This window comes from Aeromonas sp. SER, from assembly GCF_038739615.1.
Lineage (GTDB): Bacteria > Pseudomonadota > Gammaproteobacteria > Enterobacterales > Aeromonadaceae > Aeromonas > Aeromonas jandaei.
In genome coordinates this window covers 54771-112441 of record NZ_JBCGFC010000005.1, presented here as the reverse complement: position 1 = coordinate 112441, position 57671 = coordinate 54771, and the positions used below count along the sequence as shown (strand labels likewise).

The following is a 57671-nucleotide window of genomic DNA, read 5'->3' as shown; positions in this document are numbered from 1 at the left end:
GCACTTGCCCAGCTGCTGGGTGCAGATCATCCCTTCCCAGGCCAGGTGGCCGGAACCGGCGAAAGCCAGTTTGCGGGGTTCGATCACTTCATCGATCATCGCATCGACTACGGCATCGATGGTCTCTTCGGCAGTGCCGACCGGGAAGTTGAAACTGATGTCGAAACCCATTTCCTGGAATTCATCGACGCGCAGTTTCTTGCGCAGGCGGCGGCTACGATTGGCCATGATAGCTCCTCAAGTTAGTTGATACGCTCGGTGTGTTGACGTGCCAGCTCAGCTGACACGCTTGAAAATCAGATCCCAAACCCCGTGCCCCAGACGATGGCCACGTTGCTCGAATTTGGTCAGCGGGCGCCAGTCAGGGCGCGGCACCCAGTTGCCGGTCGCGGAGGTGTTCTCGTAACCCTCGGCGGCACTCATCACTTCCAGCATGTGCTCGGCGTAGTTTTCCCAGTCGGTGGCCATGTGGAACACGCCACCGATGGCCAGCTTCTGGCGAATGTCCTGGGCAAAGGCCGGCTGCACGATGCGGCGCTTGTGGTGACGGCTCTTGTGCCAGGGATCCGGGAAGAAGAGCTGCAGGCAGGAGAGTGAACCGTTCGGGATCATGTGCTCCAGCACCTCGACCGCATCGTGGCAAATCACCTTCAGATTGGTGACACCCGCTTCCTGAGCGGTACCCAGACAGGCGCCCACGCCCGGGGAGTGTACTTCGATGCCGATGAAGTTCTTCTCGGGGGCATTCTTGGCCATCTCGACCAGAGAGGCGCCCATGCCAAAGCCGATCTCCAGCACCACAGGTGCTTCACGGCCAAACAGTGCGACCAGATCGAGTTGCTTTGGCTCGAAATCGATGCCCATGACCGGCCAGAGCTCTTCCAGGGCTTTCTCCTGCCCTTTGGTCAGGCGGCCTTCGCGACGGACAAAGCTGCGGATCTTGCGCATGAACTTGCCGTCTTCGTTAAATACATCTTGGGTCACAGGCATAATGGTCTCGTTATTTCATCAATCCGGGTAATACATCTGGTGTCCGATCCCGCCGGGGGATCGCTTGCGGCCCGCTATTTCATCGCACCGCAAAAACAGGGGAGCGAATTATCCCAAGATGGGCTCAAGGCGCAAGTGTTTCGAGCAACAAATATTCCAGCTAGCCACTCCCCTGCCCCCTTACTGGCATCACTACTCCGACTAACCGCCCAATATAATCCGCAGTAGAGCCAATCCAGCCCTTTTTTAGCGATTTTTGTGACAATCATTGCCTCATTTCTGAAATCTGATACAAACGGATAACCTGGCGGTCGAATGGAGCGACCGCCCACATGCCGAGAGAATTGCCTATGCAGCCGTTTTTTGCCCAGCGCTTCGAGAAGGTCGAGCCTTCCTTTATCCGTGAAATCCTCAAAGTTGCCGCCAATCCGGAGATCATCTCCTTCGCCGGCGGCCTGCCCAATCCTCACCTGTTTCCGGTCAAGGCCATCGATCAGGCTTGTCAGGATGTGCTGCGCGAACAGGGGGCTGCCGCCCTGCAATATGCGGCGACCGAAGGGTATGCACCGCTGCGCCAGTACATTGCCGACCGCTATCTGGCACGCCACGGCATGCAGGTCAATCCGGACAACATCCTCATTACCAGTGGCTCCCAGCAGGCGCTGGATCTGCTGGGCAAGGTGCTGATCGACGAGGGGCAGGATCTCATCATCGAAGAGCCGGGCTATCTGGGCGCCATTCAGGCCTTCTCTGTCTATCAACCGAATTTCAAGCCAATCACCCTCGGCGAAGCCGGGCTGGATCTGGCGGCGCTGGATGCGCTGCTGGCAAACGGCTCCAATGCCAAGCTGCTCTACGGCGTCCCCAACTTCCAGAACCCGAGTGGCGTCTCCTACAGCCGCGCCAACCGCGAGGCACTGGCTGAGCGACTGGTCAGCCACGAGCTCCTGATGGTGGAAGATGATCCCTACGGCGAGCTGCGTTTCGAAGGGGAACATCTGCCCCCGATTGCCAAGCTGGCGCCGAACAATACCGTACTGCTCGGGTCCTTCTCCAAAACCGTGGTGCCCGCCTTCCGTCTGGGCTGGATGCTGGTGCCGGAGTGGCTGCGCAAGAAGGTGACCATCGCCAAACAGGCGACCGACCTGCACAGCAACGCCTTCAGCCAGCAGGTGCTGCACCGCTTCCTGATGGATAACTCCCTTGACGCCCATCTGGAGAAGATCAAGGAGGTCTATGGCCGTCAGCGCGCCGCCATGGAAGCCGCCCTGACTCGTCACTGCCCGCCCGGTGTCAGCTACACCAGACCGGAAGGGGGCATGTTCCTCTGGCTGACCCTGCCGGCTCATATCAGCGCCATGGCCTTGTTTGACGAGGCGATCAAGGAGAAGGTAGCCTTCGTGCCTGGCGCCCCCTTCTATGTGCGCCCCGAGATCAAGAACACCCTGCGCCTGAGCTTCTCCTGCGTCGATGAAGCGACCATTGAGGAGGGGGTCAAGCGGCTGGCTCGCGCCCTCCAGCGGATGCTCTGACCCAAGCCACCGCACAGAAACAAAAAAACCAGCGAACAGTTCGCTGGTTTTTTTTATGCCTTCACTTAACCACAATCAGCCAAACAAGCTCTTGCAAAACTGCGCCATCGGCATGGGGCGGCCATAGAGATATCCTTGCAGATAGTCGACATGGCGATCCCGCAGGTAGTCCGCCTGCGACTGCTTCTCAACCCCTTCCGCGATCAGGATCAATTCCAGCCGTTTCGCCAGATCAATCACGTTCTCGACGATATGGCTGGAGAGAGCATCCGTGCCGATCATCTCCACAAAGCTCCGGTCAATCTTGATGGCATCGACCTGAAACTGTTGCAGATAGGTCAGACTGGAGTGACCGGTGCCAAAGTCATCGATAGAGATCAACACGCCCAGCTTGCGCAATTCGGCAAACATCCGGGCGGTTGTCTCATCGGCCACCAGCAACTCCCGCTCCGTCAGCTCCAACCCCAAATCAACAGGATTCTCCTTGAAGGCGTCGAGAAACGCCTTGCAGTCAGCCAACAGGTCGAGATCCTGAAAGTGTTTGGCGCTGATATTGAAGCAAAAATGAAACTTTGCTGGCAGCTTGCGAGCATAAGGGGAGAAGTGGTCGCGCACCTCGGCCATCAACAGGCTGGTCATGGGCACGATCAGCCCGCTATCTTCCGCCAGCGGGATAAAGCGATCCGGCGGAATCATCCCCTGTTTGGGGTGCTGCCAGCGCATCAGCACCTCACAGCCACGCCACTGCTCGTCATCACCGGAGACCACCGGCTGCAGGTAGGGAATAAACTCCTCGTCGATCAACGCCCGCTTGAGCTCCTCCGATGGTGAGCTGCTACGCCCCATCAACCGGAATGTCCCCACGCCAACCAGCAAACCCAGCAGAGGGTAGAGCAGGATATGGCCCCAGGAGTGGCGCCAGGCGTGCTCAAGATAATCCTCTCGTGTCACCCGGGTCGCCACCTGATAGGGATAACGGCTCGAAGAGAAGGCCAGATAGCCCGGCTCAGTTGCAGGCGGTACCCCTGCGACTTGTCCGCTACCAAACATGGCACGGGTGCCAACGATAAGCGCCATCGGCGAGTTCTTGCTGGAGATATCGAGGATATTGCGCAGGTAGTAACCATCGACACCAACCAGCACACTCCCCTCACCTGCGGCGTGGCGAAATATCAGTAAAGGGTGGTCCGGGGTAACCACATTGCCTTTGAGCAACTGCAAACGGCCCGCAACATAACTGTTTACGTCGAACACCCCGTCGTAATCGCCATAAAGGGAGGAGCAGTAGATACGGCTGCCGAGCGCCAGATTGACGGAACGGACATCGGGGACGATGGCCGCCTGTTCTCGCAGCAGTTGCGCCGTATCCCTGCAGGGTTTACCCAGCATGCTCTCTACATTGATCGCAGCCTGACGGGCATGATCCACAGTCCGGTCAAACAGGGTCAGCGAATATTGCAACCGCTGCTGGGCATCCTTGTTCACTTCCGACATGGTTTGCCAGGCCACTGTCAGTTCCCCCAGTACCAGTAACGCACCACCCGCGAGCAGGGCAGCAAAAAGCCTTGCACGCAGCTTGCTTGTTTTCAGACGATGAAATGGCATGGCTTACTCTTCGTATACAGGAGGTAGCTACCGAGGTAGCGGATGGCAGCCCGGGCCTTGGCCACAAGCAGTAGCAATGATAACGATTCAGTAACAGCCTCTCACATCACAAAAATCCATCAACCGAGGCCAAGGATTAAATGTATTGCCCGACAGTCGGGAAAGGGCTCACCATCTTGCTCCACCAGCCCGGGGTTGGCACGCAACTTGTCCATCGGGATCAGGGCCATTAGAGTAGAACAAACGACCGCAGGAGCGCGCAACGATGAAGATTCTGATTACCGGAGGAACCGGTTTTATTGGCCGCCGTCTGGTGGCCCATCTCAAGGTCAATCACGACGTGGTCGTCCTGAGCCGACAAGGCAGTCGCGCCTACTCCCTGCTTGGCCACGATGTCCAGATCATCGATAGCCTCGACAGCCTAGATGACCTCAACGATGTGGATGCGGTGATCAATCTGGCAGGGGAACCCATAGCCGCAGGCCGCTGGAGCGAGCAGCGCAAGCAACTGCTCTGCGACAGCCGCTGGCTGCTGACCGAGCAGCTGGTCGATCTTATCAAGCTCTCCACAACGCCCCCCAGGGTGCTGATCAACGCCTCCGCCATCGGCTGGTATGGCAGGCAGGGGGCAGAGCCCCTCGACGAGCAGTGCCGCTCACCCCATCAGGAGTTCACCCACCAGCTCTGTCAGCAGTGGGAGACGCTGGCGCAGGAAGCCGGCAGCAAGCAGACCCGGGTATGCATCGTGCGGATCGGGCTGGTGCTCGGCATGGATGGCGGCGCCCTGCCCAAAATGCTGCCCCCCTATCGCCTCGGGCTTGGCGGCCCAATGGGCAGTGGCAATCAGATGATGAGCTGGATCCATGTGCAGGATCTGGTGCGTGCCATGCTGTTTCTGCTGGAACACGAGGAGTGCAACGGTATCTTCAACGGCACGGCGCCTCATCCTGTCAGCAACCGGGAGTTCAGCCAGACCCTTGCTCGCACCCTCCATCGCCCGCACCTCTTCTTCGTCCCGGCGCCGCTGCTGCAACTGGTGATGGGAGAGGCTGCCGACCTGCTGCTGACCGGGCAAAACGTACTGCCCGCGCATCTGCAACAGGCCGGCTTCCATTTTACCTACCCGCAGCTACCACAGGCACTGACCGATCTGTTGCGAGAGACTCGCTAACACTTTCCGAACAGCCAAAACTCGCACAGTAATCAGCCCGACCACAGGTCGGGCTGATGGTCTCCAGCACCTGCGCTCTCGAGGGCCTGATTACAACAATCCCTGACCCAGACCACGCAGCCGATCACTGAGGGTGCCTGCCAGCAGCTGGCGCCGCATTCCCTGACCGGCCAGGGTGACCAGCAGCGCCCCCAGGGTTGGCAATCCGAGCCAGATGCGCCAGTGGAACTGCCACTGACCATCAAACCACCAGAACTGCAGAGCAAAGGCACACAACTCCACCACCATGGCGGCACAGAGTCCGGCCAGCAAGCCACTCGCCACCAGCTCCCAGCGCAGCATCTTGCCAAGCAGCGTGCTGCCAGCCCCCAGAGTGCGCATCAACAGCAGTTCGCGTCGCCGCTGGGCCATGCTGGCCTGAGTCTGGGTCAGCAGCACCAGCAGCGCCGCCACCGTCACCAGCCCCAGCATCAGGGCCAGCGCCCGACTCACCTGCTCCGAGACCCGGGTCAGCCGCACGATGAGATCATCCACATCAATCAGGCTCACCGTCGGATGGTGGCGGATCAACCCCACCTCGGCGGCACGCCCCTCTGCCGGCAGCCGGTAGCTGCCGATCCAGGTGCGGGAGAAGGGGGCCAGCAGATCGGGTGAGAAGATCATGTAGAAGTTGGGCCGCATGTTGTCCCACTTGATACTGCGCAGACTGGTGACCCGAGCCCCGAAGCTGCGCCCCTCGATGGTAAAGGCGAGCATGTCCCCCAGCTTGATATCGAGCCGTTTGGCCAGTTCGCTGTCGACCGATACCTCGCCGGGGCCGGAGAGCCACTTCCCTGCCACCAGCTTGTTGTCGGCTGGCAGGGCCGTCGTGGTAGTAAAGTTGAGCTCCCGATCGACCCCTTCGCGACCACTGCGAGCCCCTTCCCCCACCGCATCACCGGCGATATGGGTCAGGCGCCCGCGCACCATGGGATAGAAGTCGGAGGTAACGGCGCCAGCTCCCGCCAGTTCGCTCAGGATCCCTTCCCGCTCGCTATCGGCCACATTGACCAGAAACCGGTTGGGGGCATCGGCCGGCAAACGGGCGGAGAACTCCTCCAGCAGATCGATGCGAACCGCCCAGAGCAAACCAAACAGCATCAGCGCCAGCGCAAAACCGGCCAGCTGGAACAGACCGCTGCGCCGCTCGCGCGACAGGTGGGCCAACGCCAGCCGCAGGGCGTGCGGACCATTCACCCGAGCCCCCAATCGCAACATCAGGGAGGCCAGCAGAGCCAGCAGCCCCATCAGCAGGCCCATGCCTCCCACCAAACCCAGCGCCAGCCGCACATCGGCGGTAAAGCCCCATACCAGCGCAAACAGGCCGAGCAGACCGACCGGCAGCGCCAGCCAGGGGGGGATCCCCGCCTCCAGCTCGCGACGCAACACCCGCAGCGGCGGCACTTTCAGCAGCCGCAAGAAGGGGATAAAGGCGAGCAGCAGGGTGATGAAGAGGGCTACCGCCACTCCCAGCGCAAAGGGGCGCCAGGAGGGGGGCGGCAGATCCGGTGGCAGCAACTCACCCAGCAGTTGCAGGGTGAACCACTGCATGATGGTGCCCGCAACCAGCCCCAGCAGGGCGCCGATCAAGGTCAGCGACAGCAACAGCCCGCTCATCAGTTGCCACAGACTGGTGCGCGATGCCCCCAAGGTCTTGAGCAGCGCCACCATATTGGTCTGGCGCTCGGCAAAGTGACGTACCGCGATGCCCATCGCCAGCGCTCCCAGCAGCACGCCGCAGAGGGACGCCAGCCGGAAGAAGCGCTCGGCATTGACCAGCGAGCGGCCCACCTGGGATTCACTGTCATCGGGGGTGATCCACTTCTGCCCGGCCTGCAGCTGAGGAACCAGCCAGCGCTCATAGCGGGCCAGCGCCTCTCGCGACCCTTTGAAGAGATAGCGCCATTGCTGACGACTGCCCGGCAGCAGGGCACCGGTCGCCTCGATGTCGGCGCTGTGGATGAGCGCCCGCGGCGCCAGCAGGAAGGGGCTGAAGCCCTGATCGGGCTCCTCGCCAAGCTGCCCAGCCACCTTGAGCACCGTATTGCCCACCTCCAGCTCATCCCCCACCTTGGCCGCCAGCAACTGCATTACCCGGGCGGAGAGCCAGATTTCACCGGGGGCAGGAGTCCGTGCCGGGGTCAGCTCCAGCTTGCCGTAGAAGGGAAAACCGTCTGGCACCGCCCGAATGGAAGCGAGCTGAAGCGCATCGCCGTGAAACAGCATGCTGTTGAAACTGACCGTGGTCTGCAACGCCAGGCCATCTTTTTGTGCCTGCAGCAACCAGCCATCCGGAACCGCAGTGGCGGTGCGCAGCACCCGATCCGCCCCGATAAAGTCGCGGCCAGATGCCTTGAGTCCCGCCTCCAGCCGATCTGCCACCAGCGCCACGCTGAGCACACAGGCCACACTCAGGGCCAGCGCCAACACAAACCAGCGCAGCTCGCCGCTCCATCCTTCCCGGCGCAGCAGTCGCCATCCCAATCGCCACTGCATCATCCCTGACCACCTCCGCTCACTCGCCTGCCCCATGCGTTACACCACGGCATGACTCACCTCGCGCTCCAGCCTGCCTGCCGCCATCACCAGCTGACGCTGGCACCGGCTGGCCAACTCTTGGTCATGGGTCACCACCACCAGAGTGGTGCCGTGCTTGCGGTTGAGCTCAAACAGCAGCTCAATCACCTTGTCGCCGGTCTTGCTGTCGAGGTTGCCGGTCGGTTCATCGGCCAGCAGCAGGCTGGGCCGGGTCATGAAGGCGCGGGCAATGGCCACCCGCTGCTGCTCGCCACCGGAGAGCCGTGGCGGCAGATGATGCAGACGTTCGCCAAGCCCTACCGCCGCCAGCAGTTCACGGGCTCTTGGCTCGCAGTCACGCTCACCGCGCAGCTCGGCAGGGAGCATCACGTTCTCGAGCGCCGTCATGGTCGGGAGCAGCAGGAATGACTGGAAGACAAAGCCGATCTGCTCGGCGCGCAATCTGGCCCGCCCCTCCTCATCCAGCTCGCCGAGTGACTTGCCGAGAATTTCGATGGAGCCAAGACTCGGCAGATCGAGCCCGGCCAGCAATCCGAGCAAAGTAGACTTGCCTGACCCGGAGGCGCCGACCAGTGCCACTGTCTCGCCGCTATTGACTTGCAGATCGATCCCTTCAAGGATGGTGAGGCTTTCCTGGCCGAGGCTGACCGATTTGCCGAGGCCCTTGACGACAATAATGGGGGTTGAACTCATGCTCGATATCCTTTGTCCCAATCCCTTGATGGCAATCCATAGCGGGAGTTGAATTGATGGTGCGTATTCTGTTTGCCTTGCTGGTTGGCCTCGGCAGCCTGCTCTCGTCGGTTCAGGCCCAGACTCTGCTGGTGCTCGGCGACAGCCTGAGTGCCGGCTATCAGATGCAGGAGAAGCAGAGCTGGCCAGCCCTGCTTGAACAAAAATGGCAGAACGAGGGGGGCGAGCACACCCTCATCAATGCCAGCGTCGGCGGTGAGACAACCCAGGGAGGGCTGGCGCGCCTGCCCGCCCTGCTGGAGCAGCATCAGCCAGACTGGCTGCTGATCGAACTGGGGGGCAACGACGGCCTGCGTGGCTTTGCCCCTGCCATCACCCGCCAGAATCTGGCCAGCATGATTGCCCTTGCCAAAGAGAAGCAGATTCAGGTCGCGCTGACTCAGATCCAGCTGCCCCGCAACTACGGAGCCCGCTATCTGCGTCAGTTCGAGCAGATCTTCCCGGAACTCGCCGAGACCAACAAGCTGCCCCTGCTCCCCTTCTTCATGGATGATATTGCGCTGCGCCCTGAACTTATGATGAACGATGGCATTCACCCTACCCCGGCGGCGCAACCGCAGATCCGCGACAAGGTGGCACGCTTCATGGAACCACTGATGAACCGCTAACGCCTTGGCAACAGGCGGTGTCATATATACGACGGCAGATAAGCAAACATCCCGCCGAGGCGGGATGTTTCGCATTGCTAACGGTATGGCGGGTTACTTTTCCAGTACCTGACGCAACCGCTCCTGCGCCACGCCAACCAGCAGGTCCGGCTGGAATTTGGAGATAAAGCGGTCACACCCCACCTTCTTGACCATGGCTTCGTTGAAGTTGCCGCTCAGGGAGGTATTGAGGGTGATGAAGAGATCGGCCATGCGCGGATCGCTGCGCACTTCGTGGGTCAGGCGGTAGCCATCCATCTCCGGCATCTCAGCATCGGTGATCATCAACAGGATCTCGTTGGTCACCTTCTTGCCGGCATCGCACCACCCCTTGAGCAGGGTCAGTGCCTGCAAGCCGTCCTGACACTCGATAACCTCGAGCCCCAGCTGCCCCAGCGTCTCGCGTACCTGATTGCGGGCAGTGCTGGAGTCATCGACGATAAGCACCTTGCGGCCGTGCATCTCGGGCAGAATATCCCGATCCAGCACCTCTTCGGAGATGCTGATGTCATAGGTGATGATCTCCGCCAGCACCTTCTCCACGTCGATGATCTCGACAATCTGATCCACCCCGTCTTCCGGAATGCGGGTAATGGCGGTGAGGTAGTTGGCGCGCCCGGCCGAGCGCGGCGGCGGCAGGATATCCTTCCAGGTCATGTTGACGATGTTGGCTACCTGCCCCACCAGAAAGCCCTGAATGGTGCGGTTGTATTCGGTGATGATGAGGTTGGATTCACTGTCGACCGGCATGGGTCGCATGCCGATGGCGCTGCGCAGATTGATCACCGGGATCGAGGTGCCGCGGATATTGGCCACCCCGCTGATATTGTGGTGAGAGCCCGGCATCTTGTTGAGGTGCGGCAGCTTGACCACTTCTCGCACCTTGAAGACGTTGATGGCAAACATCTGGCGGGTGCCGAGACGGAACATCAACAACTCCAGGCGGTTTTCCCCTACCAGCTGGGTTCGTTGATCAACTGAATCCAATATACTCGCCATATGCTGACATCCATCTGATTATTAATCGACTTCTATTATAGAGGCTGCCTGCCAGGAAAGGCAGACGCATTTTCAACCAGATCGACCATGCAGATAAAAAAAGTGAGGCCTAAGCCTCACTTATCTCCTTGATTTAAAAATCAATAACTGCAGACAGACTTCCAGCTGCCATCGGTGGCCTTGGGTTCACTGCTGGTCCACCAGTTGGCCTGCCACACCACCTTGTTGTGGGTGATGCGATCGCCTGCGTTGGCATGATCCCCTTGCGGCCAGGTCGGGTAAGCCTTGTAGGCTGCCGGATTGATGTTCTGGCTGCTGCAGGTCGCACCGCCCTCACCACCGCCCGAGCCCAGTACGGCCTCCGGCAGGGTCGGGAACTCGGCCTTGAGACCCGCGGTCTGGCTGCCGCTGATGATGCGGATGCCACTCGGCACACCAGCGGCCGGCAGATAGTAGGTCATCGCCACTTCCACATCGCTGCCCGGCGTCCAGGCTTTCCAGGTCGGCAGCGTCAGAGCTACCTTGTGGAAGTCCTTCTCGTTGGCAATCCCGTCGGAGTTCTGGTTGCCGCCGCTCTCCACCACTTTCAGCCCCATCCCGCTCTGGTCGGTGATGGTGTCAGAGGTAGAGGTGGGCACCAGGAACTCGATGCGGGCACCGCCCGGAATGGTCTGGGTCGAGTTGTTGGTGAGCTTCAGGGTCGGGTTGATCGGATAGTTGGAATCACCCTCCTTGAAGCCGGAGAGGCTCACCGCGATGTCGAGCTGGGCCGCCGGAGCTGCCAGATCGTTCTGCTTGGTGTTGTACTTGGTCGCCTTGGCAAACTTGTCGTAGGCGAGCGTGGTCAGGGTATCCCCCATGCCGTACTCTTTTTTCACCGGATCGTAGGCGTAGTCACCCGCCATCTCCCAGAACATCACGCCACCCAGACCACGATTGACGATGTAGTCGAGCTTGTGACCCATGGACTCCTCATCCTCGGTGGAGAGGAACACTTTCTTCTCCTCGTTCCACAGCCAGGGGGCATGAGCCTTGTCGTCGTAGTAACGGACATACTTGCCCTGCATCACGTGGGCCGGGTTGTTGGGATCCAGGCCCCAGGCCTGACCGTAGCTCGGCATGCTGGTGATCCCCAAATCGGCTGCGTGCTCCAGGTTCTTGGCATGCCACATGGGGACGGCGCCACCGCCGATCTCCTTGCCGTTCTTGTCCAGATCGTGCCAGATATTGTCGATGCCGACCGCCCCGTTGCCGCACGGAATGGTGCCGCCACCGGTACCCGGCTGGCAATTACTCTGGCTCGGCAGTGCTGCCTTGCCGCCCAGACCGTGGGTGCCACCGCTGACACCCTGCCAACCGCGGGTGTAATAGGGCACGCCCACGTTGATCTTGCCGGCCGCCAGCGCACCACGGAAGTAGTGAGCAGACCAGGCGGCGTTGAGGTAACCGATGCCACCAAACTCTTTCTGGGTGTAAACGCCCCACTGCGCCAGCTCGGCGTCTGCCTTGTTGTCAAACAGGGCGGCGTTGTGGCCGACAAAGTGGTTCCAGGCACCGTGGAAGTCGTAGGTCATCAGGTTGACATAGTCGAGGTACTGGGTGATCTGGAAGTTCTCCATGCCGCGCAGCAGATAGGCGGAAGCTGGCGAGGCGATGGTCAGCATGTACTTGCGGCCATCCTCGCTGCCCGCCGTATCCAGCTTGCTGCGCAGGGTCTGCATCATCACCTTGTAGTTGGCAAAGAGCTTGCTGCGGCACTGGTTGGAGAGCGGGAAGTCGTTGGGGTTGCCCGCATCCTTCATGGAGGTGGGATATTCATAGTCGATATCGACCCCGTCAAAACCGTACTGACGGATAAAACTCACCGCCGACGTGGCAAGCGCATTGATGCCATCGGTGTTGACCGAGCAGTCGCCCTTGGTGGTAGCGGTGTAGAAGCCACGCGTATCGGCCCAGCCCCCGACCGAAATCAGGGTTTTCACGTCCGGATACTGCTTCTTGAACTTCGACAGCAGGTTGAAGTGCCCCTTGTAGGCGAACTCCGGATCCATCTCGGCACCCGGCACGCCATCCCAGGTCATCTTGGTCGCAGAGTCATCCACCTTGATGGTGTGGCTCTGCTCGTCTACCGCCGCGAAGGCGTAGTTGATGTGGGTGATCTTGCTCCACGGAATGTCGCTCACCAGATAGGCGGGCAGGCCATTCTTGCCGGTGCGCCAGGAGGTGAAGTAGCCGATGACCCGACGGGCATGGTCATCCCCCATGCACTCGTAGCCATCCGGGCGGTAGATCTGGCGGATATCGCAGGAGAGGTTGCCGCCGGATGGTGGCAGCGCGGCCTCCTCGACAGTGACGTTCACTGCCGCCGACTCGCCGACCAGATTGGTCTTGTCGGTGGCGACCAGCTTGAGGGCGGCACTGCCCTTGGCATCGGGTGTCCAGTTGACCTGCCAGGGGGCGGCATTGTCTTCCCCTACCTTCTTGCCATCGACAAACAGCTCGACTTTGGTCACATCGTTGTTGGCATCGGTGACATTGCCGCTCACCGCCACGCTGCGACCGAGCGTTACTTTGGCACCGCTGGCCGGGCTGCTGATGCTCACCTTGGGCGCCTCTGGCGCTACCACGGCAGCGACGTTGAAGCTCGAATCCGCCTCGCTCAGTACCTTGCCATCCTTATCCAGTGCCCGCGCTTTCAGGGCGTGCGCCCCAACGCCCGCAGCACTCCAGCTGGCGCCCCAGGGCGAGGCGCTGGCCGTGGCAGCAAGCTTGCCGTCGATAAGGTATTCCACCCGAACCAGCGCCGTCACCGGGCCACTCAGGGTCACCGCCAGCGCAACGCTGGCACCTTCGTTGAAGCTGGCACCGGCAGCCGGAGAGCTGACGGCCACGCCGAGCGCCGGTGGCGGCACTTCGCCGCCATAGAGCTTCCAGGCATCCGCCCAGACCACCCCGACACCGGGTTCATAGTGATAGGGTGATGCCCCGCACCAGCCAGAGTAGGGGAACTCTTTGCATTCATAGAGGGCGCCGGCATTGCTGACGATGTCACCGGCTTTATAGGCAGTACCGGCCTTGTAGGCGGGATAGGCTGCCTGCGCCCAGGCGGGCATGGCAGCGATGGCCACCAGCACGGCAAGCCGGCTGGGCCTCAGGAACTGTTGCATATTGTTATCTTCCTTGTTTTGTCTTGGCATTGGTGACCAAGGCAAAGCACAAGCGCAACCTGCGTGAAGGGAGGGAGACTACCGGCTATGGACTCGCCGCACACTGCCTCTTCACCCGGGGAAACCCCGCTATCTGGATCATCATCTGATCGGAAGACCGGAGGTATTGCGTCCCGGCATTTCAACCGGTTTGCCCTTTACCTGGGTTCCGTGAGGAACAAGCCGAGTATAGAAAGCATGCAGCCGAGTCTCAATCTTCATTCTCGGAGAAAAATATGTGGTTGCCAGCGGGATCACACTTTCCCACCACGACCATTGGTAATTGTTTTGTCATTAATTTCAGAGTGTTAGCCAGATCAAAAAACACCAACGCGAGCTCATTTGTATCCCTATAATGTGCGTTGGCTCACTGGTGTGACATGCCGAAAATGTGACAATGCGCGCCCCTGGTCTGCGACCAGGACTATGGAAACACTGGCAAAAATAAAAAAGGAACACTTATGAAAGGTACTCGCACCCTGCTGTCTCTGGCCGTGGGGCTGGCCCTCGCAGCCCCCGGCGCCCACGCCGCCTTCGTCTGCCCCGCCGATCCGGCGCAACTCACCCCCATTCCGACCATTCAGGGAACAGGCTCAGGGAGCCAGTTCGCGACCGACACGGTGACCGATAAAAACGGCAACATCACGGGAAAAATCAGTCCGGGTACCTTCATGGTGCGCGGTGTCGTTACCACCCTCGGCCAGAGCCTGACCAAAGGCTTCTATCTGACTGATCCGGCGGGAGATGGCAACCCGGCCACCTCGGATGGCATCTTCGTCTATCTCAATGACAGCAAACTTGCGACCAACTACCCGGCCCTCAAGCCGGGGACTGAAGTCTGCCTCGAAGCCAGGGTCGAGGAGTACTACGGCGGCACCCAGCTCAAACCCACCTTCGAGGCCAACAAAGCCCGCCTGCAGGTCACAGCACAGGGGTTGACGGTGCCGACCAGCGTATTGCAGGTCAATGAAGGAGAGACGCTGGCGCAGGCACTCAATCGCCACGAAGGGATGCGGGTACGGCTCGACAGCAGCAGCGATCTCCATCTGACCCGCAACTACGGCTTCGACTACAAGGTTTATCGCAACAACGTCGAGCTCTCCCACAAGGCGCCACTGCTCAAGCCGACCCAGCTCCATATTGCCAGCAGCCCGAAAGCGGTCGCTCTGGCCGCCAAAAATGGCAGCAACCGGCTGGTGGTCGAGTCTGATTACAAGGCGCAGGATGGCGTACTGCCCTGGTTCCCGGGCTGGGATGCCGATCAAGGCTATCTGCGTATCGGTGATCAACTGACCGGGCTGGAGGGGGTCATCGTCTACAACAAGGATGCCTTCCGTCTGGTAGTGCCGAGCGATGTCACCCTGAGCGCCGGCGCCCTGCTGCGTACACCGGAAGATGACCGCCAGCCGGCCCCCGCCCGGGCCCGTGGCAGCAATCTGCGGATCGGCAGCTTCAACGTGCTCAACTACTTCACCAGCCACTCCAGCATTGGCGGCGCACTCAACGTGCTGTGCAAAGATCAGGCGGATGCCGACAGCGCCAAGGGGTGCAACCGCGGCGCCAAGAGCCAGGCCGACTTCGAGAAGCAGCGCACCAAGATCGTCAACGCCATCACCGAGATGGATGCCGATCTGCTCGGCCTGATGGAGATGGAGAACAACGGCTTTGGCGACAACTCCGCCATCAACAATCTGGTGACCCGTCTCAACGAGCAGCAGAAGGATGCGAGCAAGCGCTACGCCTATGTCCGCCTGCCAGCAAGCCTGCTCACCAGCGAGAAATTCTTCGGTGGCGACGCCATCATGGTAGCCATGATCTATCGCCCTGCCCTGCTCACCCCGGCCAGCGAGGCCAATGTCATCCGCATGCCGGAGCAGCGCTATACCACGGGTGGCGTGGCCAAAACCGCCGGCCAGCGCGATTCACTGGTGCAGAGCTTTACCGTCGCGGGCAGCAAGGATCCGCTGACGCTGGTAGTCAACCACCTCAAGTCCAAGGGCTCGGGCTGCTATGAAAACGGCGATGGCAAGACAGAACCGGCCGACCTGCAGGGCAAGTGTACCGAGTTCCGCGTGAGTACGGCCAAGGTGCTGGGTGAAGCGGTCAGCAAGCTGCCGGGACAGGTGCTGCTGGTGGGTGACTTCAACTCCTACGCCAAAGAAGATCCGATCCGGGTGCTGACCGATTACAACCCGGCTGCCAGCGAGCGGAAGATCGTATCGGCCTCTCATACCTTTATCGGTGACCAGTCCTATGAACAGCTCGGTCGCAAGGTGACTCGCAGCTATGGCCTGATCGATCTCAACGTCAAGTTCAACAAGGAGAAAGCCATCTCCTACAGCTATGACAGCGAACTCGGCACCCTCGACTATGCTCTCGCCAATCCGGCGCTGGCCAGCAAGGTGGCGAACGTGGCCGACTGGCACATCAACTCCTTCGAGAGCAACCTGTTCGAGTACGGCAACCAGTACACCGGCACCCTGCTGAAATCGGATAATCCGTTCAGCGCCTCCGACCACGACCCCATCATCGTCGATCTGAAAATGAAGGGTGATGCCGTCAAACCGGACCACGGCTCAAGTGGCGGTGGTGCACTGGGGCTCGGCCTGCTGGCCCTGCTGCCGCTGGCCTGGCGCCGTCGGCACTAACCGGTAACCCGCTTGAAAGTAGCCAAAAGCCCGCGATATCCGCGGGCTTTGCTGTTTTGGTCATTTGATTTGCAAATGAAAGGCAGGAAAGTATGGGGAAAATAAATGCCTGAGAAAACAAAAAAGCCACCGCAATGCGGTGGCCTTTTCTACTTTCTTTACGAAATATGGTGGAGCTACGCGGGATCGAACCGCGGACCTCTTGCATGCCATGCAAGCGCTCTCCCAGCTGAGCTATAACCCCGATGTGTGTGAATGACTGATGTCACTCTGAATTTGGTGGAGCTACGCGGGATCGAACCGCGGACCTCTTGCATGCCATGCAAGCGCTCTCCCAGCTGAGCTATAACCCCAAATTCGGCACTGAATGAATGGTTCTGGCGGCCATTCATCCTCAATAATGGTGGAGCTACGCGGGATCGAACCGCGGACCTCTTGCATGCCATGCAAGCGCTCTCCCAGCTGAGCTATAACCCCACAAAGGTCGGCTTGGGTGATACACACCGCACTGCCCTGGGTACTTCATTTCAATCAGGAACCTGGTGGAGCTACGCGGGATCGAACCGCGGACCTCTTGCATGCCATGCAAGCGCTCTCCCAGCTGAGCTATAACCCCTTTGATTCCAGATTGTTCGAGGAGAATTTGGTGGAGCTACGCGGGATCGAACCGCGGACCTCTTGCATGCCATGCAAGCGCTCTCCCAGCTGAGCTATAACCCCAACTCACCTCGGCGCTGACGAAGTTATCTCCGGCAACGGAGGCGCATGATAGGCATCACCCGCTTCACTGTCAACCCTAAAATCACCCCGATTGGCGCGTTTAATCAAAATTGCAGCAAGTCGTTGTTTTTATCGACTAAATGCCGCAATCCGGCCGTTTAACCGGCACTTTGGCGTGCTGGTCGCAACACCACAGCCTCGGCCGCCACTCACCCAATCATCACTGCAGGAGAGGCCGCTCTACGAGATGGCAAGGCCGAAGCGCTCAGCAGGAGGCGGTTCACGAAAGCCTTTCCATAAAGAGGATTGAATTTGAAAACCCTTTCCATGATTTATGTAAATTTACAACACACAAAGTTGATCTGGCTCACAAATGGCCATAGGATCAAACCGTGACCCAGGTCACACAAAGCAACAAACCAACAGAGATATGAGGTGAAACCATGTTCGAGAATCTGGCAGTTCTGTTCCACCTGCGCGGTGCAACCAGAAAAAGCGGCGTAGTCGAGAAAGATACCTACGCTCCGTCTACCCGTGAATACTACTTCCGCTACGGCAAGTAATTGCTGAAAGCCTTTCACGGAAAACGTAATAAAACTACAACGCACACATCATCACACAGCCCTCTCGAGGCGCTGTCCTGTCCGGGCCAGATATTCCACGGCCAAACCTGAACTCCACCAAACAAGAATGGGGCCCGCAGGCCCCATCTTTTATTGCTTCGGCTTAATGCCATATCACAGCTTGATCCAGGCATCACTCCACGCGGTGCCCTTGCCCGGCTCATAAGCCCAGGCGGCACCGGCGCACCAGCCGGTGTAGGGGTGCGGTTTGCACTCGTAGCTGGCACCGCCATTGCTGACCCGCTCGCCTGCCTTGTAGGGAGTCCCCTCTTTATAGGCTGGATAGTCAGGCGGCGTTACGCCCCCCTCCTCTCCTTTCACCAGCAGGCTATGGGTGGTGCTGCGACTCAGATTACCTTCATCTGTAACCGTCAGTTTGATCTCCAGCTTGGCATCGGTCGCCGGCTTGGGCAGGGTCAACTCCAGCGTCACCTGATCCAGCGCCGGCGCAGAGGCACCGGCCGGAATAGTCCAGGCATAAGCCAGCGGCTTGCCTTCCGGATCGCTGGAGTACTGACCAGAGAGGGTCACCTTGCTGCCACCTTCGGCCTGCGCCGGGCCGGTGATATTGGCCACCGGCGGCAGGTTGGTGCCACCGCCGTTATCCTCGATCACCACCTCCGGATAGAAGTGCTGAACACAGCGGCTGTAATCTCCCTCCTTGAAGGCGCTGAAACGGGTCTGGTAACCCACCAGCTTGCACGCGTAACTCTTGCCGCCGTTGGGGTTCTCGGCCACATAGCTCCAGTCCTGCTCCCAGTAGATGGGAAGGGCACCGGCGCCCTTGTCGTCAAACACCTTCATGTTCTTGCAACCCAGTACCTCGTCGGATGGCACCGCCACCCCGAGGTAGTTGGCAAACTCGCGGTAGTAGTTGATGCGGTTCTGGGACTGGGCGTGCTCGACCGGGCCACCGCACTCCACCCCACCATTGATGATCTGGGTGGTGACCCCGAAGCCCGGCACCAGACCGTTCTGCTTGTCATGGTCATTCGGCTGCCAGGTGCCATCGATGACATGGAGCATGGAGGGCTTGGGCGGCTGCGGATAGGTATAGAAGAACACCGCGCTGGCAAGGTTCAGCCAGGTGTCGGCCACCAGATCGGGACGGTCGAGCAGGGTGCGTACCGTACCGAACATCGCCTCGGAGAAGGGGCCGTAGTTGTAGTTGTAGGAGAGCTGCTTGGCACCGCGGCCAAAGTAGCTCTTGAACTCGCCATTGTCGAAAGTACCGCACGGCCACTGCTGACCCTGCCACACATCGGGACGGCACTCGGCGTTGTAACCACCGCGCATGGTCTCATTCCATCCCATCTCGCGCACGTAGACCAGCGCCTGACGCCACTCGGCTTCCGGGCGCCAGTTTTCATGGCCACCGGTCTCCTGGGCAAAGTGGGCGAACATAGTTGCCAGCGTCTTGCGGCAGATGGCATCGGCATCGCGGCCATCGCTGTAGTCGCTGCACAGGGCCGGGAACTTGGCCGCCGCCTGCAACAGGCCGCGATAGGTGTACTCGGGGGCGCGCAGCGGGAAGAGGTAGTTGAACTGACCCTCGCTCAGCAGGCTTTCGACCCGCTTGACGTTGCCCGGGTTGTCGGCACGGCCCGGCTGCACCGCCTCGACCACCAGATTGTCCCGGGTAGCGATGGAAGCCTTGACCGCTTCCATCGCCGGGAAGTCGGTCAGCGCCTTCTCTTTGGCATCCAGCTCAGCCTGGCTCATATAGACGGGGGTGGTGCTGCCATCCGGCGGGGTTGGCGTCGGCGGATTGGGCTTGTCATCGCCGCCGGTATCCGGCGGGGTCACTTCCCCTTCGCCGACAAGCTTCCACGGGGTATCCCACTCATTGGCGGCCGCCATGCCCGGAGTCTGACCCGGGTTGACCCACCATTTGGCCTCGAAAACCTGGCCGTTGTAATTGACCTGGCTGCCGCCCGGGTAGGATTTGTTGATGTCGTATGCCTCGGCAGCCCACAGGTGGCCGCTCAGCATCAAGCCGGCAAGCAGCAGGGTTATGCGATTTTTTTTCATTATTGTTGCTCTCTGTCTAGGTTTTCAGCAGAAAAGGTGGGGCCTCATAAGACCCCTCCACCATCATAGGGATCCCGGCTTAACGGCAGCTTGCCGCCCCGACATCCAGCCAGACGCCGTGCTTGCCCGGCTCGTTACCCTGAGTCCACCACCTGGCCTGCCACCGACGGCCGTTGTGGTTGGTCAGCTCCCCGCCGTTGTAGGCAACGGCGGGACTCCAGCCCAGATCAACCTGACTCGCCAGCGCCCACTGATCGGCACTGCGGCTCGGTGCATTGCCCTGAGTCCAGTACTTGGCACGCCATACCAGCTGGTTGTGGCTCACCTTGTCACCGCCGTTGTAGACTTTGCTGGCCTGCCATGCGGGAACGTTGGCCGCTTCCGGATCTGTGGTGTTGCAAGAGCCGTCGACCACGGGCTCCAGCGTCAGCACGATGCGCCCTTCGCTCTGATGAACCCCGTCCGAGACGCTAACACTCAGCTCATGCTGCTCGCTGGTAGTGACTGCCGGCGGTAACAGACGCAGGTTGGCGCTGGTCTCGCCTTCTGCCTGCCAGCCCGCCGGGAAGTGCCAGCGGTAGCTCAGCGCATCGCCCTCGGGATCCCTCGCCTCGGCAGTGACGGTCAGCCACTCACCGCCGATGCCGCCGAGCTGCGCCGGTACGGTCACTACCGGAGGCTGGTTCTCAACCACGCCCTGCTCCAGCGGCCGCCCGTTGACGGTAAAGGAGAGTGACTGCTGCGGTGGCAGCAAGCTCTGCTGTATCAGTGTCTGGCCACGGCACTGGATGGTGGCGCGGCCGGGCTCGCTGGCGGTGGGCAGGTTGATGTGGAACTTGTTCATGACGCTGCTGGCCGCCCGGTGATTGGCCAGCCTGAAGCGCTGCAGACCATCGCGGGTCTCCACCTGCAACTGGCAGTCACTGCCGGACAGGGTGCTGCTGTCATCCGGATAGGTGAAGCCGTAGGCGCCGTGCAGCGCCGGATAGATGTAGCTGGGCAGACTCCCTTGCGGGTCGTAATAGCCCACCAGGGTGGTCACCGGCACTCCGAACTGCTCCGGCTTGCGCGCAACCTTGGTATCGATGGGGGAGACCTCCACCCAGCTCTGGCCATCCGAGGTGAAGCTCTTCTTGAAGCCCCGGTTCACCACAATTTCCTTGCCGTTGATAAAGAGGCGACTGTTGTAACCGGCCCCGTGATCGATGGTCAGACTGCGCCCACGGTTGTCCGCAGAGGCAACCGGCACCCGGATATCACGAGTCCAGCGTCCATCCCACATGGCGACCCTGACCAAGCCGTAATCCGCCAGCAGGGCACTCAGTCCGGCCTCGCTCAGGGCATCCATGGGAGCATCGACCTTCTCGATCCCCTCGATTGTGTGCTGATAGGGCTCCATCCTGGCCATCGCACTGTTCCACTTGCTAAAGCCGGTGGCCGAGTTGGCATCGAACACCGCCTTGCTCTCCAGGAAGCGCTGGATGATGGCGGCGGAATTGGGGGTATAGAGGGTGAAACGGTTGGCGCCGGAGAGAGGGCTGCCGCCCGCCATCGCATCGTAGCCAAACTTGCGGCCATCGAACGGTGGCTGGCACTGGCCATCCAGACAGGCATCCTCATTGGTGCGGGTCGGCGAGAAGTTGGGGATGAAACGGTGTTTGTCACTGTCCCAGCCCCAGCTGGAGTTGAGCTGATCGGCACTGCGATGAACCGAGCCACGGAAGCCATCCACATAGTGGCCAAGGCCGAAGTTATGGCCCACTTCGTGGCTGAACTCGTTGCCCAGCGAATCATCCAGCGTAACGATGCCACCGCCGCCGGAGCCACCGTGCACCTGAACCCCATTGGCATATTTGCCGCGGCTGTTGTGCGCCGTCAGCTGGGCCACCACAAAGGGATGGCTCCCCTCCCCTTCACCGGCACTGCTGTTGATGCCGTAGTTGGCATTGTCGATGCCGTGGGAGATAAGCTCCTTGCCGATGCGCTGGCGCATGGTGCCGCCATGCCAACCCCCTTCGCTCGGGTCAAAATCGGTCAGCAGGGTGCCATTGGGCAGCATCACCTCAGGCAGGGAGAGCGGCGCATACTGACTGACGATCAACCGGCTGGCCGGGATGGTCTGGAAGTATTCGCGATGGGCCTCCTTGTCATTGGCAAAGGCAAAGCGATCCCGTGGCGTGGTGAGCATGCCGATATCGATGGTGTGCAGCAGCAGCTCGCCGGGGGCACCGACCTTGATGTCACGCAGTTCACCCGTGAGGTTGCCCTGACGAACGGAGAGGCTCAGTCCGGGCTGGATCCACTCTGCGGGCAGCTCGCCACTCCAGGTATCCGGGGCATAGGTGATGCGGTTGTTCTCCAGCTCCCCCTCACGGAACCACTGCCCCTTGGCAAACTTGAACTGCAGGGTCTGGCCACGGGAGAGCGTCACCTGCCGCTCGCCATAGAAAATTGTCGAGTTGTAGCCTGCGCTGGAACGGAAGCGCACCATCTTGCCCTCCAGCTCCGGGCTCACGGGCAGGTAGATATCCCGAACCCAACGGCCGTCGGCGGTCTGGATCTCCACCAGCGCACGCCCGCTCAGTCGATCCTTGAGGAAGGCGCCGCTCTTGTCGCTCAGTTTGGCCAAATCAGCACTGCTGCTGATGATGGCAGTGGTGCCGCTCTCCGGGACGAAGCTCACTCCGCCTTCGGGAACCCCCGCGAGGTGGTAGACCGTCTCTGGCAGCGCCGACGGCGGTGACAAGGTCAGGGTGCCAAGCAGCTTGCCGCTGCCGTCACGGGCCTCCACCATCATGGGAGTCACCCCGTCGGCCTGGAGCGGTTGCACCAGCAGCAAGCTCTTGCGCAGGCTGGTCAGGATGGGTTGGCGATCCCCCTCCTTGGGATGGGATGGCAGGATCTGGCTCTGGGCAAACTGCACTCTGGCAGCCAGGCTGCCCACCAGATCGCTTTGCGGGGTCGTGTCATTGAATATCAGGGACGCGCTGCCAGCAGACAAAGGGGCTGCCGCCAGCGTTGCCATAATGAGGCCGGCTATCGGGGTCATGTATGTAGTCATTTATTTTCTCGTGTTGATGGCTACCGGGAAGGAGGGGCATGTCGCCATGCCCCTGTCATCAAGCGGGAGGTATTACTTGCAGCTGGCGGCGCCGACATCCTGCCAGACCGCAGCCTTGCCGGGCTCATCACCGCGAGTCCAGTACTGGGCCTTCCACTGGCGACCATTGTGGTTGGTCAGGTCACCGCTGTTGTAGGCGACATTGGCATCCCACCCCAGTTGCACCTTGCTCACCAGCGTCCACTGATCGGCAGTACGGCTCGGTTCGTTGCCCTGAGTCCAGTACTTGGCCTGCCACACCAGCTGGTTGTGGCTCACCTTGTCACCGCCGTTGTAGACCTTGCTCGCCTGCCAGGCAGGCCAGTTGGCGGCATCCGGATCGGTGGCCGAGCAACCGCCACCACCGCTGACCGGCTTGACCGTCAGACGGGTGGCTGCACTGGCATCCAGCGCGCCGTCGGAGACGGTGAGGCTCAGGTCATAGGCGGTATCGCTGGTGACGTTCGGGCCGGTGACCACCAGGGTTGCACTGTTCTGACCGCTGGCGGTGAGGCCGGCCGGTACCGTCCACTGATAGGTGAGCGGATCACCGTTCGGGTCAGATGCGGTCGCCTTGAGGGTCACCTGCTTGCCGGACTCCACGGAAGCGGTAGCCGGCAGGCTCACCAGTGGCGGCAGGTTGGGCTGCGGCGCCTTGTTGGTGACCACCACCTGATCGCGGGCGGTGAGGTTGTGGTCGTCAGTCACTGCCAGCTCGAACACCAGATTGATGTCGGCGGACACGGCATCGAGTACAACCCGGGCCTTGGCCTGAGTGGCATCCAGCAGGGCAGCCTGCGGGCCGGAGACCTGCTTCCAGCTATAGGTGAGGGCGCCATTTTCCGGGTCGTGGGACGCGGAGCCGTTCAGCGTCACCTCGGTCGGGCCAGTGACACTCAGATCGCTGCCCGCGTTGGCCACTGGCGGCTTGTTGGCTGGCGGAGTGGTTCCCTCGCCGTGACCCAGCCCCTCGTGCATGGCATTGAGGATGTCGCCGTTGTCGGCATCGATCTCCCAGGAGAAGAGGCCACCCAGCTTGTTGGCCAGCACATACTGCCCCTTGGCCTTGACCGAGCGGTCGTTGTCATAGGTGATGAGATCGCCGGTCGACGCCTTGAACAGATAGGGGGCCTCGGCCACCTCGTCGTAGCTCTTCTCCCAGCCACTGCCCATGCGGTTGTTGACGATGTCGCGGTAATCGACCACGCCATCCTCCCAGGTGCCTTTCACCTTGCCGGTCGCCTTGCCAGTGAAGGGGTTGTTGCCCTGATAGCCGCTCACGCCAGTCCAGCCACGGCCATACATGGCGGCACCGACCACCAGCTTGCCGGGGTCAACCCCCTGCGCCAGCATCAGGTTGACCGCCTTGTCGGTGGTGTACTTGGTGTTGGGATCCCAGCTCGCCGCGTAGAGGTTGGTCTGGTGACCCAGCTCGGTATTGCTCCATGCACCGTTGTAGTCGTAGGTCATCATGAAGATGTGGCTCATGTACTGCTGGGCCGCGCGGTAATCGACATCTTCAATCTTGTCGTAACCGGCACCGACAGCGGAGGTGAGCTCATACTTGCGACCAGTCTGCGACTCCAGCTCATCGAGCATGGCGCGCAGCTCCTTCATAAGGGTCACATAGGTTGCGCCATCGCTCGGGCTGCCCAGTTTCGGGTTGGCGCCCTGTCCACCCGGATACTCCCAGTCGATATCCACGCCATCGAAGAATTTCCAGGTCTGCAGGAACTCTTTGACCGAGGCGACGAAGGTATCGCGCTTGCTCTTGTCGCCGAGGAAGTAGAAGGGATCGGAGAGGGTCCAGCCACCGACCGAGGGGAGGATCTTGAGATCGGGGTAGGCCTGCTTGAGCGCCATCAGGGCGCCGAAGTTGCCCTTGTAGGGCTCGTCATAGGCGGTCAGGCCGCTTTGCGGCATCTGGACGGCAGCCCAGGGATCGTGGATCGCGACCTTGAAGTCAGCCCGGCCGGCACAGGCACGCTGCAGGGCCTGGAAGCTGTTGCCGTTCTCGATCTCCTTGAGACTGTCATTGATGCCATCCCCGCCACAGATGGGGGTGAAACCATAGAGGATATGGGTCAGGTTCTGTGCCGGGATCTTGTCCACGGTGAACTTGCGCCCGTAGACGCCCCACTCCACGTAGTAGGTGCCCACCACCTTGCCGGACTTGTTGGCGTAGGGCTTGTTGTTCTCCTGCAGTGCCGCCTTGAGCGGCGCCAGGTGGCTGCCATCGGTATCGGCGACCACTATCTCCTTCTTGTCGGAGAGGGTGCAGCCGTCGGCATTGCAGAGGGCCACCTGCATCTGGTAGCGGCCCCCCTTGTTCACCTTGAATTTGGCGGTGCCTGCCGCGGCGGAGGGGCCTGACCACACCTCCTTGCCATCGAGCAGCACCTTGGCAGTCTGGCCAACGTCACCGCTCCAGAGGTTCCAGCTCACCTCCACATCGGCGGCATCTTTCACCTTGACCAGATTGTTGTAGGAGGTTGCCGCCTGATCGACTTCGACAATGGCGAACTTGGTGGGGCCCCAGCCGATGGTGGGTTTGCCGGGCGCAGCCGCGTAGGCGGCGGAGGTACAGAAAAGACCGACCGCAAGGGCCAGCAAGGTAGGTTTTGGACTTGGCATTTGTTGTATTTCCCTATTTCGTTATTGTTTGCAACGAAAAGGGCGACGCGCCTGACAGGTAACGCAGACAGCAGTGCTCCTCCTTGGCAAAAGGAGCGCAACAACCTGTGGTGGCCCCGCTATCTTAGGTACTGCTGACCCTTAGACCGGAAGCTTTGCGTCCCGGCCTTTCGACCGGTTTGCCCTTAACACACTTCATTCGCGACAAGAAAAATCGCCCCCCGACTATAGGGGGGCGATTTGCGAAGTGCTACCTAGTAAAAATGACAGGTGATGGGACTCGTTTCAGGGGAACTGGCTCGATATGGTGAGGATTATTCCGACATCAGCCTCTATCCTTCCCCCTTTCGCGCCACTCCCATCCCTCCATCATTTGATTAATTTTGTGAGCTGGCTCACTGCACCGGCAACAACAAGCTGTTCATTAGGGCGCGCAGTTTAAGCGGTTTGACCGGCTTGCTGATGTAGCCGTATCCCCGCTCGCGGATCTGCGCCTGCAACTCGCTCTTGCGATCAGCGCTGATGATGATCCCCCCCAGCTCGTCACCACAAGCCTGCTGCAGCGCGGCAATGGCCTCCAACCCGGTCTTGCCGTCGTCGAGGTGATAGTCCGAGAGCACCAGTCTCGGCAAAAATCTGTCTGCCACCAACGCCTCGGCTTCGGCCAGATCGACGGCGCAGCGCACCTCGCAGCCCCAGCGGCCAAGCAGCGAACTCATCGCCGCCAGAATATCGCGCTCGTTGTCGATGCAGAGCACCCTGACCCCCTCCAGCTGGCTGTCACGCAGAGCAGGCGCGGCGACCGGATGGGCAGCCACCGGCCGGGTGGCCAGATTGAGGGTCACCGCAAAGACCGATCCCTTGCCCGGCCAGCTCTGCAATGTGAGCTGATGGCCCAGCACCAGCGAGATGCCGCGGGCAATGGCAAGCCCCAGACCCAGCCCCTGCTCCCTGGCGGTACGGGAGTGATCGAGACGGGAGAACTCGTCGAAGATCGCCTCCTGCTTGTCTTGCGGAATGCCGGGGCCGTTGTCCCACACTTCGATGCGGATCTTGCTCCCCAGCCTGCGGCAGCCAAGCAGCACCCGGCCGCCCGGGTTGTAGCGAAACGCGTTGGTGAGAAAGTTCTGCAGCACCCGGCGCAGCAGGCGCACATCGCTGTGCACCGCCAGCTTGCTCTCCACCACCGAGAAGTGGATCCCCCCCGCCTGCGCCAGCACCCCGAACTCCGCCTTCAGGTTGTCGAACAGATCGTGCAGGGCGAAGTCGAGTTTCTTGGCTTTGAACTTGCCCGCCTCAAGGCGCGAGATATCAAGCAGATCGCTGATGAGATCCTCGGTCGCCCCCAGCGCATCATCGATATGACGGGCGATGCGGGCAGGCTCCTCTTCGGCCGGCAACATCTCCAGCAGGGAGGAGGTAAACAGCTTGGCCGCGTTGAGGGGCTGGGTAAGATCGTGGCTGACCGCCGCCAGAAAACGGCTCTTGGAATGATTGGCCCGCTCCACCTGCTGGTTGACCAGCAGCAGCTGGCGGTTGAGTTCGGAGAGCTCGCGGGTACGCTCGGCGACCCGCGCCTCCAGATGTTCGTTGGCTTCGCGCAGCACCCGTTCGGCATCACGAAACGGGGTGATATCGGTAAAGGTCATGACGAAACCACCGGCCGGCATGGGATTGCCCTGCATCTCGATCACCCGGCCATCGGGGCGCTCCCGCGCCGAGATATGGGCACTGCCCCGTTTCATAAACGCGACCCGGCGCGCCACATGCTCCTCGATATCGCCGGGGCCGCACAGCCCCTGCAGTGCGTTGTAGCGGATGATCTCGTCGATGGGGCGCCCCGCCTGGATAAGCCCGGGCGGATAGTGGAACAGCTCGATGTAGCGCCGGTTCCACGCCACCAGCTTGAGCTCCCTGTCCACCACCGAGATCCCCTGCCCGATATGCTCGATCGCCCCTTGCAGCAAACCGCGGTTGAAGCGGAATACGTCGGAAGCCTCGTCCACTATGGTGGCGATCTCCTCGAGCTGCATGTTGCGCCCCTGCAGGGCAGAGGCGAGCACCAGCCGCGCCGACGAAGTGCCAAACACCCCGGCCAGCAGCCGCTCGGTGTGAGCAATCAGCTCGGCCGACGCCTGCATCTGCGGCGCCAGCGTACCGCCATGCTCACCGGCAAAGCGGCCAAAGGCACGCTTGACCCGGCTCGACCCGACGAAGCGGGCGGCCAGCATCTCCAGCTCCTTCACCGAGACCCGCGCCTGATAGAGCGCCGTGGTATCGCGACTCGGCTTGCCGACGAAGTTGGCCGCCTGCAACCGCTCGCTCACCGCCGGACGGGAGAGCAGCGAGCCAGCCACATAGCCAAGCAGGTTGAACAGCAGGCTCAGGAAGATGCACCAGGCCCCGAGGCTGAGATCGCGAAAAGCGGGCCAGTCGGGCGGCGCCAGCAACGCCTCCAGCGGTGAGCCGGCCAGCAGACCGCTCTCCGCCAGCAGGGTGATGAACCAGAGGCTCACACCGAGGATCAGACCGAGATAAACCCCCTTACGATTGCCGTGCCGCCAATAGAGACCGAGCAGCAGGGCCGGCGCAAACTGGGCCACTGCGCCAAAGGAGAGGTAACCGATGCGCGACAAGCTGGTGAGATCGCCAAGCCAGAGGTAGAGCAACCAGGCCGCCAGCAGGATCAACAGGATGGCGCCGCGGCGCACCTGCAGCAGCAACCGCACCAGCCGTTCATCGCGCCCCTGCTGCCAGAAACGGCGCAGCAGCACCGGCAGCACCAGATCGTTGCTCACCATGATGGCCAGCGCGATGGTGCAGACGATTACCATGCCGGTCGCTGCCGAGGTACCACCAAGGAAGGCGAGCATGGCGACTCCGTCAAAACCAAGGGCCATCGGCAGACTGATCACATAGGTGTCGGAGGCCATGTCAGCCCCCACCCACTGCTTCCCCGCCAGCGCCAGCGGCCAGATAAAGAGCCCCATCACGAACAGGTAGAGCGGGAAGATCCAGCGCGCCCAGTGCAGATCCTGCCCCTGATTGTTCTCCACCACAGTCACATGGAACTGACGCGGCAGGCAGATGACCGCGCACATCGCCAGTACCGTGTAGATAGCCAGCTCCAGCAGACTGCCGGGCGTCACCGCCATCACAGCATCGAAGAAGTGTCCCGCCACCTCGCTGCGTGCCGGGCTCGGCTTACTCAGAATGAGCCAGAGGGCAAAGCCCCCCACCGAGATAAAGGCGAGCAGCTTCACCACCGACTCGAAGGCGATGGCTACCACCATCCCCCTGTGGTGCTCGGTGGCATCGAGATGGCGGGTGCCAAACAGGATGCTGAACAGCGCCAGCAGCATGGCGACCCCGAGCGCCAGTTCGGCGGTATTGCCCGATATGGCGCTGGCGTGCCCCGTCCCGGCGCTGTTGACCATCAGCAGATCGAGCCCGGTCACGATCGCTTTGAGCTGCAGCACCAAGTAAGGAAGGATCCCCATGATGGCGATAAGGGCGATGAGCATGGCGAGACGCTGGGACTTGCCGTAACGGGCGGCGATGAAGTCGGCGATGGAGGTGATGTGTTCCCGCTTGGCCACCAGAATGAGGCGCGCCAGCAGCCGCCAGCCAAACAGAAAGACCAGCATGGGGCCGAGATAGATGGGCACCGGCGACCAGGGTGATTCACTCGCCTGCCCCACGGTGCCGAAGAAGGTCCAGGAGGTGCAGTAGACCGCCAGCGACAGGCTGTAGAGCAGCGGCTGCCCCTTCATGCGATGCCGCTTGTGCTTGTCCGCCACGAAGGCGATCAGAAACAGCAGCCCCAGATAGGAGAGCGACAATCCGATCAGCAACCATCCCTGGTGCATCTGCAACCCCTTGTCCATGTTGAGAATTTGTATGCAGGTTCGGCCAGTCTAGAGAGGTGGCCGCTAAAAGTCATCACCTTCAGACAGATTGAAATTATCGTTTTTCAATAAGTTTTGCCTTGACTGTATATCGCAAAACAATAAACATTGTCGCTATGAATATTGATAAACGATAAACTTTACCTTTCAGACAACACCCATCACGGCGAGGAATGAGATGATATCCAACAAACTCGAACGCTCGAGCATGCTGATCGAATGGCTGCTGCTACTGGCTCTGCTGGCGACCCCTTTGATCACCTTGCTGGAGGTGTGGACCCCCTTCGGTGGCGCCGATTTGCTGCAGGAGAAGCTCAACACCATTCTGAGCCGTCCCGGCATCAACCCGGCAGACTATCCACTGCACCTCTCCACCCGGCTGCTCGGCACTCTGGTACAACTGTTGCCGGATCTGGTCTTCATGATGATGCTCTGGCAATTGCGCCAGCTGTTTCGTGGCTACCGCCATGGCCTGCTCTTCACCTTCGAGCAGATCCGCCGCTACCGGCAGATCGGGCTGCTGCTCTGTGCAACCTTCCTGGTCGAGTTGATCCACCTGCCCCTGCTGGATACGGTGCTCACCATGAAAGGTCCGGAAGTACTAGGTACCATAGCGCTGAGTACCTCCGATTTTCGGGTACTGCTGGCGGGACTCATCGTGCTGGCGCTGGCACTGGTCATGCGCGAGGCCAAACTGCTGGCCGATGAACAGCAACTGACGGTGTGAGGATCCCATGCCCATCATCATCCGGCTCGATGCCCTGCTGGCCGAGCGCAAAATGACCGCTCGCGAACTGGCCCAGCGCATCGACATCACCGAAGCCAACCTCTCGATCCTCAAGAATGGCCACGCCAAGGCGGTGCGCTTTTCCACTCTGGAGGCCATCTGCCGTGAACTCCAGTGCCAACCCGGCGATCTGCTGGGCTACGAGCAGGAGAGCTAACCCCTTATGAGTCGTCATATCACCCTGTTTGCCCTGTGGCTGCTGCCGCTGTGGGCCTGCGCCAGCGATAACGGGAGCGGCCCCCGCTACCTTGTCGAGCAGGGCGCCAGCGCCAATGTGCTGCAAGTGCGCCTCACCATGCAGGGCGAGCCTCCCTTTACCCTGCTCCCCGCCCGTCAGTTGCCGGGCAGTGCCACGCCGGCTTCCCCCGCGCTGGTCTGCCTTGCAGACAACCAGCCGGTTGCCCTCAACCAGCCCTTCTCCTGCAAAGAGGTTGGCTGGCAGATCACTCTCACACTGGCGCCTGCGCTGGGAGCGGATGCCTCGGCCCAACAGTCACTGCTGTTTGCCCCCGACCAGTGGCTATTGACCGAGTGGGGTAACTTTGTGCGCCAGCAGGGGAGCCGCCAAGGGAAGGTTTGTCTGCCGCATGGCAGCTGCCAACCGTTACCGGATGTCAACCAGCCACCGCTGATCTTGCCATTTGGTCTGCAAACTGTGCCCGTCACCAAACCGGATCCGCGGCTGGTGCTGAGCCATGACGAGATTGCCAACCAGCTCGATCTGCCGGCCTTGCAGCAACAACTGAATGAGATCATCGACTATCTGGCCTTTCAGCTCGATGTGGCCCCGCCCACTCATCCATGGCAACTGGTGTGGCTCGGGCGAGATGTGGCGACCCGCTCCCTTGGCGGCTCCGCCGGGGATCAGGTGTTTGTCGCCAACTACCCCACCGATGCGGGCAAACCAACGCCACAGGCCCCCTTGCGCCTGCTGCGCACCTCGGCCCACGAGGCAGTGCACATTCTCAACGCCCACAGCTCGACGTCACAGCCCACCTGGGTTGAAGAGAGCCTCGCCGAGTACCTCGCCATCAAGGCATTGCGCCGCTTTCGATTACATCAGGTCTCGGCAATCAACGAACTGGCCGAACGGGGCAAACAACTACCTCATAACGAGAGCGGCCTCTATCGGGCGGCCCGCGAAGTGATGGCTGGCGATCGCTCCTACTACCCGCTCTTTTACGTCAAGGGGAGCGCCTTCTGGGAGGCTCTGGAGCGGGAGCTGCAACACAATGACGTGACGCTGGCCCGACTGCTGCCCCAACTGGGCTGGCTACCGGATGGTCGCTTTGATGCCGCCTCCAATGAACTGCTTGCCGGCACCATCGGCTCAGATACCTGGCGCCGCCTCAGTCGCCACTATCTTGGCGAGCCACAGTAACACCGCAAACCGCAGCAACGAAAAAGGGAGAGCCACGGCTCTCCCTTTTTCCAGGTGATGGTTCAGATAGACAGATATCAGGATGGAGCACTCTCCTGCGCAAAGGGGCGCAGCCGCAGGAAGAACACCGGCAAGACCACCAGCACCATCAGGAAGAAGATGCCACCGCCAAGTGGCTCGAACAGCACACCGCAGAGTGCCATCAGAGCCGCCACTGTCATGCCAAGACCCAGCGCGGCGTAGAGGGACTGGGTCGGGATCAACTGCTCAGCCGGTAGCTGACGGGTCATGAAGCGCACGGCCCCGAGATGGCTCACCCCGAAAGTGACTGCGTGGAGCAGCTGCCCCAGCACCAACACCCACAGCTCGGTCGAAGCCCCCAGCAATACCCAGCGCACCACGCAACCGATGGCTCCAGCGATAAAGAGGCTCTGCGCCCCGAAGCGCTGCAGGAAGCGCTTGTCGGCGGCGAACATACAGATCTCGGCCACCACCCCGATCGCCCATAGGTAACCGATGATGGTGCCGCTATACCCTTGCGCCTTCCAGTAGATGGCACTGAAACCGTAGTAGGCGGCGTGGCTTCCCTGCAGCAGCGCTGTCAGCAACAGGAAGCGGCGCACCGGCGCGCTGCGCAGGGTCGCCAGCAGGGATGCCTTGGCGCGCTCCCCCTGCACATCCTGTGGCGCGGGACTAAGTGGCAGCCAGCTGAGCAGCAGCATCAGCACCAGCCCCGCCACCATGGTGTGCAAAATCCAGTCGCTGCCGAAGTTGCCCACCAGCGCCCCCACCAAAGTCGAGGCAACGATAAAGGCAAACGAACCGCACAGCCGCACCTTGCCGTAGTCGATATGCGCCTGCACCACCATGCGGGTTGCCAGCGCCTCACCCACCGGCATCAGGGTCGGGTAGATAAAGTTGGCAATCAGGGTGAGACCAACCAGCCACCAGAGGTGATGGCTGAGATAGAAACCAAGGAAGGCGAGCAGGCTGAGCAGGCTGAGCAATCGAGTAACCGGCAGCAGATGGCCCGCCCCCTTGATCTGTCCCATCACCATCAGGTTGCCGGCAAAGCGGATCGCCATCCCCGCTCCCAGCAAAAGACCTATCATCTCGGCGCTGACGCCCACCTCCTCCAGCCAGAGCGACCAGAACGGCAAGTAAGCGCCGTAGACAAAATAGAAGGCGCCGAAAAAGAGCGCTAACCAGGAGAACGCGGGCATAGATCCTCTGCAACCGGATGACGGGAGCAGAATGATAACTCATCCGCCCCCACAGATCCCGATGGAAACCCCGCGAAGAAAACGAAAAAACTTCAATAAAATTGAACTATTACCGAAGAAGCAGGGTCTACTTGGTAACACCTCCTCCTGGTTAGTGTTGCAATCCTTCCACCCGCCCATGGCGGGTTTCTTTTTTGTCCCCTAATCACTTTTTTCATTACCTGGATCTGCAGAACGCATTCAAACTTAAATCCATCTTCACAACGAAAAATCATCTGGATACAGCACATCTTCGAGCTATCCTGCACCAAAACTAGTTGTAGCGATAAAAAAACACCGGCGTTAAGCCGGTGTCAGGTAATATCAACTCACTATATAGTGCCAAAAACTTTAGTAATGCATAAATAGAGGAACTTATTTCTGGCCACTCAAATATTTTATCCTAGCCTTGGTCATCTCGGTTTGGCACTCATACAGTTCCACTTTACCAGATATTGACAAGTTCGGATTATTTACAGATTCAATATTACCGCAATCATTCTCCTTCTGCCATACCCAAGAAATCTGTTCATTTTTCATCGATGCTCTAAAAGATGCTGGAATAGCTTTCCAGATTTTATTCAAGCGGGCATCTTCAGCTTCATAAGCCTGCTTGGCGATGGCAACTCGAGATGGGTCATTTCGTTTAACAATATCATCTTTAGTGATCGCCAAGTATGAAGCCTTGGCTAATGACATTGGGGCATAATAAGTCTCCCCTAAAGCGACAGAAATGTCTTTTTCATTATCGGCCAGCCTTGCTTTATAAGAAACACCATTCCACGTAACATTGCCATTTTTATACAACCCATGACTTTCTCTAATAAACTCAGAGAACACGTCCGGGGCTTTCTGTGCTAACTCCCTGACTTCAACAGGAACAGTCATTGATACAGTCGCTACACATCGTAACTCTTGTGATGAATCACTTGTAGTCGAAACATCAGAGATGCTAACGGGAATTTTTTCGACTTGACTTTGAAAGAAATCGAGTTTTTCTGGTGATACTGACATCCTCGACAAGGCATTATCACGCAGAGCCTCTGTTAATGCGTTTACCGCATCCTCACGACCACATTTGAAAGGCTGTTTTTCCTCTTTCGAGTCAAAAATACCAGCGTTGACAGCACTAGACAATACCAATGAAGACACAATAAAAAGTAATTTTATATTCATATCTCACTCAACTATCAACATTATGCTCAATATATAAGAACACAGTATATATTGATACATATATTCACCATAAACAAAATCACTAAAAACTAAAATTTACTTTTCAGTCATTAGATACCATTTGCTCTTATCATTTAGCAACTGACTATTTAAATAAAACCCATTGCTCTTCATCTTTATTTTAAACTGTGGGGATGGATATTCACAAAAATATTCTTTTCCATTGGCTGATGTATTCCATGAGAGATATACAATATCATCTTTATTTGTGACAATATAATTACCATCACAAGAATACATGGAATGCCATGATTTTATTTTTAAAAAAGCTTTGTCGCCATTGATATTAAATATATACGTCTGGCTAGCAGCACCACCATCAATTAACTCTTCTTGCTTTTGATTTAGGATTAATTTAGCATTCAATACAATTGAGTATGCCTTGACCGAAAAAAAACAAAACAATATAAAAATCAAAACCATTACTTTTTTTGGAAAAATATTATTCATGCATGAACCTATCACAATCTGGTTTAACACTATATCCCAATGAATAGTACATATGATTATTAACATTCCTATTTTTAGAGAGTGTGTACAAATGAACCCCCTCTTCAGACTTACAAACGAACCCTTTGCTTACACTCCCATCAACCTTAATAATGTCCCCCCCCCTATCTTTTATTAAACTTGTTTTCGAGAGAGTTTTTTCATTTGGAAAATAATATGCAATTGTAATTGAATTTTTAATTTTTATGCCTGAGACTTCATACCTGTAAACTTTATTTAAGTTAATCTCATCGCTGGCATTTAAATCCTCACCTTTATTAAACATATACGATGATTCTACTTTTTTATAACATTTAGAACCTTCACATTCATCAGCAACCACCAGCACCCCTCTACTACTAATACCTCCGCTTACAATAAAGTCATATTTCCCATTAGAGTTCGTTAAAAATATACCTGGTTGATAAGAGTCAGAAGCATAACTCCCCCAAGCGATGGCGTTTATTAAAAAAAACAATAAATATTTCAAATGTTTTATCTCCCATCAACGGACCAATGTGGAGGATCACTTACTAACTTAAAGACTCTGTAACTGGCACCAACGCGGTACAAGTCATCACTACTTTTTATCTCAATAAATTTCCCATCATTCATTTTTATGAATAGCCCTCTAACTCCTGTGATTGTCATGTCTATGGCTTTTTTCTCTGTATGTCGAGAGGTTAAAGATGGTTTATATATTATGTTGTATCCTGATACCATTTTTTTAGCCGCCATAATTGCGGCTTGCTTATCTGGGACACCATTTTTACTCTTGTGCTCCCAGTCAATGTCAACGCCTTTCATTTTTGGTACTTTTTCCGGTGCAAGCCCTTCTTTAGCAATTCGCCAACAATAGTGCATCAAATAAGCTCGTTCAACAGGCCTATAAGTTGCAGAAATTCTAACCTGTCCACCGGCAGACTCTATCGCAGATATAAATTTTCTTACATTATTAGAAAACCCAAGTTCAAGGTCATCTATATTCTTGCTTGTTGGGTAACGGTTTACCCATTTTTCACCACTCAATTCTAAATGAGACGGTTCTTCTTTTGAGAAATCACAACAACACTCGTTGATGTATTCTTCCCCCTCCGCCATTAATTTCCTCAATCTTGATAACAGCTCTTTTTTTTGTATTTTCTGATCATTGTTACCTTCATTACCATGAAGGTTTGAATCTAAGCTACTATTATTAGTATAATAATCTACCCCATAGTCATGATCATCTTGTTTACTGTAAAGAACATAGTCATCATCCTTTCCAACACCTTCCGGGCAGAAAATAAAAAGATATATATCTTCTGGCCCCTTGAATTTATTTATAAGGTCTTTCCTTGATGTAAAGTATTTTTTTACATAGTCCAGCTGCTCCAGCTCATCCATTAATGCCAAATCTTGCTTGGTTATGTTTGTGCCATGAACATTATTAATTTGTTGGACCGCAGGGCCAGTAAACTGAATTAAGCCAACTGGGTTCCTCTTAGCAATACTTACATCATTTGCAATATCTTGTTTAGATATGGCCTGATATGTTTTCTTAACTTTACCCTTTTGATTATATATATATTCACCATTAGTATCTCTAAGTGGCTTAAGAAGAATAACCGACGATGTGAATATCCTTGATGTTTCAACAGCCATACAAGCCATTAAAACATTTGCATATTCAATTTTTTTATTTTCACCCCATAGTTCAGCACAGATATCCACAGTTTTGCGTCTGAACTCACAAGCTTTTTTGCCTCCTAATGAAGCTGTTACTTTCTGCCCCCAAAGCAGTTTATAACATGAGCCAACTGTTATATTAATCAATACGGACAATGGATTAAAATGCCAAATCATCCTATTAAACTTTAACTTTGTGGCACTTTGCATCCACTCCAACTTGTCGATACGCTGTTTCTCATGGTCAACCAATAAATCAAAATCAGGAAGGCCAATCTTGGTCATAAGTTTATCTAGCCATAGATAACTACTGGATGATGATTTTTCATACCACTCACTGGGATGCTTGACAATTAACTTTTGAAGTTGCCCAGCATTACCGCTATTTTGTAGAGCGGTCTGTATCTCTTTACTACTCAGTTCACCATTTTTGTCGGTATCGAAACTCTTTACTAATTCGGTAAAGAAGGTGGGTGGCGCATCGGGATCAAGATAACCATCGGATGCTGAACCATCGACCTTTTTAAAACCGATCTTCAGCCAGTCATGTTGACTCAATAACTCAACTTGCTCTTTCTTGACATATTTATCTGCTGAAACGCGGACCCACTCCTGCTTTGCTGCATCCTTTTCCTGCGTGGGTGATTCAACCAGCACTTCCTGACTTTTGTCCTTGGTTGCTACCCACTTGGATTTACCCCCCTCACTCTTCTTCTCATGAAGGATCAAATCGGCAGGCACTTTGGCATAGGTAGCGCCACCTTTCGTTCCCGCCTTGTTGGCTAGAACATCGTCCAGACGGGGATCCTGGGTGAACACCTCAAGATGTACCTGATGCTTGCTTTGCTTGCCCCCAATCAGGGAGTTTGGCGTTTCAACCAGACCGAGGTAGCCAATGGTCTCACCCGCCGCGATCGGCACGGGAGATGGCAACACATATAATTCGCCAAGATGGGAGGGTGTACGGGTATTGACCTTGATAAATTCATCTTCGACGCACACCCAAGCCATGCCACAACTACCAGCAGCACCACCTGCACTTGGTGTCACATATTCACATCTGGCCATCTTGCGAGCCTTGTCACCAATCCAATGAAATTCGAGTTGGTGGGCATCATACTGCAACTTGGTGCCGGCAGGCAGAGAAACACTTTTGTCTCCCGCCATTAGACGACCTGTAGGCCCATTGAGAACAGGATCCGAACGGCCAATCATATTAGTCAGCAGCTCAGCTTCTATTTGGTCAAATAGCCAGGTTGGCACATTGGGCTTGATAAAGGTCACGGCATCCGGGCTATTGGCGATCCAGACTGAACTCCCTTCACTGACTAATACGCCAGCCTTTTCAGCCTCTTTTATCTGGGCATTGGATAGCTTGCTCTTGATCTTTACCTTGATGAAATCATACTCCTTGCCCCCAACACTCCCCTTTTTGGGGGGAATGCTGCTATCCATCTCCAGTTCGGTATCCTTAGGCAAAGTGAAACGGGGCAAGGCAGCATCGGCACGCTGCTGCTCTGCATTGGGATTCCTATGGGGGACAGAATTGCGAGCATTCCAACCCTTTTTCAACACCAGCTTCTCGGTACTTTGGTACTTATCCCAAGGCAACAGGTGCATATAGAGCGAATAAAAGGTGAACTCGTTTTTAGCTTTTGTTTCTGCATTGATTTCACAATATTCGTGTTGGACTAGGCAGAAGCAGTTGGAATAACGCAGTGACTCTCCCTGAAATTCAGAGGTCAGATAATCCTTCATCATCCGAAAAGCCACGACTTTGCCGTCAGCAATGGCTCGGACAGGATATTTATCCTTGCACCAGGGGGCGCTCTGGTCGCTGATATGAATACCACCATGCCATTTGTTGTGATTGCCAAGGAGATAATGACCGGATTTTTCGCCATTAATAAGTGCAGTCAGCGCTTTGACATCCTTGAATTCTTCACCTTTGGCAGTGAGGATGGGAAATGCAAACTTCATGCTTTCTCCTTATTCAGAAAAGAGGTAGAACGCAGCGGGCTTCTCGTCTTTCAAGAGCGCCTCCATCGCCTTCTCGGTAGGAATGGCCTGGACCAGTTCAACCAGTTCTGGGGCTTTGACCACCTCAACCCCTTTGGGAGTAATGGGAGCCTGACCAGCCCAACCAGAGCCTGCTCCCGGGCTGCCGCCGGCATTGAGTTTGATGGCGGGGCCGACCAGCTTGATGCCACTCGGGTCAACTTTGACAAAGCTGCCTCCCCCCTTGAGGGTGATCTCGGAGCCCGCCTCCAGCACCAACTTGTCACCCACCTTGATATGCACCTCTTCACCCGCTTCCACCAAGAGGGATTGGCCCAGTTTCTGGTGCAGGGAGGTATCCACCCTCAGTGAATAGTCCGCCTTGATGTGGTCGCGTTTTTCGCCTGCGACTGTCAGGTGGTCATTGCCGAGACTTGGCGGAGCGCCATCCTTGCCCGGCACCTTTCTGATACGGGTCACCCGCTCGTTGTCGATATCACGGTGCTCATCGTGCTTGATGTGCCATGCCGCATCGTTTTCGATAAGCACATTCAGGTCTTTCTGACCATGAATGTAAATCTCTTCCTGTCCCGCCTGGTCTTCAAAGCGCAGCTCGTTAAAGCCCTCGCCCTTGTGAGTTTCGGTGCGCAGCACGGTGCGCGTCTTGTTGGCGGGTAGCTCATATGGTGGCCGGTTGGTGGCGTGGTAGGTGCGGCCGGTCACGATGGGCTGGTCGGGGTCTCCTTCCAGAAACGAGACGATGACCTCGTGGCCGATACGCGGGATGGCCATCATGCCGTACTGACCGCCAGCCCAGCCCTGGCTCACTCGCACCCAGCAGGAGCTCTGGTCGTTGGAACTGCCATATCTGTCCCACGGGAATTGCAGCTTCACCCGGCCGTGCTCGTCGCAGTAAATCTCTTCCCCATCGGGGCCGACTACGATGGCGATTTGCGGGCCATCCACCATCGGCTTGTAGGGCGCCTCGGGGCTGCCGATGCGGGCGCGCCAAGTGGTACTCGCTTTCACCACACCAAATTCGTTGTGGTAGACGGTCGGGCCGCTGCCGCCTTCTTCCTCAAGCGCTTGCGGTTGCTCACCGGTGTGGCGGATATGGACGATTTGCCAGTCGGTGTTGAGGCTGCCGTTGGGGTGTTCGGTCAATGAAAAGTGCTGGCCCGGCAGCAGCGCCGCGCAGTTGGATTTGCCACTGCCGCTGACTGCGTCGTTGCGCAGGGCATCGAGCCGGTGCTGGGCAAAGGCCTTGCCGCTGCCGTCCTGCTTGTAGCGGCCCGGGTAGTCGAAGTGCTGGTAGGTATCCCGTTGATGGTCGAGCTCTGCGCCCTGCTTTTTGTGGGAGAGGCCATAGGCCGGGGTCTTGAAGCTGTAGTCCTTGAGCTCCACATCCGAGGGGCGCACCGCCTCGCGGTAGTAGAACTGGCGCACATAGGGGCCTTGTTCCAGCGAACGGTTGCCGAGGTTGAAGAAGAGCTCGGGGCCAGCGGTCAGGGCTGCCGCATCGTCGGCAAACACAATGCGGTGTTTGCCTGCTTCAAATTCGTGGAAGTAGAACAAGCCCTCTTCGGCTGCCAGGCGGTTCACGAAATCGAGGTCGGTCTCCCGATACTGGACGCAGTATTCGCGCTGGGCATGTTCATTCTTGAGCGCAAAGGCGTAGTCGGTGATGCCGTGTTCTTGCAGCAGGATGCTGAGGATTTCATCGGGCTTCTGGGCCTGAAAGATGCGGGAGTTCTGGCGCAGCCCCAGTCGCCATAAAGAGGGTTTCACCTCAATGCGGTAACGGGTACGGCGAAAGCCGCTGTCCCCTTGGGCAAACTCGCTCACTACCCCGCACACCCTGCGCTGCAGCTCGCCGTTGTACCACACCATCAGCTCGCACGGCTGGTCCAGCACGGCGCCAAAGTCGACATCGGGCTGGCTGCTGGCCAGCTCAAGGCGCAGGTTGAACGGCCGGTTCAGCCCCTCGTCCAGCTGGAAACTCGCCACCACGAAGGTGCTCTCGGGCAGCGCCCCCACCTTGACGGTAAATTGCAATCCGGTTTGATTAGCCATGGCTCTCCCCTCTTGTCACGGCCACGCGATGTCTGCGCCCCTCTTCAAAACTCCAACCGCCAAACCACGCTACCGCCCTCTCCGGTGCCACAACGGGCAACCAAGATAGCGGCGAACACGGGTTACGGGCGGATTGGGTCTGCATCACAGGACCCCCTTTAGTGCTTTGCCATCCCCCCGCATCAATCGAATGCACAGCAGAGGGATGGCAAAACAGAAAAGCTCCGGCTACCTGAGCGGGCCGGAGAAATACGGGCTAAGAGGGCCGGTTTGGCAACCGGCCCATAAGACACATAACTACTTGCAAGGAATACCAAAGTAACAAAACGAGGATTAGGCCTCGATGGGCGCACGCCAGTCGTCCGCACCGGAAGTACCGGCAACGGTGTGTTCCCAGTCAATCTTGCGGTAAGCCATGGAGACCTGGATAAGCTGGGTGAAGTCAGACTTCGCCGGATCCTGGCAATGCGGCATCTGGCAGTCGATGTCAACGATGGTGGCATCGGTCAGCACGGTGGAGAAGAAGTGCTCCTGCTTGCCTTCAACGGAGGTGCGGTACCACTTCAGGGTCACTTTCGGCAGCATTTCACCGGAAGCCAGCGCGTTGTACATCAGCGGCACGGCTTTGTTCAGGGCAACGGTGAACTTGAACGGCTTGTGGACACGCTGACCAGCCGGCTGACCGGATTGCGGGTCAGTCGGGACAGTCACAACGTGCTGGAACTCTTGTACCAGCATCTCGTCTTCGTGACCTTGTACGAAGATGTTGCCGACGGAATCGGAGGTGAAGGCACCGGCGGTGATATTGCCCTGGGTTTTACCTTCGATGCTGATATAACATGGAGTTGGCATGTGTATGCTCCTAAATAGATTGGTTAAATGAGATAGCACTCGACCAGACTATTAGCAGCGACCATGCCATTTTTTTATCTTTTAAAAATCAACACCTTAAGCATTTCCACCAGAAACCACACAACGTAACCATGCAATAAATTGCGCAGGCAAACATTTTGACCGGCACAGTTCGCACTGGCAGCTATTTAATCTGATAGGTGAGCAATTGATTGCTTAAAACAGAACTACTCACTGCTATCGAGCACATTCTCGACCTGCGCGGCATCAATATTGAGCTTGACCACCCCCTGCTTGAGGGCCCAGGAAATCGCCTGATTTTTGCTGCTTGCCCCCAGCTTCTCCGCAATTCTCTCCAGATGGAAGGTCACGGTTCTGGGTTTGATATCGAGGATCTGGGCAATATCGCTGACCTGTTTGCCCTCTGCAGCCCATTGGCACACCTCCAGTTCGCGAGTAGTCAACATCTCCCGAGGAGGCATGGCTGCAATGCAGACCCTGGCCACGGCTTCAAAGATATGGGTCGCCAGCCAGCTCAGAAACGGAATAGCAGTCAACCATTGATGTTCGGTGCGGGGCGTACTGGTAATGAGGGATAACACTCCCACATGACCTTTAGAACCATGCCATGGAATGGTTATGCCATCGCGCAAGCCAGCCTCCTGAGCCAGCAGCATCACTTCCAGCCCGGCGCTGTCTTGCTGGTCACAACATTCGGTGATGAGGTTGGCCCAAAGAATTGGCGTGCTTTGAGCCATTCCTTTGCGCACGACAGGATCCACAGCGAAAAAACCGCGTTCTTCATAAAGTTCAACCCAGTCGCTCGGGCAGCCATTGAAGATCCGCACATCCGGCCGCTGAATGGAGCTGGGCGAGATAAATCCCAAGCGAAAGTAGTCAAATCCCATCAGCTCGCAGATCTGGCGTAGCAGAGCGAGTATTGTCTGTTCATTGGATGCGTCATTGAACCGGGTGATCAGCTCAAGTGCGTTGGTCGTCTCGAAAGTGTGGGGGGATGTAGAAGTCAAAAGCGCATGTTCCCCGTTGCCAAAATGTTCTAGATGTTATTAAGCATGGAACAAATAGCACAATATCTTGTTTACGCAAAGAAAATGCTGCTTTTATGGTCTCTATGACGAACAGGCCTCACAATCTCCGGATGCCTCATAAAAAATCCCCGCCTGTCAGGGCGGGGATTCGGAGTGGACTGAAGTCCGGGTTCACTGCGTGTGTTGTCGTTTTTAGAATACGTACTTGACTCGGGCGCTGAGGTTACGGCCCGGCTCGGTCATCAGGCTGTTATCAGAACCCGCATCACGGCCAGCGATGCGCTCGTAGCTGGTGTACTCCTTGTCAAACAGGTTGAAGAGACCGACGTTGAGCTGCAGATCCTGCATCGGGTTGAATTGGGCATACATATCCACCACGCCCCAACCGGCCGCCTTCTCATACTCCTTGCCGTTCGCATCCTTGCCGACCTTGCCCATATCGTCGGCAAAGCGCAGCGCCGTATTGAAGTTCCACTTCTCCTGCTCCAGACGGACACCGACACTGCCACTCAATGGGCTTAATTCATTGATATAAATACCGTTACCATCTTTACCATCGATATATGCCAAGTTCCCCCAAAAATTGACAATGTCGTTGAACCAGTAATCCGCCTTGGCCTCGATCCCCTTAGTCGTCACCTTACTCAAATTTTGATATTGATAAACAGAGGTGCCTCCTTCCTTACCAACAGCAACGCGGCTTATGAAGTCGTCAAACTTGTTGTAGAAACTGGCCACCTCGTAGCTGAAGCCATTGTGGCTGCCACGCACCCCGAGATCGATGCCGTCGCTGCTCTCCGGATTGAGGTTCGGGTTCGGCTCGATGCGATAGCCGTAAGCCTGATGGTTCAGGGTGGAGAAGGCGCTGTCATACATGGGCGCCTTGAAGCCGTGGCTGTACTGGGCAAACAGGTTGGCCGCCTCATGCGCCTTGAATACCAGCCCCAGCTTGGGCGAGATCTCCCCTTCGGAGAACCTGTGCAACTGGTCACCGGTGTAGGCGGGATCATTGTCCGGGGTCATCCGGTAGTAGTCATAACGGGCGCCCGGCGTCAGCACCCAGCGCTCGCCAAACTTCATCTCGTCGAAGGCCCACAGGGCGCCACGTTCGCTGGTGGTAGCCGGGAAGCTCAGCTCGTTGTAGCCGACAAAATCGTTCGGTTTGGTCGGCCCCTTGTAGCGGGAACGTTCGTTGTCGGTGTGCTCATACTCGGCCCCCCAGGCCAGACGATGATTGGCCACTGCCTTGTGGAACTGCAGCTGGGCGCCGAGGTTCTTCTGATCGAACAGGTTGTGATCCAGCGAGTTTTTGGTCACATAGGGGTTGCGTGGGTTAACCGGATATTTGGATGAGGCGTACTGATCCAGCGTCTGCTTGGTCCGTCCAAAGTAGACCTTGGTATCCATACGGTCGGCCCAGCCCTGATTCAGCGCGATGCCGTGATCCAGCACCAGCGACAGGTTGTCGGTCTGCTTGTCGGTGATGGGCTGCTCGAACACGCGGGCAGTGCCGGTACCGACCTTGTTGAGCTTGACCGCGTCCGGCTCCTCGCCATCGGTCAGATAATCGACGGTCAGCTTGAGGTACTGCTCATCAGAGAGATTCCACTTGCTCTTGAGCAGCAGGGCGTGAGTCCCGATATCGAAATCGGTCTTGGTTGAATCGTAGTTCTGGGTGACACCACCATCGCGCCAGGTGTAGCGCAGCAGGTTCTCCACGTCACCGGTACGCAGGGCGCCGGTAAAACCAGCCATCTTCTGGTGACTGCTGGAGGCGTAACCGCTGGTCACATCCAGATAGCTATCCTTGCCCTTGAGGAAGTCGCTGGCATCCTTGGTGGTGATGGCAATAACGCCACCCAGCGCATCGGAGCCATAAGCCGCGGATGCAGGCCCCTTGGCCACTTCCACCTGCTTGATCATGTCGGTATCGAAGTAGCTCTGACCCACTCCACCCTTGCTGTAGGCATCGTTCTGGCGCACACCGTCACGCACCACCTTGACCCGGTTCTCCCCCATGCCGCGGATGATGAAGGTCTGGGCATCTCCCTGCCCGCCCAGCACGGCGACACCGGGTTCATAGCGGAACAGGTCAGCGGCATCAGTCACCACCTGCTCTTCGATCTGCTTGGCGGTGATCACCGAGATGGGGCCGGAGACATCTTCCAGTTTCTGCTCCATCCGTGAGCCGCTGACGACCACGACTTCATCCGCCTTCTGGGTGGCAGCAAAGACCTGGGAGGAGAGACCGGCCGCTACGGCGAGCGCGACCAGAGAGAGTGCGTTATGATGGGTCACAGCGAATCCTTATTGAGAACTATTATCAAACAGGCCGCATCTTACCCACCCCGCCCCAAAGATCAATAAAAAAGAATCATTATCATTTAAAAAGAGAGTTGTTAGTTTTACACTGCCAGCCATTTCCTGTTTTATGCCTGTAACACAACCCCTGTTCGGGCCTCTCTATGCTGCGAGATTGCTGATGAAACGACTCCCTCTGCTTGCTTTGCCCCTGCTGCTGGCAGCCTGCGCCACCAGCCAGCCACCAGTATCCCCCCCACTGGCGACCCTCTATGACTATCAACTGGGTAATTCGCAGCAGGGAGCGCTGACTCTGGATCAGGCCACTGCCCGTCTCGCGGAGGCCGACATCATTCTGGTGGGCGAACTGCACACCCACCCAGCCATTCACCTGTTGCAGTCACGACTGCTGAGCGCCCTGTATCAGCAAGCAGAGCAGAACGGGCGGGGGCTGACCCTCTCCATGGAGCAGTTCAGCCGGGCCGATCAAGCGACCCTTGATGCCTATCTGGCAGGCAAGATTGGTGAAGCTGCGCTGATCCGCGAAGGGCATGCCTGGCCCAACTACCCGAGCGACTATCGCCCGCTGGTGGAGTTCGCCAAGGCGCACCACATGCCGGTGATCGCCGCCAATGCCCCCAAACCGCTGGTGAGCTGCATCGGTCAGGAAGGCGTCGCCTGGCTAGACAAGTTGCCCACTTCACGTCGCAGCCAGCTGGCCCGCCAGCTGACGCTGGGGGATGATCCCTATCGCCAGAAATTTATGGCCTCCATGCACCACGGCGATGCCGACAGCAACGCCCGCCGTTTCGCCGCCCAGACCAGCTGGGACGACACCATGGCCGAGAGCATGGTGGATTACCTCGCCAGCCATCCGGGCCAGCAGATCATGCATATCGCCGGTAATTTCCATGTAGAGGGGGGGCTCGGGATTGCCAGCCGCATCGCCAGCCGCAACCCGGCGCTCAAGGTGGCATTGGTAGTCCCGCAAACCGGCGAAGAGACAGCCCCGGGTCGAGCCGCCGATGTAACCGTAAAAATGATGCCGCTCCCCGAACGCTGGCAAAACAGTGCCGAGATGAAGCAAGATATGGGCGCGCTGCATCAATCCCGCAGCCGTGACTGCAGCCAGTGGCTGCAACCCTAATCATCAAGGAAACGGCGGGTACAATATGGATGTGTTACTGATCATCGATGTGCAGCAAGGGGTCATGAAAGAGACCCACCATCAGCAACAGCAAGTGCTGGCCAATATCAATCGGGCTGCGGCCCATGTCAGGCAACAACAGGGGCGAGTCATCTATATCCAGCATGATGATCTGCCGGGTGGCGAACTGGAACCCGGCACCCCGGGTTGGCAGTTGCACAGTGCGCTGCAGCCAGCCAAGAGCGATAGCCGGGTACGCAAGAGCGCATGTGACAGCTTCCTCGACACCGAGCTCGCGTTTCTGCTGGCAGAACAGCCGGTCGACAGGCTTATCCTCTGCGGCAGCAACACCGATTTCTGCGTCGATACCACGGTGCGCAGCGCAGCCTCTCATGGCTTCGAGGTGTTCGTATTGAGCGATGCTCACTCCACCGCCAATCGCCCTCACCTTGGCGCCCCCCAGATCATCGAGCATCACAACTGGATATGGCGCAATCTCGACCTGCCGAATGGGCGCAGTGTGACCCTGCTCACCACCGACGAGCTGCTGGCAGTAACACCCGTTGGGCAGCCATGTTAATCTGGCGCCCTCGCTTTGTTTCTCACCGGAGTTTTGCCGTGCGCCTGTTGCCCGCCACCCTGTTGCTGCTCTTTCCCCTGCTGTCGGCCTGCTCCAGCTTGCCTGGCCAGAAGTATGACGGGCCCGAGCCCCTCTTCCTGACCCATATCAACGAGGAGGGGAGCAAGCGCTTCACCTTTGAAGCCGCGCCCAACGATACCCTGCCGCGCGGCCTCTCTGCCGCCCAGAGCCAGCGCCTGCTGGAGCAGCGGGAAGCATTGCAGGAGAACCTGCTGACCCAGACCCTCGCCAGCAAAAAGTACTGCAGGGAAGGGTACATAGTGCTGAGCCAGACCTCCTGGAAGGTACGGGGTGAGTGTAATGAGACGGCAACCACTGCCGATCGCAGCACCTTCCCCAACAAGGCCTCCTGGCAGGATTAAGCAATCCGGACGAGATAACGCAATAAAAAACGGGCAGCCAATTGGCTGCCCGTTTTGTTGTGGCTGATGTCGTGTCGTCAGACCGGCGCATCGGCCGGGCTGGTGAGCTCGGCACCGTTGTCGATGCGCTTGTGCCCTTCCACCAGATGGACGAAGTCCACCAGCTCGTCACCGGAGACCGCAAACGCCTGGCCGAAGCCCTTGACGAACAGCCCCTGCTCCGGCTTGAGGCGGAACAGTTTGAAATCCTTGAGGTTGGAGAGCCCCTTGATGATCTCGCCAAAACGCCCCTCCAGCGCCGCCACGGCCTTGCTCCAGCGAGCGTCGTCACGGGCAACGATTTCGGCCACCGCATCAAAGGTCAGACGCTTGCGGGCAAACAGCTCGCGGGCACCACTCTCATCCTCGATCAGCATCAGGGATACCCGGGGCACCTGTTGCAGATTGCGGGCATGGCGGGCGATCTCGGAGATCAGCACATAGTAGCCATCTTCCTGCAGCACGAACGGCGCATAGCTGGCGTTGGGATTGCCTTCGCTGTCGACGGTGGCGAGCTGCAGGGTACGGCAGCTGTCGCGAAACTCGCGGATCTCCGGTTGCAGACGGTTCTGCAGACGCTCCTGACGTTCACTCATGCTTTTACTTCCTCTTGAGACGGGTGGCGCAGGGCCATAAAACGGGTGACCTGATCGGCCAGCAGCTGGCGCTTCTCGTCGCGGCCGAGATAGACCTTGAAGATGCAGCGGCCGGAGTGGCCGAAGAACTGGAAGGAGTGCCCCTCCTTGCCCATGAACAGCTTGCTGACCAGCGCAATCCCCGCCACGTTGTCGAGCTTGAGGTGACCGTGCAGCTCACCGTCGCGGCCCATCAGGTTGTAGTAGCCACGCGCATCTTTACCCTTCGGGAACGGTGCCTTCACTTCAAAGATGGAACCTTCAGACTCGACGATGGTGGTTACCGGGCCCCAGTCGGCCAGATCGTCCAGCAGAGCTTGTGCGCGATCGGCTGGCAACAGGGTCACCAGCTCCGCGGGCAGCTGACGAACCACCTCCCACTCGCTGACGGCCAGCTGGGTTGCAATGGTTGAAGGGTGAGCGCTGGGATCCTGCTCCAGCATCTCCTGAATGCGTTGTGCAATGCTCATCGTTTCTCCCTCGGCGAGGCACCCGCCTCGCTGTTTATCATGGCGGCTACTCTAATAAAGCACTAGAATCAATGCAATTGATAATTGCTATCATTCTCAGTGCATTTTATTCAAACCCTTGATATTCTCGGCGGCATACCCGTTTCACCCTATTTGTCGGAGGTTAGCATGGGCCGTCCTCTTGCCCTCGCACTCACCCTGCTGAGCAGCTCTCTGCTCCCCCTGTTCACTCATGCTGCCGAAGCGCCCAATACCCGCATCGTCAGTATTGGCCCGGCCACCACTGAACTTATTCTGGCGCTCGGTGGCGACGATCGCCTCGTCGCGACCGATGTCAGCAGTCCCTTGCCAACAGGGTTGCCCAAAGTAGGCTATCAGCGCGCACTGGCAGCCGAAGGGATCCTCAGTCTGGCACCGACTCTGGTGGTCGGCAGCGACGAGATGGGGCCTGCGCCAACCCTCGATCAGCTGCGCCGTGCCGGGGTCAAGGTAGAAGTGCTGGAAACGGCACCGACTCTGGCCAACCTCAATGAGCGTATCGATACCCTGGCCAGCCTGCTGGATGACCAGGCCGCGGGCGAGCAGCTCAAACAGCAGATCCAGAGCCAGACCGAGCAGCTGGCGGCACAAGCCAAACAGAACAAGCCGCTCAAGGTTGCCTTTTTACTGCTGCACAAGGGGCAACCGGTGAGCATTGCCGGGGGCGACACCACCGCCGGCGCCATGCTTACGCTGGCTGGCGGCACCAATACCGCAGCCACGCTGCGCAACTACAAACCCGTCTCCGCCGAATCCCTTATCGAGATGCAACCCGATCTGGTGCTGGTCAGCGGCCGCGACTGGCAGCGCTACGCCGACCCGGCCAAGGTGCTGGCCGAAGTACCCGCACTGGCCGCCACCCCGGCCGGCAAGCGCAACGCCATTCACGCCATCGACGGTCACGCTCTGCAAGGGGGTCTGAGCCTCAACTCCCTGCAGCAGGCGAACCAGATCGCCCAGTGGCTCAAACAGGGGTCATGATGCGCTTGCCACTCCCCTGGCTGCTGGCCCTCACCACGGCCGCCCTCGCCCTGTTGTTGCTCGGTTCACTGGCAACCGGGCCGATGGCACTCACCCTGAGCGAGAGCCTGCGCGCGCTCTATGCCGGACAGGGGAGCGGAATTGCGGCTCACAAGCTTTTGATCGTGCAGGAGATTAGGCTCCCTCGTACCCTGCTCTGCATCGCGGTCGGCGGGATCCTCGGGCTCTGTGGCGCCGTGATGCAGGGGCTGTTTCGCAACCCCCTTGCTGACCCCGGCATCATAGGGGTCTCCGGCGGCGCGGCACTCGGAGCAGCCTTGGCCATCGTGCTGCTGGCCCCCCTCGGTCAATCGCTGCAACAGCTGCTCGGCGTCGGGCTATTGCCGCTGCTCGCCTTTCTCGGCGGTGCGCTGACCACCACTCTGGTCTATCTGCTCGGAACCCGCGAAGGCGGCACCTCGGTGACCGTCATGCTGCTGGCCGGGGTCGCCATCACAGCGCTCTCGGGCGCGGTGATCGGCCTGCTCAGCTATCTTGCCGACGATCAGATGCTGCGGGATCTCAGCCTCTGGCAGATGGGCACCCTGGCCGCCGGCAAACCTGCCGACATGATGCTGGCGCTGCTTACGCTGGCTACCCTGCTGTGGCTCTTTATGCGTAATGCCAATCCCCTCAACGCCCTGCTGCTTGGCGAAGGGGAAGCTCGCCATCTGGGGATCGATGTGCAGGCGCTCAAGCGCCGCCTGATTCTGCTCACCGCCGCCGGTGTCGGCGTGGCGGTGGCGCTATCGGGGATGATCGGCTTCGTCGGGTTGGTGGTGCCCCATCTGGTGCGCCTGCTGGCCGGCCCCAACCATGTCAGACTGCTTCCCCTCTCCGCCCTGATGGGAGCAGCCCTGCTGCTGGGAGCCGACATGCTGGCGCGCACCCTGCTGGCCCCGGCCGAACTGCCGGTCGGCATCATTACTGCCCTGCTCGGTGCACCCTTTTTCATCTGGCTGCTGATCAAGAGCCGCCGCGCGCTCTAATACGGATTGCTATGGAACGATTTGCCTCCCCCCTGCTGACCTGCTCCCGACTGAGCCTGCGCCGTGGCCAGCGCCAGATCCTGGATGGGCTCGATCTCACTCTGCACAGCGGCACCCTGACCGCCCTGCTCGGCCCCAACGGGGCGGGCAAGAGCACCCTGCTCAAATGCCTGACCGGTGAGCTGCCCCATGAAGGCACCATCACCCTGTTTGGCCGGGAGCGTCAGCTGTGGGATAGCAGCCAGCTGGCCCACCGGCTCGGGGTGCTGCCACAGAGCTCGTCGCTCAACTTCCCCTTTCTCTGCGAGGAAGTGGTGGCCATGGGACGCCTGCCCCACAGCGAACCCGCTCGCCGCAAGGAGGAGATAGTGGCCGCCGCCATGGCCCATGCGGGGGTAGAACATCTGGCCAAGCGGCTCTATCCGGGCCTCTCCGGCGGCGAGCGGCAGCGGGTGCAGTTTGCCCGGGTACTGGCCCAGATCTGGCAAACCCCTGATTCAGCCGAGCAATCGGAACAACCACGGCTGCTGCTGCTCGATGAGCCCACTTCGGCCCTCGATCTGAAATATCAGCACCAGCTGCTCGCCATGGCCCGGGCGCTGGCCAGCCGCAACACCGCCGTGCTGGTGGTACTGCACGATCTCAATCTGGCGGCGCGCTATGCCGACCGGCTGGTGATGCTGGAGCGGGGCAAACTGATGGCCGATGGCACACCGGGCGAAGTGCTCACCCCCGAGCTTATCTCCCGCCTCTACGGCTATCCGGCTCAGGTGCTCCACCATCCAGAAAGCGGCCTGCCGATGGTGGTGTAGCTGCTTTTTCCGAGGGGATATGCCAGAAAGGGAAACCACGCCCCTATAATGGCAACCTGTTAACCAATGCAGGTGCCCACATGATTCGCTTTGCCACGTTTAATGTTGCCTTTGACCGCACTGCCGCCGGCATGCTCTCTGGTGAACTGGCGCTGACTCGCTCCGCGCAGGATGAGTTGCTGGCCCGCCTCGCTGACGGCAATCTGAGCGGCGCCGAGAAGACCAAGGCCCTGAACGTGCAGCAGATCCGCAACGTGGCGGAGATCATCCAGCGCACCCGCCCGGATGTGTTCCTGCTCAACGAATTCGACAACGATGGCAAAGGCGAGAACACCGCCGACCTGAAAGCCTTCAACGATAACTATCTGGCCCACGCCCAGCACAGCGAAGTGACGGCCATCAGCTATCCGGTGCTGCAAAACTTCGCCACCAATACCGGTCTGATGAGTGGCTACGACCTCAACCTGGACGGCAAGGTCAACAACGGCCCCGATGATGCCTGGGGCTTTGGCAACTACCACGGCCAGTACGCCTTTGCGGTGATGTCCAAATACCCCATCGACACCAAGCAGATCCGCACCTTCCAGAACTTCAAGTGGAAGGATATGCCGGGCGAGAAGAACCCCGTCATCGATGACTGCAACAACCCCAATGCCAAGATCCCGGCCAGCCGCCAGTGCGGCGATGCCTGGTATTCCGATGAGGTGTGGCAGAAGTACCCGCTCTCTTCCAAGAACCACGCTGACGTGCCGGTGCGGATCAAGACAGAAAATGGAGAAGAGGTCATTCACTTCCTCATCTCCCACCCGACCCCACCCATCTTTGCCAACGCAGCGCGTCACACCGTCAAGCACAACCGCGCCGAGATCGCCTTCTGGAACGACTACGTCAAAGGGCTCAACTACATGGCCGATGACAAGGGCACCAAGGGTGGACTGGCCAAAAATGCCAAGTTCGTCATCGCCGGCGATCTCAACGCCGATCCGCAAACCGGTGACGGTGACCTGAGCGCCATTCAGGATCTGCTGAACAACCCGCTGATGAATCAGGCCATCACCAATGGCACCCTGATCCCGGTCAGCGAAGGGGGCCCGGAGTGTGTCAGCAAGGGGACCGACTGCAAACGCAATCTGAATCGTCCCAACCCGGAGCGGATCACCAACACCAGCGTGCTGCAGCTGGATCACGTTATCCCCTCCGCCAACCTCAACGCGGTCAAGAGCGGTGTCTACTGGCCAGCCAGCTTCGAGGCGGGTTACCACCTGGTCTATGATGCGAAACTCGGCATCGCCAAGGGAGTCAGTTCGGATCACCGTATGGTCTGGGTCGATCTGAAACTCGATTGAGCTACCCACTGACCGTCAATTCGGGGGCCCTCTGGCCCCCTTTTTGTTTTCGCCATATTGCCGCGTCTGCCGCTAGCTCAGACTCCATGCTGAGTAACCAGACAGTTACCGATCGCCACGGCGGCAGACGATTCGGCAAATCGTGCGCTACGCCACCATTCCGATACCCCTGCCTTGCAAGGGGGTATGGGGTTTGCTAATACTCCGCGTCCATTAAATGACCAACCATTACCGGGGCAACGAGCCGTGGCGTTTGAACAATTCACTCTGGTGATCTCGCTGTTCCAGCAGCTCTGCGTCTATCTGGTGATCGCCTGGCTGCTCTCCAAGACGCCACTGTTCATGCCGCTCACTCAGGTGACCCTGAGCTGGCCCCACAAGCTCCTCTGCTACCTCATCTTCTCCGGCTTCTGCGTCATGGGCACCTACTTTGGCCTCAGGGTCGAGGACTCTATCGCCAATACCCGCGCCATTGGCGCCGTGCTGGGGGGCATAGTCGGCGGCCCGGTGGTGGGACTGCTGGTAGGGCTCACCGGCGGCATTCATCGCTACTCGCTGGGGGGCTTCACTGCGCTGGCCTGTACCTTCTCCACCATCGCCGAGGGGCTGCTCGGCGGGCTGGTGCACCGCCACTTCGTCGCCCGCCACCGGCTCGACCTGCTGTTCAGCCCCTGGGTGGTGGGCTCGGTGGCCCTCGTCGCCGAGCTGATGCAGATGGGGATCATCCTGTTGGTGGCCCGCCCCCTCGATGATGCCATCCACCTTATCGAGAACATCATCGCCCCCATGCTGGTGGCCAATACCCTGGGGGCCGCCATGTTCATGCGGATGATCCTCGATCACCGCGCCATGCTGGAGAAGTACTCGGTTGCCTTCTCTGCCCGCGCCCTCAAGATCGCCGAGCGGGCGATGCGGGTGCTGGACAAGGGGTTCACTCAGGATGCGTGCCAGCAGATGGCGCGCATCCTCTACGAGGAGACCGGAGTCGGCGCGGTGGCCATCACCGATCGAGAGAAACTGCTCGCCTTTATCGGCATCGGTGAGGATCACCACCTGCCGGGCACCGCCATCAACTCGGCCCACACTTTCAAGGCGATCCAGCACAACGAGGTGGTCTATGCCGACGGCAACCTTATCCCCTACAGCTGCAACCTGCATCCCCAGTGCCGGCTCGGCTCCTCGCTGGTCATTCCGCTGCGGGGGGAAGAGGGCTCGGTAGTGGGTACCATCAAGCTCTACGAGCCCAAGCGCAAATTCTTCTCCTCCATCAACCGCACCCTGGGAGAGGGGATCGCCCGGCTGCTCTCCGGCCAGATCCTGGCGGGCAAATACAACGAGCAGAAGCGGCTGCTGGCCCAGTCGGAGATCAAGCTGTTGCAGGCGCAGATCAACCCGCACTTCCTGTTCAACGCCCTCAACACCCTGTCGGCGGTGATACGGCGAGATCCCGAAAGCGCCCGCACCCTGGTGCACAACCTCTCCACCTTCTTTCGCAAGAACCTCAAGCGCCAAGGGGACGAGGTGACCCTGGCCGACGAGCTGGAGCATGTGAACGCCTACCTGCACATCGAACAGGCCCGCTTCGCCGAGCACCTGAGCGTACAGATCCAGATTCCCGAGCCGCTGCTGGAGTACCGGCTGCCCACCTTCTCCCTGCAACCCATCGTCGAGAACGCGGTCAAGCACGGCATCTCCCAGATGTTTGAACCCGGCCTGCTGACCCTGACTGCCCGGGTTGAAGCGCAGCGAGTGGTGCTGGAGGTGTGCGACAACGCCGGGCTCTATCAGACGAAACAGGAGGGGTGCGGCCTTGGCATGAATATAGTGGATCGGCGCATCAAGGCCCGTTACGGCGCCGAGTACGGGGTCGCCATCGACTGCGTCCCCCATCAATCAACCCGGGTGAGGATCACCCTTCCCCTGCAGGAGAGCCCATGCTGACCGCCCTGATCGTTGACGATGAACCCCTCGCCCGCGAGGAGCTGCGCCTGCTGCTGGAGCAGGCGGGCAATATCCGCCTGCTGGGAGAGTGCGCCCACGCCATGGAGGCGCTGCCCGCCATCCATCGCCTCAAACCCGACCTGCTGTTTCTCGACATCCAGATGCCGCGCATCAACGGGCTGGAGCTGGTGAGCATGCTGGACCCGGACTTGCGCCCCCACATCGTCTTCATCACCGCCTACGACGAGTTTGCCCTGCGCGCGTTTGAGGAGAACGCCCTCGACTACCTGCTCAAACCGGTCACGGCAGAGCGGATGAACAAGGCGCTGGAGCGCATCCAGCGGTTGCTTTCGCCCAAAGGTGAATTAGCTGGCCAACCGCTGCCGGATCCGACCCGCATCGCCCAGCCCCTGCGCAGCATCCCCTGTAGCGGCCACAACCGGATTCTGCTGCTGCCTCTTGGCGAGGTGGAGTTCATCCACAGCGATCTCACCGGTAACCGGGTGATCAGCGGCCAGCAGCAGGGCACCACCGAGCTGACCCTGCGCACCCTGGAGGAGAAGACCGGCTTCGTGCGCTGTCACCGCCAGTACCTGCTCAACCCGGGCCAGATCCGCGAAATCCTGCTGCTCGACGGCGGGCTGGCGGAGGTGGTGACTCAGGGGGGTCACAAGGTGCCGGTGAGTCGCCGCTACCTCAAGCCCCTCAAGGAGCTGTTGGAGATCCCCTGAGGGGGCGGCCACTCATCCCGTACCTGCTCCAGCTACCACTCACCTGCTTGCTACGCCCGCCGGCTCATCCCTCAAACCGCTCGGGGCCGCTTTTCTGCCACTCGCAGGCGGCCCTCTGCCACTGACCTTTTCTGCGCTCCCCTTTCCCTGTCGCCTGAGTAAAGTGCAGCCTGAGCCCGGCCAGATTGGCCACAGGAAAAGGAAACTCCCCCATGCAACACGCAATCACTTTTGTCATTGCGGCCCTCTGCATCCTCGCCATTGCATATCGCCTCTACGGCGTGTTCTTTGTGCGCAAGGTGCTGCAGGCTGACGACAAACTGGTCACCCCCTCCCACCAGCTGGAAGATGGCAAGAACTATGTGCCGACCAACAAGTGGCTCAACTTCGGCCAGCACTTCGCGGCCATCGCCGCCGCCGGTCCGCTGGTCGGTCCGGTACTGGCCGCCCAGTACGGCTACCTGCCGAGCTTTCTCTGGCTGCTGATCGGCTGCGTCATCGGCGGCGCGGTGCACGACACAGTCGTGCTGTTCGCCTCCATGAAACATCAGGGCAAGTCTCTCTCCGAGGTGGCCAAAGCCGAACTCGGCCCCATCGCGGGCTGGTGTACCGGCCTTGCGATGCTCTTCATCATCACCATCACCATGGCGGGTCTCTCCATGGTGGTGGTGCACGCGCTGGAGCGTAACGCCTGGGGCGTGTTCGCGGTGTTCATGACCATCCCCATCTCCATGGTGGTGGGGATCTGGCACAAGCTGACCGGCAACCTGCAAGCCGCCTCCTGGGTGGGCTTCATCGCCGTGCTGGCCTGCGTCTTCTTCGGCCCCTACGTGCAGGAGAGCGCCTTCGGTGCCTGGCTGACCCTGCGTGCCGAGACCATCAGTCTGGCGCTGCCCATCTACGCCTTCTTCGCCACCGCGCTACCGGTCTGGCTGCTGCTCACCCCGCGCGGCTACATCTCCAGCTTTATGAAGATCGGCGTGTTCGGCGCGCTGGTGATCGGCGTTATCTGCATCAACCCGGAGATCCAGTTCCCCGCCATGACCCAGTTCGTCCACGGCGGCGGCCCGGTACTGGGCGGCCCGGTCTGGCCCTTTATCTCCATTACCATCGCCTGTGGCGCCATCTCCGGCTTCCACGCCTTTATCGGTTCCGGCACCACCCCGAAACTGGTGGACAAGTGGAACGACATCCTGCCGGTCGCCTTCGGTGCCATGCTGGCCGAGTGCGTGGTGGGCGTAATGGCGCTGATCGCCGCCACTGCCCTGCACCCGGCTGACTACTTCGCCATCAACGCCACCCCGGAAGCTTTCGCCAAACTGGGGATGCAGGTGGTGGATCTGCCGTTCCTCTCCCAGGAGATCGGCATGGATCTGAACGGTCGCACCGGCGGCGCCGTCACCCTGGCGGTGGGCATGTCCTACATCTTCACCAAGGTGCCCTGGTTCAGTAACCTCGCCTCCTACTTCTTCCAGTTCGTGGTGATGTTCGAAGCGGTGTTTATCCTGACCGCCGTCGACTCCGGCACCCGGGTCTCCCGCTACCTCATTCAGGACTTCTTCGGCGAGTTCTACCCGCCCCTCAAACGCATCGACTGGATGCCTGGCGCCATCGGGGCCAGCGTGCTCGCCTGCGTGATGTGGGGTTACCTGCTGATGTCCGGTGATATCGGCTCGGTGTGGGCGCTGTTCGGGGTATCGAACCAGCTGATGGCCTCGGTGGGCCTCATCATCGGTGCCACCATCATCTTGCGACTGGCCAGCAAGCGCCGCTACATGCTGACCTGCCTGATCCCGCTGGCCTACCTGTTCGTCACCGTCAACTACGCCGCCTACTGGATGATGAGCAACGTCTACTTCAACTCAGCCGCCAAGGGCTACAACCCAATGAACGGCATCATCTCCCTCATCATGCTGGTGCTGGGGATGCTGATCCTGCTCTCTGCCCTGCGCAAGTGGAGCGAGCTGTGGAAGCTGCGCCAGCAGCCCTCCTACAAGGTGGTCGAGGCAACCGCCTCCTGATCATCCCGACCATGACCAAGGCCCCGCACAAGCGGGGCCTCTGTTTATGTGGTGATTTTCATGCGGACTCATTAAGGGACAACTCATTAATGAGCCCCCTGATCACAGAACCGTCTATCCGAAAGTGGTAGTATGCCCGCTCCTGTCACCCTGCTGTCCGACGGCAAACCGGGGTGGCCTCTCCTCCGCTTTCACTTTTTGAGGAACGATTTGATGGAACTGCTTCTGCTTAGCAACGGTAAAGCCAACGAATTTCCGGGTCTGCTCGGCTGGGCCCGGGATCGGGTTCAAAGCCTGCTCGCGCGCAAACAGGTCAAGCGCATCCTGCTGATCCCCTACGCGGTGATCCGCAGCGACTGGGATGCCCGTGCCAACGAGCTGCAGGAGAGTCTGGGAGTCGATGCCATCAGCATCCACCACTTCGATGATCCGGTTGATGCCATCAATCAGGCGGACGCCATCTTTATCAGCGGCGGCAACACCTGGCGCCTCAACCAGATGCTGCATGAAAACGGTCTGATCGTGCCGATCCAGCGTGCCGTGCGCGAGCGGGGCGTCCCCTATGTGGGCTGGAGCGCCGGTTGCAACGTGGCGACCCCGAGCATACGCACCACCAACGACATGCCGGTTTGCAGCGCCGCCGTGCTGCCGGCGCTGGGCCTGTTCCCGCTGCAGATCAACCCGCACTATCTGGACGCCAGCATCAGCGGCCACATGGGCGAGACCCGCGACGAGCGTCTGGCCGAGTTCTGCGCCATCAACCCGAGCGAGCACGTGGTGGCCCTGCGTGAAGCGAGCCTGCTGCAAATCACCGGAGAAAACGGCAGCGAGCGTCTGGAGTACTGGAGCGCACGCGAGCAGGACTTCAAGATCTTCAAACACGGTCAGGAGCCGCAATCCTTTATGGACGCAGCCCCGCTGGCCGAGCTGACCCCCTTCAAGGTCGGCTGAGCCACGCAGAGCGCCATGCCACTTGCCAGCGGATAGCTCGCGAAACCGTAAAAACAAAAGAGGGATGGCTCAATGCCATCCCTCTTTTTTATCGTCATCTTGCAGCTGATTGCAGCCTGACTACTCACCCTGCAGGGTCACCAGCACCTTGCGGGCACCACCATCGACGCGATGTTCGCCAAGCCAGATCCCCTGCCAGGTGCCGAGCGCCAACTGACCATCGCGGATCGGCAGTTGCAGGCTCACCCCAAGCAGGGAGGATTTGATGTGGGCGGGCATGTCATCCGG

General features: G+C 58.8%; 41 protein-coding genes, 5 tRNA genes and 2 riboswitches (2 of these 48 cut by a window edge). Of the genes, 18 read left to right on the top strand and 28 right to left on the bottom strand.

From position 1 onward, the window contains the following. Both AAHA41_RS09555 and trmB read right to left on the bottom strand, forming a co-directional pair. A protein-coding gene (locus tag AAHA41_RS09555; protein WP_033112740.1) for a YggL family protein crosses the window boundary here: on the bottom strand, nt 1-228 show its 5' portion. Its footprint begins 105 nt before the window's first position; only the first 228 of its 333 coding nucleotides appear in the window; its start codon is at nt 226-228; its stop codon lies beyond the left edge, outside the window. A gap of 48 nt (nt 229-276) precedes the next feature. Then, nucleotides 277-990: a tRNA (guanosine(46)-N7)-methyltransferase TrmB gene (trmB, locus tag AAHA41_RS09550; protein ID WP_005335228.1), complete on the bottom strand. Its 714-nt coding sequence runs from the start codon at nt 988-990 to the stop codon at nt 277-279. Between the two features lie 350 nt (nt 991-1340). Between trmB and AAHA41_RS09545 the strand changes: the two genes are divergently transcribed. Beyond that, nucleotides 1341-2522 carry a PLP-dependent aminotransferase family protein gene (locus AAHA41_RS09545; protein WP_323070293.1) on the top strand — a complete coding sequence of 394 codons (1182 nt, stop codon included), beginning with the start codon at nt 1341-1343 and terminating at the stop codon, nt 2520-2522. 75 nt (nt 2523-2597) lie between these two features. Here AAHA41_RS09545 and AAHA41_RS09540 read toward each other — a convergent pair whose 3' ends face one another. Beyond that, entirely contained in the window at nt 2598-4127 is a 1530-nt protein-coding gene (locus AAHA41_RS09540; protein WP_323070294.1) for a cyclic diguanylate phosphodiesterase, read from the bottom strand. A 265-nt stretch (nt 4128-4392) separates the two neighbouring features. Between AAHA41_RS09540 and AAHA41_RS09535 the strand changes: the two genes are divergently transcribed. Beyond that, nucleotides 4393-5298, top strand: a complete 906-nt coding sequence (locus tag AAHA41_RS09535) for a TIGR01777 family oxidoreductase (RefSeq protein WP_104014027.1) — start codon at nt 4393-4395, stop codon at nt 5296-5298. A gap of 90 nt (nt 5299-5388) precedes the next feature. Here the strand turns inward: AAHA41_RS09535 and AAHA41_RS09530 are convergent, their stop codons facing one another. Next, nucleotides 5389-7836: an FtsX-like permease family protein gene (locus tag AAHA41_RS09530; RefSeq protein ID WP_323070295.1), complete on the bottom strand. Its 2448-nt coding sequence runs from the start codon at nt 7834-7836 to the stop codon at nt 5389-5391. A gap of 36 nt (nt 7837-7872) precedes the next feature. Then, a complete protein-coding gene (locus tag AAHA41_RS09525) occupies nt 7873-8568 on the bottom strand; it encodes an ABC transporter ATP-binding protein (protein ID WP_321148843.1) in 696 nt (231 codons plus the stop codon). A gap of 56 nt (nt 8569-8624) precedes the next feature. Here AAHA41_RS09525 and AAHA41_RS09520 point away from each other — a divergent pair, with 56 nt between their 5' ends. Further along, nucleotides 8625-9236: an arylesterase gene (locus AAHA41_RS09520; protein WP_323070296.1), complete on the top strand. Its 612-nt coding sequence runs from the start codon at nt 8625-8627 to the stop codon at nt 9234-9236. 93 nt (nt 9237-9329) lie between these two features. Here AAHA41_RS09520 and AAHA41_RS09515 read toward each other — a convergent pair whose 3' ends face one another. Together AAHA41_RS09515 and AAHA41_RS09510 are read right to left on the bottom strand one after the other, a co-directional pair. Next, a complete protein-coding gene (locus tag AAHA41_RS09515; protein WP_033112748.1) occupies nt 9330-10274 on the bottom strand; it encodes a chemotaxis protein CheV in 945 nt (314 codons plus the stop codon). A gap of 140 nt (nt 10275-10414) precedes the next feature. Continuing rightward, a complete protein-coding gene (locus tag AAHA41_RS09510) occupies nt 10415-13441 on the bottom strand; it encodes a glycosyl hydrolase family 18 protein (RefSeq protein ID WP_323070297.1) in 3027 nt (1008 codons plus the stop codon). Between the two features lie 116 nt (nt 13442-13557). Beyond that, a riboswitch (cyclic di-GMP riboswitch) is annotated at nt 13558-13646 on the bottom strand. 295 nt (nt 13647-13941) lie between these two features. On the opposite strand from AAHA41_RS09510, the gene AAHA41_RS09505 reads away from it, so the two are divergent. Beyond that, nucleotides 13942-16128, top strand: a complete 2187-nt coding sequence (locus tag AAHA41_RS09505; protein ID WP_323070298.1) for an ExeM/NucH family extracellular endonuclease — start codon at nt 13942-13944, stop codon at nt 16126-16128. A 168-nt stretch (nt 16129-16296) separates the two neighbouring features. Here AAHA41_RS09505 and AAHA41_RS09500 read toward each other — a convergent pair. The 9 genes from AAHA41_RS09500 to AAHA41_RS09460 form a co-directional block, all read right to left on the bottom strand. Then, a tRNA-Ala gene (locus AAHA41_RS09500) sits at nt 16297-16372 on the bottom strand. A 33-nt stretch (nt 16373-16405) separates the two neighbouring features. Then, nucleotides 16406-16481: transfer RNA gene (locus AAHA41_RS09495), tRNA-Ala, on the bottom strand. 48 nt (nt 16482-16529) lie between these two features. After that, nucleotides 16530-16605 (bottom strand) — tRNA-Ala (locus AAHA41_RS09490). Nucleotides 16606-16668: 63 nt separating this feature from the next. Beyond that, nucleotides 16669-16744: transfer RNA gene (locus tag AAHA41_RS09485), tRNA-Ala, on the bottom strand. A 28-nt stretch (nt 16745-16772) separates the two neighbouring features. Beyond that, nucleotides 16773-16848 (bottom strand) — tRNA-Ala (locus tag AAHA41_RS09480). 737 nt (nt 16849-17585) lie between these two features. Continuing rightward, a complete protein-coding gene (locus AAHA41_RS09475) occupies nt 17586-19502 on the bottom strand; it encodes a glycoside hydrolase family 19 protein (protein ID WP_323070299.1) in 1917 nt (638 codons plus the stop codon). A 79-nt stretch (nt 19503-19581) separates the two neighbouring features. Next, nucleotides 19582-22563 carry a M66 family metalloprotease gene (locus AAHA41_RS09470; protein WP_323092143.1) on the bottom strand — a complete coding sequence of 994 codons (2982 nt, stop codon included), beginning with the start codon at nt 22561-22563 and terminating at the stop codon, nt 19582-19584. A gap of 72 nt (nt 22564-22635) precedes the next feature. After that, nucleotides 22636-25236 (bottom strand): glycosyl hydrolase family 18 protein, encoded by a 2601-nt coding sequence (locus tag AAHA41_RS09465; protein ID WP_139395394.1) that lies wholly within the window; start codon nt 25234-25236, stop codon nt 22636-22638. A 106-nt stretch (nt 25237-25342) separates the two neighbouring features. After that, a riboswitch (cyclic di-GMP riboswitch) is annotated at nt 25343-25430 on the bottom strand. Between the two features lie 201 nt (nt 25431-25631). Beyond that, nucleotides 25632-29105 carry a NahK/ErcS family hybrid sensor histidine kinase/response regulator gene (locus AAHA41_RS09460; RefSeq protein ID WP_323071323.1) on the bottom strand — a complete coding sequence of 1158 codons (3474 nt, stop codon included), beginning with the start codon at nt 29103-29105 and terminating at the stop codon, nt 25632-25634. A 217-nt stretch (nt 29106-29322) separates the two neighbouring features. Between AAHA41_RS09460 and AAHA41_RS09455 the strand changes: the two genes are divergently transcribed. The 3 genes from AAHA41_RS09455 to AAHA41_RS09445 are packed head-to-tail and all read left to right on the top strand — an operon-like array spanning nt 29323 to nt 31312. Then, nucleotides 29323-29871 carry a DUF2975 domain-containing protein gene (locus tag AAHA41_RS09455; protein ID WP_323071325.1) on the top strand — a complete coding sequence of 183 codons (549 nt, stop codon included), beginning with the start codon at nt 29323-29325 and terminating at the stop codon, nt 29869-29871. A 7-nt stretch (nt 29872-29878) separates the two neighbouring features. Continuing rightward, entirely contained in the window at nt 29879-30088 is a 210-nt protein-coding gene (locus AAHA41_RS09450; protein WP_323071327.1) for a helix-turn-helix transcriptional regulator, read from the top strand. Nucleotides 30089-30094: 6 nt separating this feature from the next. Continuing rightward, nucleotides 30095-31312, top strand: coding sequence for a hypothetical protein (locus AAHA41_RS09445; RefSeq protein ID WP_323071329.1), 1218 nt, complete (start codon nt 30095-30097; stop codon nt 31310-31312). Between the two features lie 77 nt (nt 31313-31389). Here the strand turns inward: AAHA41_RS09445 and AAHA41_RS09440 are convergent, their stop codons facing one another. From AAHA41_RS09440 to AAHA41_RS09400, 9 genes are all read right to left on the bottom strand, one after another. Then, nucleotides 31390-32535: a 3-phenylpropionate MFS transporter gene (locus AAHA41_RS09440; RefSeq protein WP_323071331.1), complete on the bottom strand. Its 1146-nt coding sequence runs from the start codon at nt 32533-32535 to the stop codon at nt 31390-31392. A gap of 414 nt (nt 32536-32949) precedes the next feature. Then, entirely contained in the window at nt 32950-33750 is an 801-nt protein-coding gene (locus AAHA41_RS09435; protein WP_323092144.1) for a lysozyme inhibitor LprI family protein, read from the bottom strand. A gap of 96 nt (nt 33751-33846) precedes the next feature. Continuing rightward, complete coding sequence (locus AAHA41_RS09430) at nt 33847-34260, bottom strand: hypothetical protein (RefSeq protein WP_156034076.1); 414 nt, start codon at nt 34258-34260, stop codon at nt 33847-33849. Further along, the gene (locus AAHA41_RS09425; RefSeq protein WP_342697325.1) at nt 34253-34789 is read right to left on the bottom strand and encodes a hypothetical protein; all 537 of its coding nucleotides are present in this window, start codon (nt 34787-34789) and stop codon (nt 34253-34255) included. Before AAHA41_RS09425 ends, AAHA41_RS09430 begins: the two co-directional genes overlap by 8 nt. 5 nt (nt 34790-34794) lie before the next feature. Beyond that, entirely contained in the window at nt 34795-37947 is a 3153-nt protein-coding gene (locus AAHA41_RS09420; RefSeq protein WP_342697324.1) for a hypothetical protein, read from the bottom strand. 9 nt (nt 37948-37956) lie between these two features. After that, nucleotides 37957-40038 carry a type VI secretion system tip protein TssI/VgrG gene (tssI, locus tag AAHA41_RS09415; protein ID WP_323071519.1) on the bottom strand — a complete coding sequence of 694 codons (2082 nt, stop codon included), beginning with the start codon at nt 40036-40038 and terminating at the stop codon, nt 37957-37959. A gap of 333 nt (nt 40039-40371) precedes the next feature. After that, a complete protein-coding gene (hcp1, locus tag AAHA41_RS09410; protein ID WP_010634242.1) occupies nt 40372-40890 on the bottom strand; it encodes a type VI secretion system effector Hcp1 in 519 nt (172 codons plus the stop codon). Between the two features lie 227 nt (nt 40891-41117). Then, nucleotides 41118-41918: a LuxR family transcriptional regulator gene (locus tag AAHA41_RS09405; protein WP_323068994.1), complete on the bottom strand. Its 801-nt coding sequence runs from the start codon at nt 41916-41918 to the stop codon at nt 41118-41120. A gap of 213 nt (nt 41919-42131) precedes the next feature. Continuing rightward, nucleotides 42132-44237, bottom strand: coding sequence for a TonB-dependent hemoglobin/transferrin/lactoferrin family receptor (locus AAHA41_RS09400; RefSeq protein WP_323068996.1), 2106 nt, complete (start codon nt 44235-44237; stop codon nt 42132-42134). A gap of 181 nt (nt 44238-44418) precedes the next feature. Here AAHA41_RS09400 and AAHA41_RS09395 point away from each other — a divergent pair, with 181 nt between their 5' ends. Genes AAHA41_RS09395 through AAHA41_RS09385 form a run of 3 tightly spaced genes read left to right on the top strand, consistent with a single transcriptional unit; the run spans nt 44419 to nt 46389 of the window. Next, on the top strand, nt 44419-45387 hold the full coding sequence (locus tag AAHA41_RS09395; RefSeq protein WP_323069043.1) for a ChaN family lipoprotein: 969 nt from the start codon (nt 44419-44421) through the stop codon (nt 45385-45387). A 25-nt stretch (nt 45388-45412) separates the two neighbouring features. Then, complete coding sequence (locus tag AAHA41_RS09390) at nt 45413-45967, top strand: cysteine hydrolase family protein (protein WP_042030796.1); 555 nt, start codon at nt 45413-45415, stop codon at nt 45965-45967. A gap of 38 nt (nt 45968-46005) precedes the next feature. Next, the gene (locus AAHA41_RS09385; protein ID WP_323068998.1) at nt 46006-46389 is read left to right on the top strand and encodes a hypothetical protein; all 384 of its coding nucleotides are present in this window, start codon (nt 46006-46008) and stop codon (nt 46387-46389) included. 77 nt (nt 46390-46466) lie between these two features. Here the strand turns inward: AAHA41_RS09385 and hutZ are convergent, their stop codons facing one another. Continuing rightward, entirely contained in the window at nt 46467-47024 is a 558-nt protein-coding gene (gene hutZ / locus AAHA41_RS09380; RefSeq protein WP_042030798.1) for a heme utilization protein HutZ, read from the bottom strand. Then, nucleotides 47021-47533, bottom strand: a complete 513-nt coding sequence (gene hutX, locus AAHA41_RS09375; RefSeq protein ID WP_033114633.1) for a heme utilization cystosolic carrier protein HutX — start codon at nt 47531-47533, stop codon at nt 47021-47023. The genes hutZ and hutX overlap by 4 nt, the downstream gene beginning before the upstream one ends. A 168-nt stretch (nt 47534-47701) precedes the next feature. Between hutX and AAHA41_RS09370 the strand changes: the two genes are divergently transcribed. From AAHA41_RS09370 to pepE, 8 genes are all read left to right on the top strand, one after another. Then, nucleotides 47702-48553, top strand: coding sequence for a helical backbone metal receptor (locus AAHA41_RS09370; RefSeq protein WP_323069000.1), 852 nt, complete (start codon nt 47702-47704; stop codon nt 48551-48553). Further along, complete coding sequence (locus AAHA41_RS09365; protein ID WP_323069001.1) at nt 48550-49581, top strand: iron ABC transporter permease; 1032 nt, start codon at nt 48550-48552, stop codon at nt 49579-49581. Before AAHA41_RS09370 ends, AAHA41_RS09365 begins: the two co-directional genes overlap by 4 nt. A gap of 11 nt (nt 49582-49592) precedes the next feature. Next, the gene (locus AAHA41_RS09360; protein ID WP_323069002.1) at nt 49593-50393 is read left to right on the top strand and encodes a heme ABC transporter ATP-binding protein; all 801 of its coding nucleotides are present in this window, start codon (nt 49593-49595) and stop codon (nt 50391-50393) included. An 80-nt stretch (nt 50394-50473) separates the two neighbouring features. Next, entirely contained in the window at nt 50474-51739 is a 1266-nt protein-coding gene (locus AAHA41_RS09355; protein ID WP_323069004.1) for an endonuclease/exonuclease/phosphatase family protein, read from the top strand. A 246-nt stretch (nt 51740-51985) separates the two neighbouring features. After that, nucleotides 51986-53680, top strand: coding sequence for a sensor histidine kinase (locus tag AAHA41_RS09350; protein WP_323069005.1), 1695 nt, complete (start codon nt 51986-51988; stop codon nt 53678-53680). Continuing rightward, entirely contained in the window at nt 53674-54411 is a 738-nt protein-coding gene (gene btsR / locus AAHA41_RS09345) for a two-component system response regulator BtsR (RefSeq protein WP_043850340.1), read from the top strand. Before AAHA41_RS09350 ends, btsR begins: the two co-directional genes overlap by 7 nt. A gap of 212 nt (nt 54412-54623) precedes the next feature. Then, nucleotides 54624-56432 (top strand): carbon starvation protein A, encoded by a 1809-nt coding sequence (locus AAHA41_RS09340; RefSeq protein WP_323069007.1) that lies wholly within the window; start codon nt 54624-54626, stop codon nt 56430-56432. A gap of 213 nt (nt 56433-56645) precedes the next feature. Beyond that, a complete protein-coding gene (gene pepE, locus AAHA41_RS09335; RefSeq protein ID WP_104016704.1) occupies nt 56646-57383 on the top strand; it encodes a dipeptidase PepE in 738 nt (245 codons plus the stop codon). Between the two features lie 120 nt (nt 57384-57503). Here pepE and AAHA41_RS09330 read toward each other — a convergent pair whose 3' ends face one another. Beyond that, nucleotides 57504-57671, bottom strand: partial view of a secondary thiamine-phosphate synthase enzyme YjbQ gene (locus AAHA41_RS09330; protein WP_104016703.1) — the 3' portion only. The gene runs 252 nt beyond the window's last position; only the last 168 of its 420 coding nucleotides appear in the window; its start codon lies off the right edge, out of view; it ends in the stop codon at nt 57504-57506.

Bases quoted from the DNA above. Each gene is read 5' to 3' on its own strand.
- trmB (WP_005335228.1), bottom strand. From the start codon at position 990: ATGCCTGTGACCCAAGATGTATTTAACGAAGACGGCAAGTTCATGCGC.
- AAHA41_RS09545 (WP_323070293.1), top strand. From the start codon at position 1,341: ATGCAGCCGTTTTTTGCCCAGCGCTTCGAGAAGGTCGAGCCTTCCTTT.
- AAHA41_RS09540 (WP_323070294.1), bottom strand. From the start codon at position 4,127: ATGCCATTTCATCGTCTGAAAACAAGCAAGCTGCGTGCAAGGCTTTTT.
- AAHA41_RS09535 (WP_104014027.1), top strand. From the start codon at position 4,393: ATGAAGATTCTGATTACCGGAGGAACCGGTTTTATTGGCCGCCGTCTG.
- AAHA41_RS09530 (WP_323070295.1), bottom strand. From the start codon at position 7,836: ATGATGCAGTGGCGATTGGGATGGCGACTGCTGCGCCGGGAAGGATGG.
- AAHA41_RS09525 (WP_321148843.1), bottom strand. From the start codon at position 8,568: ATGAGTTCAACCCCCATTATTGTCGTCAAGGGCCTCGGCAAATCGGTC.
- AAHA41_RS09520 (WP_323070296.1), top strand. From the start codon at position 8,625: ATGGTGCGTATTCTGTTTGCCTTGCTGGTTGGCCTCGGCAGCCTGCTC.
- AAHA41_RS09515 (WP_033112748.1), bottom strand. From the start codon at position 10,274: ATGGCGAGTATATTGGATTCAGTTGATCAACGAACCCAGCTGGTAGGG.
- AAHA41_RS09510 (WP_323070297.1), bottom strand. From the start codon at position 13,441: ATGCAACAGTTCCTGAGGCCCAGCCGGCTTGCCGTGCTGGTGGCCATC.
- AAHA41_RS09505 (WP_323070298.1), top strand. From the start codon at position 13,942: ATGAAAGGTACTCGCACCCTGCTGTCTCTGGCCGTGGGGCTGGCCCTC.
- AAHA41_RS09475 (WP_323070299.1), bottom strand. From the start codon at position 19,502: ATGAAAAAAAATCGCATAACCCTGCTGCTTGCCGGCTTGATGCTGAGC.
- AAHA41_RS09470 (WP_323092143.1), bottom strand. From the start codon at position 22,563: ATGACTACATACATGACCCCGATAGCCGGCCTCATTATGGCAACGCTG.
- AAHA41_RS09465 (WP_139395394.1), bottom strand. From the start codon at position 25,236: ATGCCAAGTCCAAAACCTACCTTGCTGGCCCTTGCGGTCGGTCTTTTC.
- AAHA41_RS09460 (WP_323071323.1), bottom strand. From the start codon at position 29,105: ATGCACCAGGGATGGTTGCTGATCGGATTGTCGCTCTCCTATCTGGGG.
- AAHA41_RS09455 (WP_323071325.1), top strand. From the start codon at position 29,323: ATGATATCCAACAAACTCGAACGCTCGAGCATGCTGATCGAATGGCTG.
- AAHA41_RS09450 (WP_323071327.1), top strand. From the start codon at position 29,879: ATGCCCATCATCATCCGGCTCGATGCCCTGCTGGCCGAGCGCAAAATG.
- AAHA41_RS09445 (WP_323071329.1), top strand. From the start codon at position 30,095: ATGAGTCGTCATATCACCCTGTTTGCCCTGTGGCTGCTGCCGCTGTGG.
- AAHA41_RS09440 (WP_323071331.1), bottom strand. From the start codon at position 32,535: ATGCCCGCGTTCTCCTGGTTAGCGCTCTTTTTCGGCGCCTTCTATTTT.
- AAHA41_RS09435 (WP_323092144.1), bottom strand. From the start codon at position 33,750: ATGAATATAAAATTACTTTTTATTGTGTCTTCATTGGTATTGTCTAGT.
- AAHA41_RS09430 (WP_156034076.1), bottom strand. From the start codon at position 34,260: ATGAATAATATTTTTCCAAAAAAAGTAATGGTTTTGATTTTTATATTG.
- AAHA41_RS09420 (WP_342697324.1), bottom strand. From the start codon at position 37,947: ATGAAGTTTGCATTTCCCATCCTCACTGCCAAAGGTGAAGAATTCAAG.
- tssI (WP_323071519.1), bottom strand. From the start codon at position 40,038: ATGGCTAATCAAACCGGATTGCAATTTACCGTCAAGGTGGGGGCGCTG.
- hcp1 (WP_010634242.1), bottom strand. From the start codon at position 40,890: ATGCCAACTCCATGTTATATCAGCATCGAAGGTAAAACCCAGGGCAAT.
- AAHA41_RS09390 (WP_042030796.1), top strand. From the start codon at position 45,413: ATGGATGTGTTACTGATCATCGATGTGCAGCAAGGGGTCATGAAAGAG.
- hutZ (WP_042030798.1), bottom strand. From the start codon at position 47,024: ATGAGTGAACGTCAGGAGCGTCTGCAGAACCGTCTGCAACCGGAGATC.
- hutX (WP_033114633.1), bottom strand. From the start codon at position 47,533: ATGAGCATTGCACAACGCATTCAGGAGATGCTGGAGCAGGATCCCAGC.
- AAHA41_RS09370 (WP_323069000.1), top strand. From the start codon at position 47,702: ATGGGCCGTCCTCTTGCCCTCGCACTCACCCTGCTGAGCAGCTCTCTG.
- AAHA41_RS09365 (WP_323069001.1), top strand. From the start codon at position 48,550: ATGATGCGCTTGCCACTCCCCTGGCTGCTGGCCCTCACCACGGCCGCC.
- AAHA41_RS09360 (WP_323069002.1), top strand. From the start codon at position 49,593: ATGGAACGATTTGCCTCCCCCCTGCTGACCTGCTCCCGACTGAGCCTG.
- AAHA41_RS09355 (WP_323069004.1), top strand. From the start codon at position 50,474: ATGATTCGCTTTGCCACGTTTAATGTTGCCTTTGACCGCACTGCCGCC.
- btsR (WP_043850340.1), top strand. From the start codon at position 53,674: ATGCTGACCGCCCTGATCGTTGACGATGAACCCCTCGCCCGCGAGGAG.
- AAHA41_RS09340 (WP_323069007.1), top strand. From the start codon at position 54,624: ATGCAACACGCAATCACTTTTGTCATTGCGGCCCTCTGCATCCTCGCC.
- pepE (WP_104016704.1), top strand. From the start codon at position 56,646: ATGGAACTGCTTCTGCTTAGCAACGGTAAAGCCAACGAATTTCCGGGT.